Origin of the sequence: Micromonospora sp. NPDC005806 (assembly GCF_042871425.1) — a bacterium.
Taxonomy (GTDB): domain Bacteria; phylum Actinomycetota; class Actinomycetes; order Mycobacteriales; family Micromonosporaceae; genus Micromonospora.
The window spans coordinates 1-44,687 of the sequence record NZ_JBIAIL010000046.1 but is presented as its reverse complement, the minus strand read 5'-3'; the positions used below and the strand labels follow the sequence as shown (position 1 = coordinate 44,687).

48 protein-coding genes and 8 pseudogenes are annotated in these 44,687 nt (G+C 69.1%); 30 read left to right on the top strand and 26 right to left on the bottom strand.

The window, feature by feature from the left end:
* From ACFYOS_RS31450 to ACFYOS_RS31430, 5 genes and pseudogenes are all read left to right on the top strand, one after another.
* On the top strand, positions 1-196 hold a 196-nt coding region (locus ACFYOS_RS31450; RefSeq protein ID WP_387149338.1), incomplete at its 5' end, for a pirin-like C-terminal cupin domain-containing protein.
* 145 nt (positions 197-341) lie between these two features.
* A pseudogene (locus ACFYOS_RS31445) lies at positions 342-981 on the top strand (universal stress protein).
* A 147-nt stretch (positions 982-1,128) separates the two neighbouring features.
* Positions 1,129-1,500: pseudogene (locus tag ACFYOS_RS31440) on the top strand (FAD-dependent oxidoreductase); the annotation flags it as partial.
* 20 nt (positions 1,501-1,520) lie between these two features.
* Positions 1,521-1,886 (top strand): ATP-binding protein, encoded by a 366-nt coding sequence (locus tag ACFYOS_RS31435; RefSeq protein WP_387149335.1) that lies wholly within the window; start codon positions 1,521-1,523, stop codon positions 1,884-1,886.
* A gap of 11 nt (positions 1,887-1,897) precedes the next feature.
* Positions 1,898-2,188 carry a GNAT family N-acetyltransferase gene (locus ACFYOS_RS31430; RefSeq protein WP_387149332.1) on the top strand — a complete coding sequence of 97 codons (291 nt, stop codon included), beginning with the start codon at positions 1,898-1,900 and terminating at the stop codon, positions 2,186-2,188.
* 434 nt (positions 2,189-2,622) lie between these two features.
* On the opposite strand, the gene ACFYOS_RS31425 is transcribed toward ACFYOS_RS31430, so the two are convergent.
* The 9 genes and pseudogenes from ACFYOS_RS31425 to ACFYOS_RS31385 form a co-directional block, all read right to left on the bottom strand.
* A complete protein-coding gene (locus tag ACFYOS_RS31425; RefSeq protein WP_387149330.1) occupies positions 2,623-2,829 on the bottom strand; it encodes a CDGSH iron-sulfur domain-containing protein in 207 nt (68 codons plus the stop codon).
* Positions 2,830-2,866: 37 nt separating this feature from the next.
* A pseudogene (locus ACFYOS_RS31420) lies at positions 2,867-3,705 on the bottom strand (transposase family protein).
* Between the two features lie 118 nt (positions 3,706-3,823).
* Complete coding sequence (locus ACFYOS_RS31415) at positions 3,824-4,033, bottom strand: hypothetical protein (RefSeq protein ID WP_387149327.1); 210 nt, start codon at positions 4,031-4,033, stop codon at positions 3,824-3,826.
* A 100-nt stretch (positions 4,034-4,133) separates the two neighbouring features.
* Positions 4,134-4,382: pseudogene (locus ACFYOS_RS31410) on the bottom strand (ferritin-like domain-containing protein); the annotation flags it as partial.
* Positions 4,383-4,501: 119 nt separating this feature from the next.
* A pseudogene (locus ACFYOS_RS31405) lies at positions 4,502-4,717 on the bottom strand (ferritin-like domain-containing protein); the annotation flags it as partial.
* 58 nt (positions 4,718-4,775) lie between these two features.
* Entirely contained in the window at positions 4,776-5,015 is a 240-nt protein-coding gene (locus ACFYOS_RS31400) for a hypothetical protein (RefSeq protein ID WP_387149325.1), read from the bottom strand.
* Between the two features lie 81 nt (positions 5,016-5,096).
* A complete protein-coding gene (locus ACFYOS_RS31395; protein WP_387149322.1) occupies positions 5,097-5,534 on the bottom strand; it encodes a cupin domain-containing protein in 438 nt (145 codons plus the stop codon).
* Positions 5,535-5,580: 46 nt separating this feature from the next.
* On the bottom strand, positions 5,581-6,342 hold the full coding sequence (locus ACFYOS_RS31390) for an SDR family oxidoreductase (RefSeq protein WP_387149319.1): 762 nt from the start codon (positions 6,340-6,342) through the stop codon (positions 5,581-5,583).
* A 622-nt stretch (positions 6,343-6,964) separates the two neighbouring features.
* Positions 6,965-7,543, bottom strand: a complete 579-nt coding sequence (locus ACFYOS_RS31385; protein WP_387149317.1) for a TMEM175 family protein — start codon at positions 7,541-7,543, stop codon at positions 6,965-6,967.
* A 155-nt stretch (positions 7,544-7,698) separates the two neighbouring features.
* Between ACFYOS_RS31385 and ACFYOS_RS31380 the strand changes: the two genes are divergently transcribed.
* The 16 genes and pseudogenes from ACFYOS_RS31380 to ACFYOS_RS31305 all read left to right on the top strand — a co-directional run.
* Complete coding sequence (locus ACFYOS_RS31380) at positions 7,699-8,481, top strand: sigma-70 family RNA polymerase sigma factor (protein ID WP_387149315.1); 783 nt, start codon at positions 7,699-7,701, stop codon at positions 8,479-8,481.
* A complete protein-coding gene (locus tag ACFYOS_RS31375; protein WP_387149312.1) occupies positions 8,478-8,756 on the top strand; it encodes a hypothetical protein in 279 nt (92 codons plus the stop codon). Before ACFYOS_RS31380 ends, ACFYOS_RS31375 begins: the two co-directional genes overlap by 4 nt.
* Positions 8,757-9,117: 361 nt before the next feature.
* On the top strand, positions 9,118-9,480 hold the full coding sequence (locus tag ACFYOS_RS31370; protein WP_387149309.1) for a siderophore-interacting protein: 363 nt from the start codon (positions 9,118-9,120) through the stop codon (positions 9,478-9,480).
* A gap of 117 nt (positions 9,481-9,597) precedes the next feature.
* Complete coding sequence (locus tag ACFYOS_RS31365; RefSeq protein WP_387149306.1) at positions 9,598-12,000, top strand: tetratricopeptide repeat protein; 2,403 nt, start codon at positions 9,598-9,600, stop codon at positions 11,998-12,000.
* Positions 12,001-12,445: 445 nt separating this feature from the next.
* Positions 12,446-13,402 (top strand): alpha/beta hydrolase, encoded by a 957-nt coding sequence (locus ACFYOS_RS31360; protein ID WP_387149303.1) that lies wholly within the window; start codon positions 12,446-12,448, stop codon positions 13,400-13,402.
* A gap of 146 nt (positions 13,403-13,548) precedes the next feature.
* The gene (locus tag ACFYOS_RS31355) at positions 13,549-14,292 is read left to right on the top strand and encodes an alpha/beta fold hydrolase (RefSeq protein ID WP_387149300.1); all 744 of its coding nucleotides are present in this window, start codon (positions 13,549-13,551) and stop codon (positions 14,290-14,292) included.
* 401 nt (positions 14,293-14,693) lie between these two features.
* Positions 14,694-14,930, top strand: coding sequence for a hypothetical protein (locus ACFYOS_RS31350; protein WP_387149298.1), 237 nt, complete (start codon positions 14,694-14,696; stop codon positions 14,928-14,930).
* A 45-nt stretch (positions 14,931-14,975) separates the two neighbouring features.
* A complete protein-coding gene (gene argF / locus ACFYOS_RS31345; protein WP_387149295.1) occupies positions 14,976-15,977 on the top strand; it encodes an ornithine carbamoyltransferase in 1,002 nt (333 codons plus the stop codon).
* A gap of 614 nt (positions 15,978-16,591) precedes the next feature.
* A complete protein-coding gene (locus ACFYOS_RS31340) occupies positions 16,592-16,831 on the top strand; it encodes a hypothetical protein (protein ID WP_387149292.1) in 240 nt (79 codons plus the stop codon).
* An 18-nt stretch (positions 16,832-16,849) separates the two neighbouring features.
* Positions 16,850-17,044 carry a hypothetical protein gene (locus ACFYOS_RS31335; protein WP_387149290.1) on the top strand — a complete coding sequence of 65 codons (195 nt, stop codon included), beginning with the start codon at positions 16,850-16,852 and terminating at the stop codon, positions 17,042-17,044.
* A 259-nt stretch (positions 17,045-17,303) separates the two neighbouring features.
* On the top strand, positions 17,304-18,185 hold the full coding sequence (locus tag ACFYOS_RS31330; RefSeq protein WP_387149288.1) for an alpha/beta fold hydrolase: 882 nt from the start codon (positions 17,304-17,306) through the stop codon (positions 18,183-18,185).
* Between the two features lie 330 nt (positions 18,186-18,515).
* Positions 18,516-18,926: pseudogene (locus ACFYOS_RS31325) on the top strand (PP2C family protein-serine/threonine phosphatase); the annotation flags it as partial.
* The gene (locus ACFYOS_RS31320; protein WP_387149353.1) at positions 18,883-19,266 is read left to right on the top strand and encodes a PP2C family protein-serine/threonine phosphatase; all 384 of its coding nucleotides are present in this window, start codon (positions 18,883-18,885) and stop codon (positions 19,264-19,266) included. The pseudogene ACFYOS_RS31325 and the gene ACFYOS_RS31320, both read left to right, overlap by 44 nt.
* Before the next feature lie 10 nt (positions 19,267-19,276).
* Entirely contained in the window at positions 19,277-19,435 is a 159-nt protein-coding gene (locus ACFYOS_RS31315) for a hypothetical protein (RefSeq protein WP_387149286.1), read from the top strand.
* 69 nt (positions 19,436-19,504) lie between these two features.
* Positions 19,505-21,844: a BTAD domain-containing putative transcriptional regulator gene (locus ACFYOS_RS31310; RefSeq protein ID WP_387149283.1), complete on the top strand. Its 2,340-nt coding sequence runs from the start codon at positions 19,505-19,507 to the stop codon at positions 21,842-21,844.
* A gap of 60 nt (positions 21,845-21,904) precedes the next feature.
* Positions 21,905-22,086 (top strand): annotated as a pseudogene (locus tag ACFYOS_RS31305) (transposase); the annotation flags it as partial.
* 525 nt (positions 22,087-22,611) lie between these two features.
* Here the strand turns inward: ACFYOS_RS31305 and ACFYOS_RS31300 are convergent.
* Positions 22,612-22,914 (bottom strand): hypothetical protein, encoded by a 303-nt coding sequence (locus tag ACFYOS_RS31300; protein WP_387149280.1) that lies wholly within the window; start codon positions 22,912-22,914, stop codon positions 22,612-22,614.
* Between the two features lie 750 nt (positions 22,915-23,664).
* Between ACFYOS_RS31300 and ACFYOS_RS31295 the strand changes: the two genes are divergently transcribed.
* Positions 23,665-24,027: a hypothetical protein gene (locus ACFYOS_RS31295; RefSeq protein WP_387149277.1), complete on the top strand. Its 363-nt coding sequence runs from the start codon at positions 23,665-23,667 to the stop codon at positions 24,025-24,027.
* Between the two features lie 93 nt (positions 24,028-24,120).
* Here ACFYOS_RS31295 and ACFYOS_RS31290 read toward each other — a convergent pair whose 3' ends face one another.
* The 5 genes from ACFYOS_RS31290 to ACFYOS_RS31270 all read right to left on the bottom strand — a co-directional run bounded on the left by ACFYOS_RS31290 (position 24,121) and on the right by ACFYOS_RS31270 (position 29,766).
* On the bottom strand, positions 24,121-25,206 hold the full coding sequence (locus ACFYOS_RS31290) for an integrase core domain-containing protein (RefSeq protein WP_387149274.1): 1,086 nt from the start codon (positions 25,204-25,206) through the stop codon (positions 24,121-24,123).
* 141 nt (positions 25,207-25,347) lie between these two features.
* On the bottom strand, positions 25,348-26,610 hold the full coding sequence (locus tag ACFYOS_RS31285; RefSeq protein WP_387149271.1) for an IS701 family transposase: 1,263 nt from the start codon (positions 26,608-26,610) through the stop codon (positions 25,348-25,350).
* A 256-nt stretch (positions 26,611-26,866) separates the two neighbouring features.
* A complete protein-coding gene (locus tag ACFYOS_RS31280) occupies positions 26,867-28,336 on the bottom strand; it encodes a dihydrolipoyl dehydrogenase family protein (protein ID WP_387149268.1) in 1,470 nt (489 codons plus the stop codon).
* Between the two features lie 400 nt (positions 28,337-28,736).
* On the bottom strand, positions 28,737-28,931 hold the full coding sequence (locus ACFYOS_RS31275) for a hypothetical protein (RefSeq protein WP_387149266.1): 195 nt from the start codon (positions 28,929-28,931) through the stop codon (positions 28,737-28,739).
* Between the two features lie 379 nt (positions 28,932-29,310).
* The gene (locus tag ACFYOS_RS31270; protein WP_387149263.1) at positions 29,311-29,766 is read right to left on the bottom strand and encodes a VOC family protein; all 456 of its coding nucleotides are present in this window, start codon (positions 29,764-29,766) and stop codon (positions 29,311-29,313) included.
* A 338-nt stretch (positions 29,767-30,104) separates the two neighbouring features.
* Between ACFYOS_RS31270 and ACFYOS_RS31265 the strand changes: the two genes are divergently transcribed.
* From ACFYOS_RS31265 to ACFYOS_RS31250, 4 genes are read left to right on the top strand one after another with little or no spacing between them, the layout of a single operon-like run.
* The gene (locus ACFYOS_RS31265) at positions 30,105-30,731 is read left to right on the top strand and encodes a helix-turn-helix domain-containing protein (RefSeq protein ID WP_387149261.1); all 627 of its coding nucleotides are present in this window, start codon (positions 30,105-30,107) and stop codon (positions 30,729-30,731) included.
* Positions 30,680-31,171, top strand: coding sequence for an integrase core domain-containing protein (locus tag ACFYOS_RS31260; protein WP_387149258.1), 492 nt, complete (start codon positions 30,680-30,682; stop codon positions 31,169-31,171). Before ACFYOS_RS31265 ends, ACFYOS_RS31260 begins: the two co-directional genes overlap by 52 nt.
* Before the next feature lie 36 nt (positions 31,172-31,207).
* Positions 31,208-31,615, top strand: a complete 408-nt coding sequence (locus ACFYOS_RS31255; protein WP_387149350.1) for a tyrosine-type recombinase/integrase — start codon at positions 31,208-31,210, stop codon at positions 31,613-31,615.
* A 46-nt stretch (positions 31,616-31,661) separates the two neighbouring features.
* Positions 31,662-31,922 carry a hypothetical protein gene (locus tag ACFYOS_RS31250; protein WP_387149255.1) on the top strand — a complete coding sequence of 87 codons (261 nt, stop codon included), beginning with the start codon at positions 31,662-31,664 and terminating at the stop codon, positions 31,920-31,922.
* A 329-nt stretch (positions 31,923-32,251) separates the two neighbouring features.
* Here the strand turns inward: ACFYOS_RS31250 and ACFYOS_RS31245 are convergent, their stop codons facing one another.
* Genes ACFYOS_RS31245 through ACFYOS_RS31235 form a run of 3 tightly spaced genes read right to left on the bottom strand, consistent with a single transcriptional unit; the run spans position 32,252 to position 35,912 of the window.
* The gene (locus ACFYOS_RS31245; RefSeq protein WP_387149253.1) at positions 32,252-32,935 is read right to left on the bottom strand and encodes a nucleotidyl transferase AbiEii/AbiGii toxin family protein; all 684 of its coding nucleotides are present in this window, start codon (positions 32,933-32,935) and stop codon (positions 32,252-32,254) included.
* 2 nt (positions 32,936-32,937) lie between these two features.
* A complete protein-coding gene (locus tag ACFYOS_RS31240; protein ID WP_387149250.1) occupies positions 32,938-33,504 on the bottom strand; it encodes a hypothetical protein in 567 nt (188 codons plus the stop codon).
* A gap of 59 nt (positions 33,505-33,563) precedes the next feature.
* The gene (locus tag ACFYOS_RS31235) at positions 33,564-35,912 is read right to left on the bottom strand and encodes a DEAD/DEAH box helicase family protein (protein ID WP_387149247.1); all 2,349 of its coding nucleotides are present in this window, start codon (positions 35,910-35,912) and stop codon (positions 33,564-33,566) included.
* A 60-nt stretch (positions 35,913-35,972) separates the two neighbouring features.
* On the opposite strand from ACFYOS_RS31235, the gene ACFYOS_RS31230 reads away from it, so the two are divergent.
* From ACFYOS_RS31230 to ACFYOS_RS31220, 3 genes are all read left to right on the top strand, one after another.
* A complete protein-coding gene (locus ACFYOS_RS31230; protein ID WP_387149347.1) occupies positions 35,973-36,284 on the top strand; it encodes a hypothetical protein in 312 nt (103 codons plus the stop codon).
* 6 nt (positions 36,285-36,290) lie between these two features.
* The gene (locus tag ACFYOS_RS31225; protein ID WP_387149245.1) at positions 36,291-37,442 is read left to right on the top strand and encodes a hypothetical protein; all 1,152 of its coding nucleotides are present in this window, start codon (positions 36,291-36,293) and stop codon (positions 37,440-37,442) included.
* 702 nt (positions 37,443-38,144) lie between these two features.
* The gene (locus ACFYOS_RS31220; RefSeq protein WP_387149241.1) at positions 38,145-38,888 is read left to right on the top strand and encodes an integrase core domain-containing protein; all 744 of its coding nucleotides are present in this window, start codon (positions 38,145-38,147) and stop codon (positions 38,886-38,888) included.
* A 443-nt stretch (positions 38,889-39,331) separates the two neighbouring features.
* On the opposite strand, the gene ACFYOS_RS31215 is transcribed toward ACFYOS_RS31220, so the two are convergent.
* On the bottom strand, positions 39,332-39,859 hold the full coding sequence (locus ACFYOS_RS31215; protein ID WP_387149240.1) for a tyrosine-type recombinase/integrase: 528 nt from the start codon (positions 39,857-39,859) through the stop codon (positions 39,332-39,334).
* 139 nt (positions 39,860-39,998) lie between these two features.
* Here ACFYOS_RS31215 and ACFYOS_RS31210 point away from each other — a divergent pair.
* Positions 39,999-40,688, top strand: a pseudogene (locus ACFYOS_RS31210) (IS6 family transposase).
* 19 nt (positions 40,689-40,707) lie between these two features.
* On the opposite strand, the gene ACFYOS_RS31205 reads toward ACFYOS_RS31210, so the two are convergent.
* The 7 genes from ACFYOS_RS31205 to ACFYOS_RS31175 form a co-directional block, all read right to left on the bottom strand.
* Positions 40,708-41,613, bottom strand: coding sequence for an NACHT domain-containing protein (locus tag ACFYOS_RS31205; RefSeq protein ID WP_387149237.1), 906 nt, complete (start codon positions 41,611-41,613; stop codon positions 40,708-40,710).
* A gap of 163 nt (positions 41,614-41,776) precedes the next feature.
* Positions 41,777-42,172: a hypothetical protein gene (locus tag ACFYOS_RS31200; protein ID WP_387149235.1), complete on the bottom strand. Its 396-nt coding sequence runs from the start codon at positions 42,170-42,172 to the stop codon at positions 41,777-41,779.
* Positions 42,169-43,485 carry an MFS transporter gene (locus tag ACFYOS_RS31195; RefSeq protein ID WP_387149233.1) on the bottom strand — a complete coding sequence of 439 codons (1,317 nt, stop codon included), beginning with the start codon at positions 43,483-43,485 and terminating at the stop codon, positions 42,169-42,171. The genes ACFYOS_RS31200 and ACFYOS_RS31195 overlap by 4 nt, the downstream gene beginning before the upstream one ends.
* On the bottom strand, positions 43,482-43,673 hold the full coding sequence (locus ACFYOS_RS31190) for a hypothetical protein (protein ID WP_387149231.1): 192 nt from the start codon (positions 43,671-43,673) through the stop codon (positions 43,482-43,484). The genes ACFYOS_RS31195 and ACFYOS_RS31190 overlap by 4 nt, the downstream gene beginning before the upstream one ends.
* A 246-nt stretch (positions 43,674-43,919) precedes the next feature.
* The gene (locus tag ACFYOS_RS31185; protein ID WP_387149344.1) at positions 43,920-44,270 is read right to left on the bottom strand and encodes a class I SAM-dependent methyltransferase; all 351 of its coding nucleotides are present in this window, start codon (positions 44,268-44,270) and stop codon (positions 43,920-43,922) included.
* The gene (locus tag ACFYOS_RS31180; protein WP_387149356.1) at positions 44,228-44,353 is read right to left on the bottom strand and encodes a hypothetical protein; all 126 of its coding nucleotides are present in this window, start codon (positions 44,351-44,353) and stop codon (positions 44,228-44,230) included. Before ACFYOS_RS31180 ends, ACFYOS_RS31185 begins: the two co-directional genes overlap by 43 nt.
* Positions 44,354-44,549: 196 nt before the next feature.
* On the bottom strand, positions 44,550-44,687 hold a 138-nt coding region (locus ACFYOS_RS31175; protein WP_387149341.1), incomplete at its 5' end, for a rhodanese-like domain-containing protein.

Here is a 44,687-nt window from a genome sequence, read left to right as displayed (position 1 = left end):
CTCGAACACCCCGGCCCTGGAGCTGTACATCATGGGTGGGCAGCCGATCCGGGAGCCGGTGGCGCACTACGGCCCGTTCGTGATGAACACCCGGGCCGAGCTGATCCAGGCGTTCGAGGACTACCAGGCCGGGCGGCTCGGCGTGATCCCGGCCGAACGGCTGCCGCACACCGGCGGCGAGGGCGCTCGCCCCTGACCGGCCCGTACCCGACGGGCGTCCCGCTCCCTGGCCGGGGCGCCCGTCCGGCGGTCCGCATCAGGAGACGCGCCATAGGCGATGGCGACGACCGTCAGGTCGCCGGCATCCCACTCTTTGCTGACGATGAACGAAGGAGGTTGTCATGACGATCAAGACCGGTGCCTCCGTCGTGGTGGGGGTGGACGGTTCCGCCGCTGGGTTGGACGCGGTGCGGGTGGCGGCGCGGGAGGCGGCGCACGGGCGGCGTCCGCTGCGGGTCGTGCACGCCTTCATCTGGGCGCTGACCGGCGCCCCGCTCACCCCGGGCCGGGCGCTCCGGCCGACGCCGGCCTGCGCCATCAGGCCGAGCGGTACGTCGCCGACGCGGTCGCCGAGGCCGGCAAGGTCGCCCCGGAGGTGCCGGTCACCGGCGCCGTCGTCGACGGCGCGGCGACCCCGGTGATGCTGGCCGAGTCTCGGGAGGCCGCGCTGGTGGTGCTCGGGCACCGTGGTCTGGGCGGCTTCGCCGGACTGCTGATCGGCTCGGGCACTGTGCAGGTCTCAGCCTAAGCGCAGAGCCCGGTGCTGGTGGTACGGGGTGAGTCGTGCGCCGACGGCCTGGTGGTGGTGGGCGTGGACGGCTCGGAACTGTCCACCGAGGCGATCGGGTTCGCGTTCGAGGAGGCCGCCTACCGGGACGCGGTGCCCTCGACGGGCTGCTACTCGGCTCGGTCAGCCACGCGGTGCTGCACCACGCGCACGCCCCGCTCGCCATCGTCCTGCACAAGGCCGGACGGCTCTGATCCCCCCCAAGGCCTTGCGCCGCGACGTTGCCGGGGCGCCTGAGGTCTGGGCATCGGCTAAAGGCGACACATGCGGCGAGACGGCGGCCTGGGCCCGGAGATGCCGGGCGACAGCTAACAGTTGCAGGGACGGTTAGAGGAGTCAGGATGAGCGAGCAGGCGGACGTCATCGTTGTCGGCTTCGAGCCGGGTGGCGAGTACGTTGCGGGTACGTTGGCCGAAGTCGGACTCGACGTGGTGGGCGTCGAAGCGGAACTCGTCGGCGGCGAGTGCCCGTACTGGGGGTGCGTACCCAGCAAGATGATGATCCGGGCCGGGAACCTGCTGGCGGAGGCCCGCCGAGCAGCCGTCCTCGCCGGGAATGTCGAGGTGGCTGCGGACTGGAGCCGGGTCGCCGGACGCATACGCGACAGGGCGACCCACGACTGGAACGACAAGTTGGCGGCCGAACGGCTGGCGACGAATGGTGTGCGTCTCGTCCGCGGAACCGGTCGGCTTACCGGCCCGCGCACAACCCGATCGACAACGCGCTCGCCGCGATGGGCGGGACCGGTACGCTCACGGTGCGCACCGGTCACAGGGAGGACCGGCTGATCGTGGAGATCCGCGACACCGGGGAGGGCATCCCGTCGGCGATACGGTCGCGGATCTTCGAGCCGTTCTTCACCACCAAACCGGTCGGCGAGGGGACCGGCCTCGGGCTGGACATCTCCTACCGGATCTTGTCAACAAGCACCACGGGACATCCGGGTGCAGTCCGAGCGCGGCGACACCCGGATGATCGTGTTGCTGCCGATGACGCCCGCCTGACGGTTGCGCAGCCTGCCGTCTTGGGGCCGGAGCCGGCCTGTTGCCGCCGCCACATCCAGTGGTCGACCTCCCCACAACCGTATTGGATGGTGTAATGCAGTTGACCGTGACAGACGTGCCCGAGCGGGAGCGATTCGAGGCGCGCGACGAGACAGGCACGACGGCCGGCGTGGTCACCTACCAGCTGACCGGCAACGTCATCGCCTACACCCACACCAAGGTCGCCCCCGAGTTCGAGGGCAAAGGGGTCGCATCGACCCTGGCCCGTGCCGTGATGGACGACGCCCGGGCCAAGGGCCGGACGGTGGTGCCGATCTGCCCATTCCTGAGCGACTGGCTTAGCAAGCACGGGGAGTACGACGACATCGTGGTGCGGTCGACCCGCAAGGTGAAGTAGTCGTCCGCTGAGTCCCGACGTGGGCCCTTGCTCATACCCCCGCACAAGGCCGTGACGAGGTCGTGGGCGTCACTGCCCGGGTCGACGGCTCCACCGACCTCGGGCACCCATAGCGTGACGCCGTACTGCTCGAACAGCGGTAACGTAAGCCCGAACTGGTTGCCGTAGAAGGCGCGCTGCGGCTCACCGATGACGACGGCGTCGAAGCCGCGGTGTGGGTCGCGTAGCGCGGCGAGCAGCCGGGAGGCCTCGGGGCGACGCTTCCACGGCAGGCTCCGGGTCCTGCTGATCCTCGGTCGAGACTCGCCCATAGAAGGCGAAACGCAGCGGCTGGGGGGACCTTCCGGGTGTCGTCGGGCCCTACTTCGTACAGGAAGGGGCCTTGGAGGTCGCGTCCGCGATCTCCTGTGCCGCCAGCTCCAGGACGTGCCTCATCATGCTGTCTGCTGTCCTTCGTCGTTATTCGGTCGTCGGTCTCCGCCGTCGGCCGGCATTTCCTCATGGAAGCCGATCTCTCGGTGGGTCCCGTCGCACAGTGGTTTGCTCGAGGAATGGCCGCAGCGGCAGAGAGTCATCCTGTTGCGGATCTGCAGTGGCTGGCCGTCTGCGCGGAGGACCGGCACTGCGCCGGTGACCCACAATGAGCCTTTCCGCGTAACGGGTCGTGGCGTTGGGTGATCAGGTTGTGCGGTTGTGGTCGAAGTGCAGGAGTACGAGGGCTGGCGCGGTGATCCTGCCGATGCTCCAAGGGCACAGGCTGACGTTGCGCAACGCTTTGAAGGTGGTTTTGAGCAGGGAGTTTCCGCGTTCGCCGATGGCGCGGACACCGTTGTGGGCTCTGTTGAACTGCTGCTGCACGTCGGTGCAGGCGCCGTTCTTCGGCTTCTTGAACGCGATCGTGATCGTGTCGGCTTCGCCTTCGTAGCCGACGTCGCCGAGCACCCGCCGGTCGTCGTTGGTCCAGGTGGCCAGCAGCGGCAGGATGTCGTGTTCACGCAGGGCGGTCGTGTCGTGTTCCCGGCCGGGCCGTACCGGCGAGGTCCACAGCGGCCACCCGTCCGGAGCGGTCACCCGTCCGGAGCGGTCACGACCTGCACGTTGCCGCCGTGGTTGTCGTGTTTGCCGGACCACCACAGGTCCACCCCCGGTGTCGGCCCAGGTGTGCGGCACCGGTCAGTCTCGATCAGGGTCCCGTCGATGTTTACGTGGGCGTAGCCGGCCACTTTCGCCGCCAGCAGCACCGATTCCAGCCGCGGCGCGTGGGCGGCGAGGACCCGGATGCCCTCGTGCAGGTAGTCGTAGCCGGTCGACGAGCTGACCTGGTTGTCGAGGGCCAACTGTTTGATCCGAGTGCCGTCGAGGAACCAGCGGATCACCAGGATCGCCTGCTTGAAGCAGCCCAGCGCCCGGGTCCCGGTACGGGTCCCGAGCCGTTGCCGTTCAGCATGCAGGAGCCCGGACAGGAACAACACGGTCTCCTCGCGCACGGACAGCTCGGCGGTGTATGTGACACTCATGGCGACGCAGGACCCCTACTGAAGTTGATCTGTGAGAGGACCACTTCATACCGGGGTTCTGCGTCTTTTCGTTGCACCACAACGGGTTCGGGCGTGTCTACACCGATCATCAGGGCGGCTACCCGACGTACTCACACCGTTGCGCGGAAAGGCTCAATGCGCCGGCCAGTCTGTTCTCCTCCTCAAGGACCGAAATGGCCTGCGGAAGATCGGGCTCGATGGAATCGCCGCCGCGTTGGAGGGCGTAGCTGTACGACCCGGAGGGGCAATGGTCGATCCGGCCCATGATGTCGGAGCGGACGTCGCTGTCGTCGGAATCGGCGAGCATTTCGGCGATCGGCCTGGTGCGTGCGAGGCAGAAGGCGGCGTGGATGCACAGCCCCCTCGCCCTGCTCGACGATTTCCTCAAGCGCTGCCAGTGCCGATGCCAGATCGTCCACCGCGACCAGTCGCCCGGCGGTGTGCCGGAAGGGGCCGGCGTTCACCTGGCGAGCCGGATCGCCGCGGAAGACCTCCCGCTCGCCGAGCCGGTTGCACAATTGGCGCAGGCCTTGCTCGATCGCGTCGTAGAACTGCCCGATCGTCTCGTAGCCGTCGCCTTCCGCTGGGGCGCCGGGCGGGGCTGGTTGCTCGATCCGCAGGAACATGTCAAGTGCTTCCGCGCCGAACGGGAGCAGCGACAGTTCCAGGGAGTGGTCGCCGTGGGGCAGCCGCCGGGGTGTGGCGGCAACATCTGCGGCGTGTCCAGCCGTGGTCGGCCGTCGAGGGCATTGAGCAGGTTCGCGGCCAGCGCCAGGTGGAGCATCTCTTCGGCGAAGACACTGGCCACCACTTCGACAGCTTCCGGGTTCCGCTCCGGGTCGAGCGAGTAGAGCGCGCCCAGGTACGGCGGCAAGGTCGCGTGTTCCAACTCGATCGCCCACTGAAGGTGCTCGCGAAGATCGTTGAGCGTGGTGATCCGTGCCGACGTGGCGGGAGCAGCGGCGGTCCCCTGCTGTTGTGGGTGATTCACACGCGTCTCGTTTCGACTGTTGGAGAGGTGGATTCCCTGAGTCGGCGTGGTGCGCGTCTCAGGCACGTCCGTCGGTCGGGTGGCCGAATCGGGGGGCGCCTTCCAGCGCCTCGACCGCGCCAAGAAGGCTGCGGAGGCCGACCTCGTCGCGCTGGGCGTCAGCCGGATCGAACAGCCACTCGGTGACCGGTAGCTTGATGGCCTCCTCGGGGTGGCTCGACTCGGCCATGGCCAGTTCCGCTTCGACCTCGGCCTCGAGCTCGCGCAATGAATCGTCGTCACCCGTACGGGCGCTCATCTTTCCTCCGTGCGTGACGTGGGTGGATGTCGGCCTGATGCGCCGGCCCGTTGCCAGCAGCGGGGAGGGCGATCGGCGTGGTCAGGACGGGCGTGCGGCGCGGCGGCCCTTGCGCTGGGCGAGCTCTTCGTCGTCCACCAGGGTGAGCATCGGCTTGCCGGGTTCGCACAGCATCGTGACGGTGAAACGCAGCGGGATGTCGTTGCGGTTGTTCCCGTCCTGGTAGTGGATGACGTCGCCACCCGGCTCCCAGAACGCCTCGCCGGCGCGTACGACCCGCTCCGGCTCGCCTTCGACCTCGAGCAGCATCTCGCCTTCCAGCACGTAGCCGAACGCGGGGCCGGAGTGGCGGTGCGGCGGCGTACCGGGGTCGCCGGGCGGGAACTCGATGACCACGGTCATCGCATGCGCTCCCGCCGGGATGAACGGCGGCTCGGCCTCCTGCAGCAGGGTGAGCGCCGTCTGCCACGCGGTCGATCTGGGCTTCGGCTCGGTGTTGGTCTGATCGGTGCCGGTCATCGGACGCACTCCCTCTGCTGATGGGTGTGGGGCGGGGACTGGTGCGCTACTTGCCGGCCGTGGTTCGTCCCAGCCAGTCGGCGTACTTGATCTCCGCGAGGACCGCCTCACCGACCGGCACCAGACTCTGCTCGTCCAACTCGGATCCGTAGTAGCGCGTGTGCGGGTCGGTGACCACCTCACGTGGATCGCCCAGAGCAGACAGGGCGTTCCGGAAGAACTCGTCCATCGAGAGCCGCTCGGGCCCGGCGACCTCGACCCGCCCGTTCAACGGCGACTCCACCGACGCCCGGACGACCGCCTGGGCCACGTCGTCGCCGGCGATGGGCTGGAAGAGCGCCGGTGGCATCCGGACCGTGCCACCGTCCGCGGCCGCGGTGCTGTCGGCGATGGCCGGGACGAACTCGAAGAACTGCGTCGCGTGCACGATCGAGAACGGGATCGACGAGCCCTCGATCAGCTTCTCCTGCGCAAGCTTCGCCCGGAAGTAGCCGTTCTCGGGCAGCCGCTCGGTCCCCACGATCGACAGCGCCACATGGTGGCCCACGCCGGCCGCGGCCTCCGCCGCAAGCTGATTGCGGGTGGAGGTCTGGAAGAACTCCATCACCGCGGTGTCCTCCCACGAGGGGGCGTTCGACACGTCGATCACCACGGACGCGCCGGCGAACGCCTCGGCCAGGCCCTCGCCGGTGATGGTGTTGACGCCGGTCTTCGGTGACGCCGCCACCGCCTCGTGGCCGAACTCGCCGAGCTTCGCCACGACCTTGGACCCGATCAGGCCAGTGCCGCCGATTACCACGATCTTCATGACAAACCTTCCTGTTGGTCGGGGCATCGGTTGCCATCCGGTCACCAGCTAAGACCGGGCAGCCCCCCGGCCTGTGACACCTCCGCCGAAATGCCCCCGAAGTAGCGATACCGGCGCCCAGGTGCCACAGGCGGGAGCGCTGTCCTGCCTTCTCGGTTGCACGGCGATGGAGCGACAGGAGCGTGACCTTGCCGCCAGCAGGTACCGGATGCCGGATCCGGCCTCGGATGAGCGCGCGTGCGATCGACGAGCCGCACCGTGGTGACAGGCGTGCACGCGCTGGGCCGGCTGCCCGCACTGCGAGCACGCAACGGCCGCCGCAAGCGTCCGGGCACGGACCAGCACGACCGGTCCCTGATCAACCACCTCATCAATCAGCAGCGAGGACAGCTGAGGGAACAACGTCTTGGTCAGGTCATAGCCGCACCGGCGCCAGCATGCCGCACTCGTGGTGCGGGGTCCGTCGGCCGCGAGAGGTGCAAGGCACGAACGGTGTGACAGGCATGATGCATACGCGTGTCGGCGAGATCGTCGAAGAGTTTGTTGACCTCGCCCGTCTCGGTTCCTGCCGTGGATACGGGCTCGAGAGGAGGCAACGAGCGGCGGGGTCGACCTCGCGCCCTCAGTCCGCAGTCTCGTACTGGCGGAACACCCGGTCGATGCGGCGGTCGGGGACGACCCACATGATCACGATGGCGACGAAGCACGCCATGGCAATCCAAACTCCGACATGCCCGCTCCGGTCGATCGTCAGGGCGCTGAGGATCCCGGCGACGTCGAACCCTAGGGAGATCTTGCCCTTGAGGTCAATGCCGACGGCCTGGTGCAGCGGCGACTCCGGTCCCTCCTGCCGGATGATCACCCACTGGAGCACGACGTATGCGACAGCCGCGCCGAGCAGGTTCACACCGTAGATGACGACCGGGGTCTGCTCGAACCTCGATTCGGACACCCAGGCTGTCGTGAACGGGACCAGCGACAGGCAGAACAGCAGCGCCAGGTTTGCCCACAGCACACCGCCACTGACCCGTCGAACCAGGTGGAACGTGTGGTGGTGGTTGGCCCAGTAGAGGCCCACATAGACAAAGCTGAGGAGATAGGTCAGCAGCCCGACGCCGGTCGTGTGGACCAGGTCGGAGAGATCGTGACCTTCCGGCGCCCTCAGCTCCAGCACCATGATCGTGATGATGATGGCAAGCACCCCATCACTGAACGCCTCCAGTCGATTAGACCTCACCGCGCCACCCTTCTCCTTTCGATACCTGGATCCCGCTTCGAACGCCCCATGAGCGCCGTACTGATTTGGTGTCTCCACCAGCCGAGACAGCGCAGCCGCGGACTCTGTGACAGGGGCGCGTGGTCGCCAACGTCACTTCCACGGTCCGGACGTTGGCGATTGCGGCGTGGTCGGCCAACGATTGGCCTGGCAGCAGCCGCGACGTGATCAGACGGAGGCGAGCGATGGTGGATGGCGGTGTGAATCACGAGCCGATTGGCGCGGATGATCTCGAGGAGGCGGCGGCGGTCTTCACGAGCGTGCGGCCGCGCCTGTTCGGGATCGCGTATCGCATGCTCAGCAGCGCCACCGAGGCCGAGGATCTGGTGCAGGAGGTATGGCTGCGGTGGCAGACGTGTGACCGCGGCGCGGTGGTCGACCCGGCCGCGTTCCTGGCGACGACGACGACCCGGTTGGCCATCAACGCACTCCAGTCGGCGCGGGTGCGCCGCGAGACGTACATCGGGCCGTGCCTGCCGGAACCCGTCGACACGAGCGCGGACCCGTACCTGGGCGCCGAGCGCGGCGAGGCCCTGGAGTTCGCGGCCCTGCTGCTGCTGGAGAAGCTCACGCCCTGCGAACGCGCCGCGTATATCCTCCGGGAGGCGTTCTACTACCCGTACGCGCAGATCGCCGACATCCTGCAGTCGACCGAACCCGCGGTGCGCCAGCTGGTCAGCCGGGCGCGCCGACACATGGCCAGTGAGCGGCGTACGCCGGCGAGCGCGGCCGATCACCGGCTGCTGGTGACCACGTTCATGACGGCGGCCCGCTCCGGCGACATGACCGCGTTGGAGCGAACGATCGCGGAGCGGCTCTTCCTCTCCACCCGGACCGTGGAGAACTCCTCGCAGCGGACGTGACCAACATCGGCGATGGCAACGGCAGGGTGCCCGTTTCCCGCCGGGCGATGGTGGGAGTAGTGCGCGTGGCGAAGTTCCTGACCGCGATCTCCAGCTGGTTCTGGGACGGCGTCGAGGTGCGATGGGCGAGTACGAACGGGCGGACGTCCGCCGTGCTGTGGCGCGACGGCACCTTGGACGCCGTGCTCACGGCCAGCGCCTCGACCGACGGCATCAATCAGGTGCTGTGGATGATGAACCCCGAGAAGACTGCAGCGGTGTCCGGACCGGCCTGATCCGCCGACGTCACAAACCAGCGTGCTAACCGGTCATAGCTGGCGACGGCGAGAGGAACAGAGGACACCGTGCGAACGATTCTGGTGATCGGCGGCGGCCACGCCGGCTTCTACCCGGCAGGGAAGCTGGATAAGAGGCTTCGGCGGGACGAGGCACGGGTCGGCGCGGTCGATCCGCGCCCGTACATGACGTATCAGCCGTTTCTTCCCGAGGTGCTGGCCGGATCGGTCGAGCCGCGGCACGCTGCGCTGTTCGGCCGCGACATCGTCTCGCTGGCCTCGGTGCGGGACCCCTGCCACGCGTTTCTCGCCGGCGGCGAAGCGGGAGAGCCACCCGCGCAGCCGCCTTCCCGATTCGAACATGGTCAACCGACAGGACGATCTCGTGCGCAGGTTCGCCGAGGCCTGCCAGCTAGGAGACCTCGCCGCGCTCCGGGCCGCGCCGGACACTGATGCCATCGCCGTTTGCGACGGCGGCGGGTTGGTGCCCGCCGCGATGGGCCCCATTCACGGCGCGGAAGCGGTTGCCCAGCTGGCCGCGGTCCTGCTGTGCGGGCAACCGGGCACCGAGCTGACCGTCGAGGCCGTCAACGGCCGCGCCGGGCTGGCGCTGCACCGCGCCGCCCAGGCCATCGCGGTGGTCGGCATCAAGACGGCCGACGCCAGGATCGCCGTCCTCTGGATCGTGCTCAACCCGGCCAAGCTGCGCGGTTGGCATCGATGAGGGCGTCGCCCGGGACGGCGGCGAACATGCCGGCCCGGCTGTCGGTGATGACGGTGCGCCGGTCACCGTTGGCGGCGAGGGTGATCTTGCCGCAGTGATCCGGGAGCGTTGGGAGGTGTGGTGGCTGGTTCTTCGTTCGGGCAGCGGTTGCGGGAGTTCCGGCAGTCGGCGGGGATGACCATCGAGGATCTGTCCGAGGCGTCCTGGGTGAGTGGTCGGGCGATCAGTGACATGGAGCGGGGGCACAGTCGCGCGCCGCAGGAACGGACGTTGGCGGCGTTGGCCGACGCGATGAAGCTCGGTGACGAGGATCGTGCTGGTCTCGTCGAGTTCGCGCGCTCGGAGCGGTCGAAGAGCCGAGTCGGGCGGCCTCGGGTGGGTGAGCTGCCCCGGGGGGTCAGTGACTTCGTGGGTCGGGCACCGGAGTTGGAACTGCTCCGCAGTCACGCACTGGCGGCGTCTGTCGGTGGTCCGACGCCGGTAGCGGTGGTGCACGGCCAGCCGGGGTTGGGGAAGACGGCGTTCGCGGTCCGGGTGGCCGAGCAGTTGCGGGAGGTGTTTCCCGACGGGCAGTTCTACCTGGACCTTCGGGGTACGGATCCGGTGCCGATGCCGGTTGGTGAGGCGTTGAGGCGGCTCCTGCGGGCGCTGGACGTCAACCCCCGCAGGATCGCCGACGACGAGCAGGAGCGGGCCAGCCAGTTGCGGGCGATTCTGCGGGAGCGGCGGTGTCTGCTGGTGTTGGACAACGCGGCGGACGAGGGTCAGGTGCGGCCGTTGCTTCCGGGTCTGGGGGTCGGGATCGTGGTGGTGACCAGTCGCCGCTTGCTGGGTGGGTTGGAAGGGGTGTTGCGGATCGGGTTGGCGCCGTTGACGTCGGAGGAGTCGGCTGTTCTGCTGCGGGCCGTCGTGGGGGAGGCGTCGGCTCGGGCGGCGGCGCAGGAGGTCGACGCGGTGGCCCGGCTGTGTGGCCACCTGCCGTTGGCGTTGCGCATCGCGGGTACGCGGTTGGCGAGTCGGCCCGGGTGGACGATGGGGCATCTGGCGGAGCGGCTCTCGGACGCGGATCGGCGGTTGGCGAACCTCTCGGTGGGGGATCTGGGGGTGGCGGCGGCGTTCGCGTTGTCGTACACCCAGCTGTCCAACCCGGCGAAGGCGATGTTCCGGCGGCTGGCGCACGTGCCGGGGGTGGATTTCGCCGCTCCGATCGCCGCGGTGCTCGCCCAGGTCGATCTCTTCGACGCCGAGGATCAGTTGGATGAGCTGGTTGACCTGGGCCTCTTGCAGCCCGCTGGGTTCGATCGTTACCGGTTCCACGACCTGATCCGGCTGTTCGCGGCCGACCGGCTGCGCGGCGAGGAGCCGGCGGAGGCGAGAGCGGGGACCGAGCGTCGGATGGTGGATTGGTTGCTGGAGACAGCGATCGTCGCGGGGCGATGGTTCGCGCCGGGGTTCGGCGCGCCACCGGATGACTGGCAGGGTCTGGTTTCCATGGCCACACCGGAGGAGGCGCATAGCTGGCTGCAGGTCGAGGCGGACAATTGGCTGGCCGCATTGCAGTCGGCGGCCGCCACCGACCAGCATCAGCGGGTCGTGGACGTCGCCGAGGCGACGCACTGGTACGCGGACCGAATGATCCATTGGGCACACTGGTCGGAGGTTTATCGCCTGTCGCGTGTCGCTGCCGGCCGGTTGCCTGACCGTCGGCAGGAGATCACCCACATCGACCACTACGCCTGGGCTGTCTCCACCTGTGAGCGGCGCCACGAGGAGAGCGTGGCCCTGGCGATGGAGGCCTACCGGCTTGCCGGGGAGCTCGGCGACACGAAGGAACAAGCCAACGCGCTGCACTACGCGGCCCGTGCTTGGCGGATGGGCGGCAACATCGAGAAGGCCATGAAAGTGTACTACCGCGGCCTGGACCTGGCCGACGCCGCTAGCAACCACGACGGGTACGTCCAGATTCGCGTTGGATTGGGGCAGACGTTCGTGGAGCGCGGCAGGTTCGACGAGGCCCTGAACGAGTTCCGGGGTGTGCTGCGGGAGGTCGACGCGCGACCGGTCGCGCCCGCGCCGGCGCAGCTTGCTCGGATGACGGCCCGGATGGCGATGGCCAGGTGCCTGGCCGACGCGAAGCGCTGGCCGGAGGCGCTTGACGAGGCGACGCGGGCACTACCCCTGGCCACCGAATACGGCCCCCGTTTCACGGGTCGGGTCCATCTGACGCTGGGCCGGGCACACTCCGCTCTCGGCGCGACCGACAAGGCCCGCGACCACCTGACCCGCGCGGTCAAGCTGCTGGAGGACGGCGGTGAGGAACGAGGGTCCGAGAAGATTCGATTCACGTCCGGCTATGCCGCACCTCCACCGTGCACGATGACCTTGTGTGAAGTGGAGATTCCACTCCGGGCATGGCATCGAGGCATCGCGTTACATGCACATGTGGGTGGCCACTGCGCGCTCCACCGCGCCAGGACGATCAGTTTGGCGAAGGCCGAGCTGGCGGCCCTCGACGCCTGAGCACGCACACCCGCACGCAGATCATGTTCTGCATTACCTTCTGCATGGTTCCGGCCTGACGCCGCCGGTTGCGTGAGGCGGGTCGACGACGATTTGCTCGACCTGCTGCCTCTCCCGCCGGCAACTCGGGCCCGGCGGCCGAGCCCGGCCCGGCGGGGCTCTACGTCGAGGCCCGGGCGCTGCGGCGCGGCTCCTGAGCGGTGGGCCTGAACCGGACTCGGGCGCCCATCCGGCCCTCGCCGCGATTGAAGCCGAGTGCTCGCAGGTCGTCCGGGACGCTGCCGGACACGCCCGGCGCAGTGGTCAGGCGTGCCTGGTGATCCCGTTGTCGCGACCTACTCAGCTAAGCCAGTGACCGCGCGCACGCACTCGTTCGCCACTGCTTCTGCACTCGGCCTGCCTAGCGTTCCTGAGCACAGGGACGACCCGACTTGGGAGGCATGTCATGACCGAGGTTGTGCTCGAGCCGGCCGCGCAGGAATTCGCCGAGGCCACATCGAAGCCACCGTTCATTTACCAGCTCGCTCCTATCGCGGCGCGCAAGGTCCTTGACGACGTGCAGGCCGGCCCGGTCGAGGCGCCGGCGATCGACGAGCAGTGGGTGACCGTCGCAGCCGCGGTCGGTGACGTGCGGGTACGGGCCGTGCGGCCGCAGGGTGTCACCGGCACGCTGCCGGTGGTGCTGTACGTGCACGGTGGCGGCTGGGTGTTGGGTAACGCCGGCACGCATGACCGGCTGGTGCGGGAAATCTCGGTGGGAGTCGGCGCGGCGGTGGTGTTCGTGGAGTACACGCCCTCCCCGGACGCGCACTACCCGGTGGCGATCGAGCAGATCTACGCGGCGGCGCGGTGGATCGTGTCCGACGGGGCGTCGTACGGCCTGGACGCGTCGCGGCTGGCGATCGCGGGGGACTCGGTGGGTGGCAACATGACCGCCGCGGTGACGATCCTGGCCAAGCAGCGCGGCGACGTCAGGATCGTGCACCAGTCGATGTACTACCCGGTCACCGATGCCGGGCAGGACACCGACAGCTACACCGAGTTCGCTGACGGGCCGTTCCTGACGGCGAAGGGGATGGCGTGGTTCTGGGACTGCTACGCCCCGGACCGCTCGGTGCGCTCGGAGATCACGGCGTCGCCGTTGCAGGCGTCGCCGGAGGATCTTCAGGGCCTGCCGCCGGCGTTTCTGATCGTGGACGAGGCCGACGTGCTGCGCGACGAGGGTGAGGCCTACGCGGCCAAGCTGCGCGCCGCCGGGGTGCCGGTCACGACGGTGCGCTACGACGGCATCTGCCACGACTTCATGATGCTGAACCCGCTGAAGGACACCCAGGCCGCCAAGGCGGCCACCGCGCAGGCGATCGCGGTGCTGCGGCAGGCCCTCGGCACCGTGAGCTCCTGAACCAGCCACCACCGGACCAACTCGAACTCTGAACCCCGACGGGCGGGTGCGGGTTAACCAACAGCTAGGAGAGGCACATGTCACTGAGCAAGAGATTCGGAGCCTTCGGCGTCGCCGCGGCGACGCTGCTCACCGCGGCGACCGTCATGGCGGTCGGCCCCGGCGCCGCGCAGGCCACCGCCGATCGCGGCGCGAAGCCGACGGTCGTCCTGGTACACGGCGCGTTCGCCGACTCCGGTGGCTGGAACGGAGTGACCCGCCAGCTGCTGGACGACGGCTACCCGGTCGTCGCCGCCGCTAACCCGCTGCGCGGTGTTGCGCACGACGCCGCGCAGGTCAAGGCCCTGCTGCAGTCGATCGATGGTCCGATCATCCTGGTCGGACACTCGTACGGCGGTAGCGTCATCTCGACCGCGGCCACCGGCAACCCCAACGTCAAGGCGCTCGTCTACGTCGCCGGGCTCGCTCCCGAGAAGGGAGAAAGCGCCAACGAACTGGTGTCCATGTTCGACGGCAGCACCCTGCCGGAGACGCTCCGACCAGTCCCGCTGCCGGACGGCAACGTAGATCTCTACATAGATCAGAAGCTGTTCCAGAAGCAGTTCGCCGCGGACGTTCCGGCCCGCGAGGCCGCCCTCATGGCGGTGACGCAGCGGCCGATCATGGCGGCGGCGGGGGACGAAGGGGCGGGTGAGCCGGCCTGGCGCTCCATTCCCACCTACCACCTCATCGCTGAGCGCGACGTGACCATCCCGCCGGCGACGCAGCGCTTTGTGGCCGAACGCGCCAACGGGGTCATCAAGAGCGTCGACGCGTCACACGCGGTGTTCGTGTCGCAGCCGGAAACGACGGCCGCGTTCATCAAGCGGGCAGCTCGCGAGACGGCCTGACAACCATCGGTCCACCGCACCCCCGGGGGCAGTAGGCAGCGGGTGGCGGGTGGCGGGAGATTTTTCCGCCACCCGCGTCGCCGTCATGCGTTCCTGAGCGGAGCGAAGCCCGCGCGCGAGTTGCAATCACCGAGTTCGGTCGGTGGATTGAGGATCAGGTAACCGAGTGACCGCGCGCACGCACTCGTTTGCCACTGCTTCTGAACCGGCCCCTCCCAGCGTTTGTGAGCACAGGGATCACCTGGTTGGGAGGCATGTCATGTCCGTTGTGGTACTCGAGCCGGCGGCCGAGTCGAACTGCCTGTATCAGCGGTGGACGATTCCGGCGCCGCGCACGGTCGACGGCGGCTGGCGTGAGGTCGCCGACACCTGCCTGGACGGGGCTCGACCAGCGAGTCGAGATGCTGGGCACACCGGTTCGCGCTGCGCCGCCGCGTGTGGACGACGGGTGGGCACCATCCCGACCCGGGGATCGGCGCTTCGGCCTGTCGACCGCCACCGCGCTGGTGGTCGGGTCGGTCATCGGTACTGGCGTGTTCGCGCTGCCGTCGGCACTGGCCGGCTTCGGCCCGATCTCGCTGGTCATCACACTCGCCGGCAGCGAGCTCGCCGCGGCCGCGGTGGCGCCCGCTGCATGAGCTGCCCGGTACGCCGCCGCCCGCTCTGAGCAAGGGAGTCTCATCATGACCTCGCGACCTGACCCACGCTCGTTGCTGCAGGATCTGGACCTGGACAAGCAGCAGCTCCTCGACCTGTTGACCCTGGCCGCCCAACTCAAACGGGACAAGCAGCACGGCGACGAGCTGCCACGGCTGCGCGGAAAGAACATCGTGCTGGTGTTCGAGAAGAACTCCACCCGTACCCGCTGCTCGTTCGAGGTCGCCGCCTACGACCAGGGCGGACAGGTCACCTACCTCGGACCCGAGTGGTCCCACCTCGGCCGCGAGGAGTCCGTCGCCGACACCGCCCGGGTGCTGGGGCGCATGTTCGACTGCATCGCGTTGCGCGGCCACGCCCAGGACACCCTGGAGCAGTTCGCCGAGCACGCCGGCGTACCGGTCTGGAACGCGCTGACCGACGTCTGGCACCCGACCCAGAGCCTTGCCGACGTCCTGACCATGACCGAGCACCATGGCGGCGACGTCGAGGACATCGCCTTCTGCTTCACCGGTGACGGCCACAGCAACATCGCCAGATCGCTACTGGTCACCGGTGCCCTGCTCGGCATGGACGTACGAGTCGCGGCGCCTGCGGGCCTGCAGCCGCCGCCGGACGTCGTCGCCGCCGCCGAGGCCGCCGCCCGGTCAAGCGGCGCGCGCCTCATGGTCACCGATGACCTTTACCCGGCGGTACGCGGCGCCGACTTCGTCTACACCGACGTGTGGGTCAGCATGGGCGAGCCCGACGACGCGTGGGCGGCCAGGGTGCGGTCGCTGTTGCCGTATCGCGTCACCGACGACGTGCCGAACGCCAGCAACCGGTTTGGCGTGCGGTTCATGCACTGCCTGCCGGCGATCCACAACCGCGGCACCGTCATCGGCGCCAGTCTGCACCAGCAGTTCGGCCTCGACGGCGCCGAGGTGGCCGAAGAGGTGTTCGAGTCCAAGCGGTCGATCGTGTTCGGCCAGGCCGAGAACCGGATGCACACCATCAAGGCCCTGCTCGTCCGGGCGCTGGCGGAGTGAGCCGTGCGTACCGTCATCGCCCTCGGCGGCAACGCCCTGCTGGAACGCGGCGAAAGGCCCCACGCCGCTATCCAGTGCCAGCACGTACGCCGCGCCGCACAGTCTCTCGCGCTACTGGCAGCCGACCACCAACTGATCGTCTGCCACGGCAACGGCCCTCAGGTCGGCCTGCTGGGCTGGCAGGTCCGCCGGGACGGCGACGGGTGGCGGCGCGTCGTGGCGTCGCCCCAGCCGAGCCGGCTCGTCGAGATCGACACGCTGCGAGCCTGGCCGACGGCGGCAGGGTCATCGTCTGTGGCGGTGGGGGAGGCGTGCCGGTGGTCGAGACCGGCGATGGCTGGCTGGTCGGCGTCGACGCGGTCGTCGACAAGGACCCACCGCCGTGCCCGAACCTCCGGACACGCCGCGGCGATCGGCGCCCTCGGCGACGCGGCCGCAGTACTCGTTGGCACGGTCGGGACCACCGTGACTCCCGTTCTGGTCAACGTACAGCGATAGCCACCCACGGAAGTCGACAAATCCGTATTGCTCCGGACCGATCTCGAGGCAGCTGATCCTTGCGGTCAGCCGCTCCCGGCCCGGGCAGGTATCCACCAGCTGCGCATGGAGGAAAGATGACCACACCGATGGGCGACAACGCCCTGCACGAGCTCAAGGCCGAGGTCGAGGCGGAACTGGCCATGGCCGAGTCGAGCCACCCGGAGGAGGCCGCCGGCGTACCGGTCACCGAATGGCTGTTCGATCCGGCGGACGCCCAGCGCGAGGAGGTCGGCCTCCGGAGTCTTCTCGGCGCGGTCGAGTCGCTGGAAGCCGACCTCCGACCTGGCCATCGCTTCGCCGACCCGAGTGTCTGAGGCACCCGCGCCGGGCCGTTGGATCAAGGCGAATGCCGGCGTGTTCCGCACGTTCTGGTCGGTGGTCCTGCCGATGGCCCGCCCGGCCCTGATCACGCTCACCCGCTCAAGCTCGGCGCCGCGCTGCTCGCGACCATCCCAGTCGCGATCATCTTCGTCGTCTTCCAGCGATACTTCGTCCGCGACGCCAACGAGGGAACCGACAAGGGCTGATCCGCGCGTACACCACGTCCCGGTTTCGCTGCCCCGGGTCGGGGGACGCTGATCCGACCGGTTCCGGTCGGACGGTCACCACACTCGGACGTCACTGGAACCGCACTCCGGCCTCTTAGCGTGGTGTCACCGAAGGTGGAGAGAGCTCTTCACCGGCTCTCTGTTGCATCACCCTGGGATGAAGTCGTGGCTCAGACAGCCCCACGTTGTGCCTGGCATGGGCCGCAACATCCGGGCACGGAGAGGGAACGAGGAGCACGTGGGCGACGGACTGGCGCAAGGCACACACACCGTGACGGTGTACGGGATCGATCAGCGCTTTCATGTCGCCGGCAGCGGCCCGGTGTGCGTCGTGTACCCCGGCGGTCCCGGCGTGAGCTGGGACTATCTGCGGATGCCGGAGCTCGAGGAGCACATGCAGCTGGTCTATATCGAGCCGATCGGCACCGGTCGGTCCGGTCGGCTCGCCGATCCGCGTGGCTACCGCTGCGCCACGTACGTGGGCTTCCTGGACGCGGTGCTGTCCCAGCTCGGCACGGATCCGGTGTTCCTCCTCGGCCACGGGTACGGCGGCCTCGTCGTGCAGCGCTACGGGCTCGACCACCCGGGCCGGGTCGCCGGGCTGGTCCTGTACGCGACGTCTCCCGTGACCGACGAGCAGCTCCGGCAGTCGGTTGTGGCCGCGATCTCCGCCTTCCCGGCCCGCCATCCGCGCCGCCGTGTGGAGGCCACCACGGTTGTGCGGGCGTTCGAGGAAGCGCTGACCGCCAACGACGACGAGACCTTCGCCCGCTGCATCCGGGGCGCGTGGCCCGCCTACGTTGCCGACTACTGGGCGCACGAGGAAACCTTCGCGCCCCTGCGGGCCCGCCTGCGCGGCTGGGCCACGCCCCAGCGGGGCGGGGAATCCGTGCCGTTCGACGTCCGGGCCGAGCTGGGCCGGATCGAAGCGCCGACGCTGGTCCTGGCCGGTGCGCACGACCCCCTCTTCGGCCCGCATTGGGCGGCGATGCTGCACGAGGGCGTCCCGCACTCGGGCCTGCTCGTCTTTCAGGACAGCGGCAACATGGCACACATCGAGCAGCCGGCAGCGTTCACGGGCGCGGTGGCCGACTTCATCTACCTGGTCGGTGCGGAGTAACCGCGGCAAGCGGGTCGGTGCTCGTTGAGAACGGCGGCCGTCCGGTGCAGCTCCGCCGAGTTCCGCCACCGTGTCCACGGCTGAATTCTGCCACCGCAGACCCGGTGCCTCTGCCGGCTCCTAGCGTCGGCGGCTGTCACAGCGACTTGTCGGAGGAGTCCTCCGGTGAGTGACGTGAACCCGAGTGGGAGCGGTACCTCGCCACGTCACGGGCTGTTCACGGGCCGGCGACCGCACGACCTCGCTCCGAGGTCCTCGAACCACAACTGTCAGCGAAGGATTCACCATGCCGAACATGCACGAGCCCGAGCCGAGGGGCCGCTGACCAGCATGATCGCACTGATTAGGGACCGGGTACCGCCGCCGTACTGGGCGCAACTGGCGCGCGAGCGGCAGATCAGGCACACACTGCAACACGCCATCCGGCCGGCCACCAGCGTTGTCAGGGACGTTGGCGGCCTGCAGGTCGCGGTGCGATGCCACGGCGCCGACCCCGCGCTGGGCATCGGCGGCGACTGGTACCTGATTCTGCCGCTGGCCAACGGAGATCTGGTCCTGGCCGTCGACGACGTGGGCGGTCACGGACTGGGCGCCATCGAGGCCATGATCGGGCTGCGGTACGCGACGACGGCGTACGCCGCCGAGGGGCACCCACCGGCAACGATCCTGTCTCGGCTCAACACACTGCCGTTCTTCGCTGACAACGAGACAACCGCGACCGCTGTCGTCGCGACCTACCCGGCCGAGCACGGGCCGGCTCCGCTGGGCGCGCGCCGGGCACCCACCGCTGCTGCTGGCCGACCACCACCGCGTGACGCGCCTGCCCAACCCTCGGGGGCCGTTGCTGGGTGTCTTCCCGGCACCGCCGTTCACGCAGGAGTCTCGCCAGCTGTTGCCCGGGCACTCGGTGCTGCTCTACACCGATGGCATGATCAAGCGGGGGACCTTCGACGACGGCATCGACCTGCTGGCCGATCGGATCACCGGAGTCGACGGGCACCCGGCGGCGATCGTCGACCGGCTCGACTTCGACGCCGCCCGCGACGACGCCTGCGTACTACTGGCAAACCGCGTAGCCTGACCGGCCGCCGATGATCGCCGACAACCCGCACAAGCTCGTCGAGCGGGACGGCACGACGGTGCGCTGGTGGATCCACCAGCGCCGCCGGCAGGATCCGGGTTGGCGGCCCTCGACGCCTGAGTACCCCCGCACGCAGTTTCTGCGTTACTTCTGCGTGGTCCCGGCCTGACGCCCGCTGGTTGTATATGTGTACGAACTGGTCCATCCCGGGACCGGAGGGCGACAGCGAAGGCGGGTCATGACCGAGTCGACATCGGCAGTACGGTTCACCATCCTGGGCCCGGTCGGAGCCCGGCGCGGTGACGCCGATCTCGAACTCGGTGGCCGTCAGCAGCGGCTGGTGCTCGCCCTGCTGCTGGCCCACGGCGGATCGGTGGTCGCCCTCACCGACCTGGTCGACACCATCTGGAATCAGGAGCCGCCGACGAGCGCCGTCAACGTCGTCCATCGCTACATCGGCACCCTGCGGAGGCTTATCGAGCCCGACCTGCCGGTGCGCGCCGTCGGTACCTATCTCATCCGGCATGCGGCGGGATACCAACTGCGGGTCGACGAGGACTCTCTCGATCTGCTGCGCTTCCGTCGCCTGGTGGCCCAGGCCCGGCAGGCGACCGAGCCCGGCCCGGCGGTACGGCTCTACACCGAGGCGCTGGCGCTGCGACGCGGTTCCTGCGGGGTGGGCCTGGACCCGGACTCGCGCACCCATCCGGCCTTCGCCGCGATTGACGCCGAGTGTTCGCAGGTCGTCCGCGATGCTGCGGACACTGCTCTGCGTAGCGGTCAGGTGCGCCTGGTGATCCCGGCGCTGCGCCAGGCGGCCGGGCAGAACCCGCTCGACGAGGCGCTACAGGCCCGCCTCGTCCTCGCGCTGGCCGCCGACGGCCGGCAGGCAGAGGCGCTGGAGACCTTCCAGGACGTCCGCCGGCGGCTCGGCGATGAGCTCGGCATCGACCCCAGCCCCGAGCTGCTCGATGCCTACGACCGCCTGCTGCACCAGCGCACCTCGGCCGAATGGTGGGGCTGCGCGCCGCCACCGCTCGGAACAGTCGCCGCCAGCCAGCTCGCCGACTCGCCCGCCGACGGCGAGGAAGCGATCGGGCTGGTGAACCCACCGCCGACACCGGCTCAGCTGCCGCCGGACCACCCGTTCTTCAGCGGCCGGACGGACATCCTGGCCCGTGCACAGGCGCTGCTTGAGGAGGACCGGCGGCACGGGCGGGCCACCGTGGCGCTGGCCATCGACGGGATGGCGGGCGTCGGCAAGACCACACTCGCGATCCGTCTGGGACACCGTCTCGCCGCCGCCTACCCGGACGGGCAGCTCTACGCCGACCTGCGCGGCTTCGCCGCCCAGGATTGCGCGATGAGCCCCGTCGAGGCACTGCGTGGATTTCTGAGCTCGCTCGGCGTACCGCGGGAGACCGCGCCGACCGAACTGCACGCACTGGCCGGGCTCTACCGCAGCATCCTCGCCGGGCGGCGGGTCCTGATCGTGCTCGACAACTGCCGAGACTTCGAGCAGGTGCGACACCTGCTGCCCGGCACCCCCGGTTGCCTGGCCATCGTGACCAGCCGTAATCGGCTCACCGGCCTGATCACCACCGGCGGCGCCCATCCCTTGCCGGTGGACCTGCCGCCGCCCGACGAGGCGCGGGAGTGCCTGGTCCGGCGGCTGGGCGCCGAGCGGATCGCCGCGGAGCCGGCCGCGGTCGATGAGATCATCGCCAGCAGCGGGCGACTGCCGCTGGCCCTTGCCGTGGTAGCCGCTCGTGCCGCGGCACTACCCGACACGCCGCTCGCAGAGATCGCCGCAGAACTGGCGGCACCCCGCAGCCTTCTCGACAGTTTCGGCGGAAGCGCTGAAACCAGCCTGACGGCGGCCTTCTCCTGGTCGTACCGAGCGCTGAGCCCGCCGGCGGCACGCCTGTTCCGGCTGCTGTCGCTGCACCCCGGCCCCGATCTGACCGCGGACTCGGCGGCGAGCCTCGCCGGTGTCGATCCGCCCACGGGCACAACTCTCGTGGCGGAGCTGGCCACGCACATGCTCACCCAGATCCGGTCCGGCCGGCATCAGATACACCACCTGCTGCGGGCGTACGCCGCCGGCCTCAGCGACGAGGAGGACACACCGCACGAGCGTGACGCCGCCATCATGCGCCTGTTCGACCACTACCGCTCCTCGGCGTACCACGCCCAGCTGCAGCTCGATCCGCAGCTTTCCGTGCCCGAGCCACCGGCGCCCGGACCCGGGGTGACGCCGCTGCGCTTCGCCGGCCACGACGAGGCGATGGCCTGGTCCGAGGCCGAACATCGGGTGCTCGCAGCCGTCGTCGAGCAAGCCGGGGCGCAGGGAGCGCACCAGATCGCCTGGCACGGTGCGCGCACCATGCAGAACTTCCTGGACCCAGGCGCATCTCACCCGCCACTTCCGGCGCCATCCCGGCGTCGGTCCGGCCCGCTACGCGCGGCCCGGTCCGGCGGCGCCGATGTGCGCGGCGGTCCGGTGAAGTGCCCATCTGGGCCCGCACCCGCGCTTAGCATCGGGAAGAGCGACCCGCGGTCCCCGGTCCACGGGTGACCGCTCCGGCGGCGCTTCGCCAAGACACAGATCAAGCCATCCGGGTGGACAGACGATGCCCGGCCCGACGCGCGGACAACCGCCGATGAGGCGCTGGGTGAGCTGATCCGCGAGATTCATCAGATGTCGCGGGGCACGTACGGGTCGCCGCGGGTGCACGCCGATCTGCGGCTCGCCGCGGGGGTGCGTTGCGCCGCAGACGCGTCGAGCGGCTTATGCGGCACGCCGGTCTACGGGGCGTGTACCGGCGCCGCTGCAAAGGCTGCACGGTGCGGGATCCTGCCGCAAAGCCCAGTGCGGACCTGGGAACACGAGTTGCAACCGGACACGCGGATCTAGTCCAGGAAGACATCCAAGTCGATGATCGACCGGCATGGAGAATTGGTCTGTGTCGATCCTCCGACATGAACTCCCACGACAGCAAGTGGGAAGTCACGCGCTGCTCGTCTGGCTGACGGCAGGGAAGTCGATGGTGGCGCGGGAGTGGTGCGAGGACTCCTTTACTCGGCCGGCTTATGCTTCAGGCGACCTGGGCAAACGTGCGTGAGCATGCCGCTGGGCCACCGGACTACTGGGGGTCAAGGGGTCGTCGGTTCAAATCCGGCCCTCCCGACCAGCACAAACGGAGATCATCTCCGTGGGTCGGAAAATCTCTGGGGGCAGCGTGGGGGCAACGGCCCCCAGGGCTGGGGGCACCCGGGCGTGTCGCAGGGCATGAAAAAGCCCGGGGGAGCGGTGGCTCCACCCGGGCTTCGTCGGCGACTGGGTCAGATGTCCCGCCTGAAAGGTAAGACCTTGTCCGACCTTTCAAGTCCGCCGATGCGTTGCTCCACCTCCCGAAGGACAGAGGCCGCGCGCTGGTCATCCTGCAACGCCCTGACGATCACAGCCGACATGCAGCTGCACACAGCCAGCACACCCAGGCACACCACCGTGGCGGCAAGCAAGGCGTACTTCGGCGACGTCGGCGGGTCGATCGCAAAGATGTACCCGGTGGCGAACGCCAGGATCCCAAAGGCCAGGAGGCCAGCGATGAGCCCGATGATCCAAAGCTTGGTAGTGGTCTTCACCTTCGCCGTTCCTCTCCAACCAAATCTGTGAGGTTGGAGGTGACCCGCACCTCCCCGCCGTCGCGCCATCGGAGCGCGCGGCGGCATGGACCGCCAGGTGGCGGTCGGGAGGTAGGTCATGCGGGCCTGACCCCGGGTCGGTCGTTCCATCGGGTGATGGCCGCGTCCGGCGCGGGCGGGACATGGCCGGCGATCAGCTTCGGCATCCAGGTGCACGCCCCCTCGAGGACGCACGCGCCCGCCGCAGACGTGCCCCCGCCGGCTGTCGTGCTGTCGATCGGCGGCGTACCAGGGATGTCCGGATGGGCCTCCCTGTCGTCGTCGGCCCTCTGCGGGCCGGCGGCCGCCGCGGGCTCGCCGCGGCTGAGCTCGCGGCGCGGCGGACCGTCCCCTCGCTCGGTCACCAACGACGCGGGCGTGGCCGTTGTCGCGGGTGTCCCGACGGCAACGCCGTCGAAGTCGGCGACCTGACCTAAACCTACGAGGCGGCGAACCGCCGGGCGATGCGCGTACGCGGCTCGTGCGCCGGCGCCCGGCGGTCGGCGCGCCTCCGGCGCAGCTGGGTTTTCGCGCAGGCCAGGGTGGCCGGCCGAGGCCCGGGTCCGGCGCAGCCGCGCACTGAGCTCACCGCAAAGGCGAGCCCCGCCCTCTGGACCAGGGTCCAGTCTCAACGCTAGATTTCTCAGACCCCCCGTCAGCCCGACGGGTTACCCATCAAAAGGGGGAGTCGTGAGGCGAATCGGAGTCCGAATGGTCAGCGTCGGACTGGCGTTCATCGTCGGCGCCGGCACCGTTCTGGCGACCGCCGCGCCCGCGCAGGCCGGTCAGATGACGAGCTATTGCGGTTCGTGGTTAAGCCATCCCTGCTCAGTGGAGTACACCGGCACTTGGCCGAGCGGCATGGTTCGGGCGCTGGGGCCCCTTAACGTTTACGCCCTCAGACTCGAGGCCAATGCCGGCAGCGGCTGGGTGCCACGGACCACGGTTTACCACCCAAGCCAGGCGACCCCTTGGGTCGCAGCCGGCAAGACCAGCTGGTACCGCCCCTGCGTGCAGGTGCTGCAGAGCGGCGATTGGTTCTGCTCCCGGGACATGGTCTATCTCGGCGACTGACCGTCGCAGCAAACTTGGCGCGCCGTCGATCGGCGGCGCGCCAAGTTTGGTCATGCGGGAGCCCTGTGGGGCTCGGAAAGTCGTCGCTGCAGGTTAAGCGGCATAGCGGTACTCGCTGATGACGCCGCCGAGGATGCGGGTACGCAGGAGTCGGCGGCTTTCGAGTTCGTGTACGGCGATGGGCTGTTGGTCAGCGCCCGGCGGGAGTTGGTTGCGGGCCCGGTGGGGGCGGTGCTCGTTGTAGTGCCGCTCGTAGGTGGCCAGGACGTGCCGGGCGTGGGCTTCGTTCATGATGAGCACATGGTCCAGGGCCTCGCGCCGGATGGTGCCGATGACCCGCTCGCAGTGGGCGTTCATCCGAGGGGCCTGCGGTGCACACTTGAGGATCTCCATCTCCTCGGCCTCGAAGACGGCGTCGAAGGACTGGCCGTACTTGCCGTCGCGGTCGCGTAGCAGGAAGCGCAGGGCCTCCGTGCGCGTGCCGAGGTCGGCGGCCAGGTTCCGGGCCTGTTGTACCGCCCACTCCCGGGTGGGGTGGGCGGTGACGCTGGCGATGTGAAGGCGTCGGGTGCCGTGTTCGAGGAACGCCAGCGCGTAGAGGCGCCTGCCGAGGGCGGTGTCGATATGCAGGAAGTCGACGGCGATGATGCCCTGGGCCTGGTTGGTGAGGAACTGGCGCCAGGTCGGACCGGTACGGCGTGGGGCCGGGTCGATGCCCGCCGCGTGGAGGATCTCCCAGACCGTGGAGGCGGCGATGGGGTGACCGAGTCGGGCCAGCTCGCCTTGGATCCGCCTGTGCCCCCATTTCGCGTTGTCTCGAGCGAGCTGCAGGATCAGCTTCTTGAGTGCTGCCTTGGTCGGCGGGCGTCCGGTGCGGGCGCGCCGGGCGCTGTAGTCCCACTTGGCGGCGATGAACCTGCGGTGCCAGGCCAGCAGGGTCCCGGGCGTGACCGGGAAGACCTCGCGCCAGCGGCAGCGGGGTATCAGGCCGGAGAGGGCGGCCAGCCAGAACCGGTCCGCGGGCTCGTAGCGGACCGAGCCGGCGATCTGACGGCGCAGCACCGCGTTCTCATGCCGGAGTACAAGCAACTCGGCGTCCTTGGCCGTGTCGCGACGCAGCAGCACCCCGGGGAAGGACAGCAGCCGGCGGGCCACCGTGTAGAGCATCGAGATGATCACGCGGACATGGTCCCAGCCGAGATATCTCTACCATCTCGACCTGCGGCGATGACTTTACGAGCCCCACACGTTTGCAGGTCTGGCATGCGCCGGCCATGACGGTGAGCAGTTGTTGTAGCTCACGGAGCACGGCGTAGAGGGTCAGGCCGGCGCATCCGCTTTTGGGTCGAGGCGCAGCAGGGTGCAGAAGGCTTGGGCGAGGACGGTGAGGGTGACGTGGCGGTGCCAGCCGGTGAAGCTGCGGCCTTCGAAGTGGTCGATGCCGAGACCGGTCTTGAGTTCACGGTAGTCGTGTTCGACCCGCCAGCGGAGCTTCGCGAGGCGGACCAGGGTTTTCAGTGAGGTCCGGACGTCCAGGTTGGACAGCCAGTACTTGACTGGCTCGGCGGCGTCGGGTGGCCATTCGGCGATCAGCCAGACCTCGGGCAGGGTGCCGTCGGCGGCGCGGGGGACGTCGCGGTTGGCCGGTCGGATCCGCAGGCGCAGGAAGTGTGAGCGCATCGCCGCGGTCGGGTTGCTGCTGGTGCGTCGGCTGCCGTGGCGCCAGGTCACCTGCCGTGCGCTGGCCTGGCCGGCGGCCAGGACGAGGTCCTTGAACGTGGCCGGCGGGTCGGGGTAGGCGGGCTTGGGTGGGCGACCGCGGCCGGTGTAGGGCGGTGTGACTGGGACCGCGTCGCCGGGGTGGGCGGTGGCGTTCGGGTCGACCTGGACCGCGTAGCGCAGGCCGCGTTCGGACAGCCCGAGCCGGAACAGGGTGCAGTCGCCGTAGCCGGAGTCGGCGGCCACCGGCAGTTTCGGCAGGCCCCACTGCTCGGTCATCTCGTCGAGCATGTCCAGGGCCAGGCGCCACTTCTCCCGATGCCGGACGTCGTCGCCGATGCCGGCCCGATCGCGTTTTTCGCGGACCGTGGCGGCCTTGACCGGGTCGCTGATCGTGGTGTCGTCCCAGGATGCCGGGCAGAACAGTCGCCAGTCCGCGGCCACCGAGGCGGTGTCAGTGGCCATCTGGACACTGACCCCGATCTGGCAGTTCCCGGTCTTGCCCAGGGTGCCGCAGTACTGCCGGGCCACGAACGGGGACGCGGTGCCATCCTTCGGGAACCCGGAATCGTCGATCACGTACGCGGCCGGGTCGATCACCTCGGCCGCCCACCGGGCCACGTTCGCCCGCACCGTCGTGTAATCCCAGGTCGAGGACGTCACGAACTGCTGCAACTGCTGATGATCGACGCCGAGCCGTTCCGCCATCGGCTGCATCGACTTGCGTGCCCCATCGGTGAGTAGGCCACGCACATACAATTCGCCCTTGACCTGCTGATCCGACCGCCGAACAGCACCCTGCAGCATCTGCGCGGTGAACTCGACCAGCCGTGGACGCACCTGCTCGATCTGCTCTGGAGTCACACCACGAAGTCAACCGCCATCCACAATGGAGATCAAACCGACACGCCGCGCACCTAACAAAGTACTACTAGTCGCGTTGCCGAGCTGCGCATCCAGTTTCCCGACGCCGGCGCTGTGGCCGAGCACTTGACGTCTGGCGTGACCTGGTCAGCGGAGTCGTCGCCCTTGTGGCATGCGTTTCACGGCGGCGCGGCGGCGGCCTTCAGCGGAGATGTGGCGGCGGCGGAGCAGACGATCGAACAGAGCCGGCAACAACTCAAGCTTCCGGCGGCAGCATTTGATCCTGCTGGCGGCCCCGGTAGGTCTCCAGCAGCCTCAGCCAGACCTCACTGATCGTCGGGAACGCGGGCACGGCATGCCAGAGCCGTTCCACCGGCACTTCGCCTGCGACCGTGATGGTGGCCGAGTGCAGCAGTTCCCCGACGCCGGGCCCGACGAAGGTGACCCCCGCCACCGTGCCGCGGTCCACATCGACCAGCATGCGGGCCTGGCCGCGATAGCCCTCGGCGTACTGGTGGGCGCCCGCGACGCGTGCGATGTCGTAGTCGACCACCTCGACCCGGCGTCCGTTCCGTTCCGCCTCGCGCGTGGTCAGGCCGACGGACGCGACCTCCGGGTCGGTGAAGACGACCTGCGGCACGGCCGCGCCGTCGGCGGTCGTGGCGTGCGCGCCCCACCTGGCGTCGTCGACCGGCTCTCCCTTGGCGCGGGCGCCGATGGCGGCGCCGACGATCCGGGCCTGGTACTTCCCCTGATGGGTCAGCAGTGCCCGGTGGTTGACATCGCCGGCGGCGTAGAGCCAGCCGTCGGCGACGGCGGTCACCCGGCCGGTGTCGTCGACGGTCAGCCAGTCGCCCGCGGTGAGACCGACGGTTTCCAGGCCGAGGTCCGCCGTCCGCGGGGCTCGGCCCGTGGCGAACAGGATCTCGTCGGCGGCCAGTTCTGCGCCGTCGGCCAGCGTCATCCGCACCTCGCCGTCCTCGCGCGCGACGTATGTCACAGAGGCCCCGAACCGGATGTCGACGCCGGCTTCGCGAAGCCCGTCCGCGACCAGTTCGCCGGCGAACGGCTCCATCCTCGGCAGTAGTCCGGCGTCGCCGCGGACCAGCATGGTCACCTGGGCGCCGAGCGCCTGCCAGGCGGTTGCCATCTCGACGGCCACCACGCCGCCGCCGACGATGGCGAGACGGCCTGGTACGTGGTCGGCGCTGGTGGCCTCACGGCTGGTCCAGGGGCGTACGGTCTTGAGTCCGGGTGTGTCGGGCAGGGCCGCGCTGGTGCCGGTGCAGATGGCGACGGCGTGCCGTGCGGTCAGCCGGACGGTGTCGCCGTCAGGGGTCTGCACCGCCACCTGGCGGGGGCCGTCGAGCCGGCCGTGGCCGCGTATCAGGTCGACGGAGACTGCGTTCAGCCAGTCGACCTGGTTCTCGTCGTTCCAGTACGCGGACATCTTGTCACGGTGCGCGAGGACCGCCTCGACGTCCAGCGGCCCGGCCGCTGCCTGGCGCAGCCCGGGGACGCGGCGGGCGTCGGCGCGTGCCAGCACCGGCCGTAGCAGCGCCTTGCTGGGCTCGCAGGCCCAGTACGAGCATTCGCCGCCGAGCAGTTCGCGCTCCACGATCACGGTGCTGAGCCCGGCGGCGCGGGCCCGGTCGGCCACGTTCTCGCCGACCGGGCCCGCGCCGATGACGACCACGTCGTAGGTGCGGGGTGCCTCGTTCGTCACCGCTTCCTCCATGACTGCGTCTGAGACTCTGTCTAGACTGCGGCTTCCGCAGAAGCGGGGCTGCCGGGCCGAGGCTCCCTGGTCGTGTCTGCGGTACGCCGGCCCGCCACCGAAGCGCCCGCTGATGCCGCTGCGTGCCGGCGACGGTGCCCGAGGTCGCGCCTCGGGTCGCCGAGGGAGGGCCGTGACCCGGGCCTGGATCTCGGCTGGGCGCCGTTGTGCCCGTCCCCGGTCGGCCCAGCTGTGCGGCACGGTACGGCGTATGGCTGTGGTCAAGCTTGGGGCGCGGAGGGCGCCCCGGCGGCAGCGGTCCGGCGCCGGTGTCGCACCGAGGGCGGAACGGGCCGGCCGCCACGTAGGCTGCGCCCGGCCCGTCGCGCCCTCGGTGACTGAGGTGGTGTCAGCGGCCGGGGGCCCGCTTCTTGACCTCCTGGAGTACCCAGCCGTTGCCGTCCGGGTCGCTGAAGGTGGCGAAGGAGCCGTAGTCGGCACGGGTGGGGTGCGGGCCGGCGATCCGCGCCTGGCCGCCGGCGCGGTGGACGCCGTCTCCGGCGTCGTGGCCGTGGTACACGGTCCCGCCGGCATCGTGGAACACCTCGCTCACCTCGATGCCGCGACCGACGAGCTCCGCGCGGGCCTCCTCGATGTCCGAGACGACGAGCTGTGGCCCCCGTCGTCGTCATCCACACGTCGCCGCCGCGGCCGGGCCGGGTGCGCGTCAACGGCTAGACTTGCGGGAGCTTCAGGGTTGCGCTCATCGTCATCGGTGGGGCTTCGGTCCGTGTCCCCCCCTCCGACATGAACTCCCACGACAGCCGGCGGGAAGTCACGCGCTGCTCGTCTGGCTGACGGCGGGGAAGTCGATGTTGGCGGGGGAGTGGTGCGACGACTCCTTTACTCGGCCCGGGCGTAGTCGAAAATCGACATGTGTGAGGCAGGCGGTAGGTGGTGGAGCAAGGACGCGGCTTGTAATGTCACGAACGGGCCTCGCGACCCGGCATGCGGGTAGTGACCTCCTGCAGCGTCCAGCCGTTTCCGTCCGGGTCCTGGAATGAGGCGTGCGAGTTGTAGCTCTTACGTTCGGGGTCGGGGCCGGGTTGGCGCGTCTCGGGCCAGAAAGGGCTGCCGGGGCCGTGGTAGACCTCGGTGATGTCGACGCCCCGCTGGACCAGTTCCTCCCGTGTGGCCACGATGTCGGAGGTCACCAGCTCTAGGTGCCGCATCGACCCTGGTGCAGCGGCTATCGGCAGGCCTTTGCCGAACACGATGGACGTATGGCCGTCACCAGTCGGGGTCAGTTGCACGACGCGGACGTCGTCGCCGACCTTGATGTCTGCGTCCAGTCGCCAGCCCAGGCGATCCCGGTAGAACTCCAGCCCCCTGTCGACATCCGATACCGGGATCGTGACCACCTCAAGATTGACGTGCATCGTACCCACTCCTTGTCCGTCCTGTCTGCGGTGTTCTGTCCGACGGCGGGAACCCTTTGGTCCTGGCCCCGGGCCACCCGGGCTCCCGCCGGCCATCAGTCACCAAGGCCGGATCAACGCCCCTGTGATCGAGGACCGGGAGCGGCGACTTCCGCCGCTGTTCCTACCGCCGGACGTTACCCCCGATTGGGCTATGTCACGGGAGGATCCGGAGGTTGTGCTGGTCGGATGTCCGTCGCGAGGGTCCGTGACCCTGTGGGGCTCGAATACTCGGCTCGGCTCTCTGAAGTGCGGTTCTGTGCGAGCTCGAGTCCTGCGCAGCCGTCATGCTCGTGGCCATGAGCGCGTCGTTGCTGTACCTGCTGCTTCGCCAGATCCTGCAGATGTTGTCCCAGATCGCCGGCGACGGTGGGGCCAAGGATGTGGAGATCCTGGTGCTCCGCCACCAGGTGACGGTGCTGCGCCGTCAGGTGCACCGCCCCGACCTGCAACCCGCCGACCGGGTGGTGCTGGCAGTGTTGTCGCGGCTGCTGCCCCGCCACCGTTGGTCGGCGTTCTTCGTCACCCCGGCCACGCTGCTGCGGTGGCACCGTGAGCTGGTCGCCCGGCGCTGGACGCACCCGCACGCACGACCCGGCCGGCCACCTGTCGACAAGCAGGTCCGTGACCTGGTGCTGCGACTCGCGGCGGAGAACCCGACGTGGGGGCACCGCCGGATTCAAGGCGAACTGCTCAACCTCGGGCATCAGGTGGCGGCCAGTACGGTATGGAAGATCCTCCACCGGGCCGGGATCGACCCGGCACCACGCCGGTCCGGACCGACCTGGCAGCAGTTCCTGACCGCCCAGGCGCACACGATCCTGGCGTGGCGATTTCTTCACGGGTCGACACGGTGTTGCTCAAGCGGATCTACATGCTGTTCTTCGTGGAGATCGCCACCCGCGAGGTCCACGTCGTCGGGGTGACCGCGCATCCGACCGGCGCCTGGGTGGCGCAGCAGGCGCGAAATTTGCTGATGGACCTCGATCAGCATGCTGCTGGTTTGCGGTTCCTGCTCCGCGACCGGGATACGAAGTTCACCGCCGTCTTCGACGGGGTGTTCGCCGCCGAAGGTATCGACGTGATCAAGACGCCACCGCAGGCACCCCGGGCGAACGCGTTCGCCGAACGACGGGTGGGCACCGTACGCCGGGAATGCGCCGACCGGATACTCATCGTCGGCGAGCGCCACCTCGCGGCCGTCCTGACCGAGTACACGGCCCACTACAACAGCCACCGCCCACATCGGTCGCTCGGCCAGCAGCCGCCCAACCCGACGTCGGGAGTCAGTGCCTTGACCGCCGCCAGGGTCCGACGGCGCCCGATCCTCGGCGGGCTGATCAACGAGTATTCGCAGGCAGCGTAGCCAAACCGGCTTTACGAGCCCCACACCGACCTCTCCCTGGACTCGGTTCGCTATCACGGCAAGGGCGCCAAAGACCGCCGCGTCCGCATCGGCCCCAAGACCGCTCGGGCGGTCAGCCGCTACCTGCGGGTCCGCGGCAGCCACCGCGGTTTCGGACTGCCCGACCTGTGGTTGGCCGTACGCGGCGCGCAGCCGCTGTCCGCCAACGGCATCAAGCTCATGCTGAGCCGGCGTGGTCTCCGCGCCGGGGTCAGCGACGTGCACGCCCACCGGTGGCGACACACGTACGCGCACGAGTGGAAGCTGGCCGGGGGAGACACCGGGGACTTGATGCTGCTGCTCGGCTGGACTTCCGACGACATGCCGCGCCACTACGGGGCCAGCGCCGCAGCGGAGCGTGCTCAGCAGGTCCAGGCACGGATGGGGATCGGCGAACGTGTCTGACCACGAGAAGAAGCCGCAAGCGGCCAGATGTGGGGGAGGGGCGGGCATGACACCGGAGCAGCGTCGCCGTCGTGCCCGTATCGCCGCACACGTCTCCTGGGCCAACACCGCCGACCGTACGGCCCGGACCTCCTCGGGCACCAAGGCGTTCCTGGACCGGTTCGAACGCCAGGCGGACCCCGAGGGCGTGCTCCCGGAGGAGGTCCGGGCCGTCATGGCGAAGCACGCGCGGACCGCGTACATGCTGCATCTCGCCGAGAAGTCAGCAGCGGCGCGACGCCGCCGAACCAAATCGCAGCACCCTTGATTGCGTGTCAAGGACGCCCAGCGGATCAAGGCAGGGTCGTCCAGGCCAGCAAGTATTTCCGCAGGTGGTGTGGCTTGAGGAGACCCATCGTCCTTGGTCTAGGACGCCTCCGTAGAGATCGACGAATCCTTGACTTTCGGCATGTCTGAGAACGCCTCTGAGTGGCCCAGGATGAGCAACGGTTTCCTAACCCGACGCTCCGCTTGTGTCCGCAGGCTGATGACCTGCGGCTTTCCGTTTTCTGCCTGTGTGTGCCGATCGCTTCGCGGCCTTGCTGCGATCGCTTGCTGAAGATCAGCTGGAACATTGTGGGTCCTGCGTGTGCAGGCTTATCGCTGCCGCGAGTCGGGAGCCGAGTCATCCTCGGCGGGTTCCTCCTCGCCGAGCAGCTCACGGCGCCATTCGGCGAAGCGGCTACGGAGATCGTCGAGCGCTCGGCCCGCGACGCCGTACTGGGTGAAGTCGTCAGGGTCGAGCTGGGTGGCTTGTCCGAGAGCGTCGGCGAAGACGCGGCGGTCGAAACCGCGGTCGGCGCGCTGGGCGAGCGTGAGGAGGGTTTCGCGGGTGTAGCGGCCGGATCGGAGCGTGGCGTCGATGTCGATGAAGTCACGAGCGAACGCTCGTCCGTAGAGTGCGCTCATCTTGTTCGCGACCGCGTCGTCGGGGTGCAGTACCGGTCCGATCGCCATGAGGATCGGTTCGTTGGCACGCCAGTCCACACCGAGTTCGACCTTGGAAACCCGCACACCGTCGGTGACAGCCAGCCGGGCGAACGTGTCGTACTGCCGCTCGGTCTCGACGGTCAGGCCGTCGTCTCGGTAGGCGTGCACGACGGCGGCGACCGCGGCGGTGAACTCCTCACGGCGGTCCCAGGCGGTGAACAGGTCGACGTCCTCGCTGGGTCGCTCCAGAAGCCCGGCGGCCTGCACCGCGTAACCGCCGGCCAGAGCGAAGCCGTATCGATCGGCCGCGCCGAGCCCGGTACGGGCGAGACGTTCGTGGAAGGGGTCCACCGCTATGCCGCATTGCTGCGGGTGGCGGCGATTTCGGGAAAGGCTTCCTCCCAGCGCTTGCGGAGCTGGGGTGGCAGCCAGAGGGTGGGCCAGAGCCTCCGGAGGAGCTCGGCATCGAGCCAGGTGTTCAGATCCTCGACGGTACTGGCTTCGGTGAGCACCACCTTGTACATGCTGGCCAGGCGCGCGGTCCGGTTCAGGTCGTACTCGGCGTGCCCGGACCAGTCGAGATGACGCGGAAGCGTCACCGTGCCGTCGGTTGGGCCGTGCAGCGCGGCAAGGGTTTCGGCCACCACGTAGGGCCTCCGGTCACCGTAGGGCCGGTAGTCCGCCGGCGGCTGGGGTGATGTCCTGCGGCGGCTGATGTTGGTCGCCCGCCGGACTTCCGGTCGTAGCGCCTGACGGATCGTCTCCCGGCTGTACCCGGTTACCCGCTGCAGATCCACCGGCCGCCAGCCGGCCGCATGAAACGCCCGCAGCTGCTCGTCCCGCTCGGTCAACGCCTGCGCCCGCGTCGCCTCGTACCGGGAGACAACCGCATGCAGCTCATCCTCGGAGAACCGGCCCACGACCGTCAGCCTAGCACGCTAGGCCCACCGCGCTTGGCTTCTCCGCCGCTCGGGGGCCCTCATGTCCGGGTGAAGCCGAGTGCCCGGTATCCGGGCATGCGGCGTGGGAGTGAGGCGGCGAGGATGGGTGTGGCCGGGTCGTGGTAGTCGTGGACCTCGGCGAGGTCCTTGCCGGGCGCGGCGCGGATGACGCGGCCGGCGCACTGGACGAGTAGGCCGTCGTAGGAGATCGGGCCGGCGAGGAAGAGGGTGTCGAGGGCGGGGGCGTCGAAGCCTTCGCCGATGAACGGTGTGGTGCCGATGACGAGCAGGCCGTCGCCGGCCTTGGCGCCGTCGAGCCGGTCAACGATGGTCCGCCGTTCGCGGGTGCTCATCGCGCCTTGGAGCACGAGCGGCTGGTGTCCGCGTGCGGCGAGCAGAGCGGTGAGAGCCTCGACCTGGGCGACCCGTCGGGTCAGGACGAGACAGTTGCGACCGCGTGTCAGGGCTACGGCGACATCATCGGCGATCTGGGTGTTGCGGGTCTCGTCGAGGGCCAGTCGCCGGTGCACCTCGGCGAGCGCGCCGGGCGCGTCAAGATCGACGTCGCCGGGCTGGAATGTGGTCTCGTGGATGAACAGTGCTCGTCGGGGTCCGGCGTCGGCGTGCATCGCTGCCGCGAGGGTGCCTTGTTCCTCGTCGGTCAGGGTGTGGCGGACGGGTCCGAGTTGCCAGGTGACGAGTTGGCCGAGGCCGTCGCGTCGGGTGGGTGTGGCGGTGAGGCCGAGCCAGAACTGCGCGGCGATCCGCTTGACCGAGTGCTCGTAGGCTGCGGCGCCGAGGTGGTGGCATTCGTCGACGATGACGTGCCCGTACCCCTGGGTCAGGGTGGCGACGTCGTCGCGCCGCGCGAGGGAGGGCAGCAGCGCGATGTCCACGGTGCCAGTGAGCTTGCGTCGGCCGCCGCCGAGCTGACCGGGCTTGATTCCGAGGAACTGCTCGACGCGGATGCGCCACTGGTCGGCGAGGGCTTTGCGGTCGACGAGAACCAGGGCGGAGGTGTTGCGTTCGGCGATCACAGCGCAGGCCATGACGGTCTTGCCGGAGCCCGGTGGGGCGACCAGGATCCCGTCGTCGTGGGCGAGAAGCGCGCCGACCGCGTTGGCCTGCTTGCCGGTGAGTTCGGCGGTGAACGCGGCGTCGATCTCGGTCCCGGAGTTTCGTGCGTCCGTGACGGCCAGCCGCGACCCGGCGCGTTCGACGATGGTGGCGATGGTGTGCCGCAGGCCCCGCGGGAGGACCAGGTGATCGTCGAGGGTGAGGTCATAGCCCTGGATGAAGCGGGGGGTGTCCCAGGTGGACTTGCGTAGTCGCTGCAGCTCGTAGAACTTCGGGTTGGCCATGGCGGCAGCGTGTTTGAACGTCGCCAGTGCGGCGGGGGTGAGTTGGGTGGCGTCGATGCTCAGCCCGGCGCCGGCCTCCACGTGGACCACCGGAGGTAGCGGAGGATGGACCTGGGTCGCGGCGGACCGGCTCATGGTGGCGACGTCGGCGCCGGTGACGGCTTGCTTGGCCTGCCGGGCGACGTGCTCGGCGCCGCCGGGGCTGAGCCGGTCCAGCGTCGACAGGAACGCCCACTGGTCGGCGTACGGCTCGAGCGTGCCGAGGTCGAGGAACGTGGTCAGTCCGTCCTTGCGGCGGCGGCCCTGTAGCGGTGCGGCGATGAGGTTGCCGAAGCCGCCGTCGGGCAGCACGTCCTGGTTGGGGAACAGCCGGTCGTACGACCGCAGATCCATCGACCCGCGCAGCACCATCGCCTCACGGAGAAGAACGGTGCCGACGGCCCGCGCGGTGGCCGCGGGAACAGCGCCGGTGAAGAAGACCCACACGTGGGCGCCGCGGCCTGACTGGGAGATCTCCAACGCGGCCGGCACCGCGCTGGCCCGCGCCGCCTTCACGTACGCGAGGGCGTCGAGCATCGCCGTCGGCCCGTCGAAGTCGGCCACGACGAAGTGGCAGGTGTTGCCAGGCATCAGCGGGTACAGGCCCATGAACACGTCGCCGACCAGATGCGCCGCGACGACCTCCGTCGTCCGTGGCAGGTAGGTGGCACCGCGCCGATCCATACCCTTACGCCAACCGCCGGCGACCGCGGGCATCCACCCGGCAGCGCCGGTACGGGCGTTGTCCCACCGCACGGCGTACACGTCGGCCCGGGCCCGGAGCCGGTCAGCGAACAGCGCCAGCTTGTCCCGAGTCGGCGAAGCCATGGTGACCAGCCCTGGCGGCTCAACCGGCGCGGACAACTGCTCCGGCGCCGCAGTCGTATCCTGGCCGCGCAGCTCCAGCAGACGCGCCAGCCGGGCGTTCTCCGCCCGTAAACGCTCCACCTCCCGCCGAAGATCGACGAACTCGGCCACCGAACCCATGCGACCATCCTCGCGCATCGGACTTCGAGCACCCCGATGCCGGTCCGCTATCCTCCGCCGATAGCATCGAAGACAAACGCCACGCTGGAGGCGATGATCGAGGACGCCACGGTCGACGCCTACAGCGACGACGAACAACTCACCGGCCTGTTCACCATGATCGAGGAGCATCTGGCGGTGCCGTTCACCACCACCGTCCTCGGCGTCGAGGTCACCGTGCGGAAGGTCGACCTGACCGCGGACAGCATCGTCGCGGTATGCGCCCGAGGCCGCCACCGGCAGAGGATCGACCTCCTCGACCTGCCGCTACCCACCCCCGCGCCGGACGGCACCGCGTGGATCGACGCCTACCGGCACTGGGCCGGAAGGTAGGCCACGGTGAGCGAGTACCAATACTACGAATTCACCACCGTCGACCGACCCCTCACCGCCCGAGACCAGGCCGAGCTGCGGTCGCTGTCCACCCGGGCCGACATCACCGCCACCAGCTTCGTGAACACCTACGAGTGGGGCAACTTCAAGGGCGACCCGCGCAAGCTGATGGAACGATACTTCGACGCCCACCTGTACCTGGCCAACTGGGGAACCCACCAGCTCATGCTGCGGCTACCGAAACACGTGCTCGCCCCGGCCACCGCCGCCCAGTACTGCCAGAGTGACAGCGCGTCCGCGTGGACCGCCGGCAAACACGTCATCATCGACCTCCACGACGAGGACGAGGACGGCACCGACGAGTGGGACCTCGACGGCCACGGCCTGCTCGCCTCCATCATCCCGGTCCGGGCCAGCCTCGCCGCCGCCGACTTGCGCCTGCTGTACCTGGCCTGGCTGCGCTGCGTACAGTCCGAGGAGATCGCCGACGACGAGCCCGAACCGCCCGTCCCAGCCGGACTGGGCACCCTCGACGCGCCCCTCACCGCCGTCGCCGAGTTCCTGCGCATCGACCCCGACCTGATCGCGGCCGGGGTGGCCGGATCATCGCCGGCCGCCTCCGACGAACCGACCCCTACGCAACTCCGCACCTGGGTCGTCCAGTTGCCCGCCCGCGACAAGGACGCCATCCTGACCGACCTGATCACCGGCGGCGACAGCCTCCTACGCAGCCGACTGCTGCGCCGCTACCGCGACGCACACCGCACCGATACCCCCACCCCGGCAGCCGCCCGCACCGCCGGGGAACTGCTCGCCACCGCCGCGGACCTGCGCGCCGAACGGGAACGACGGGACGCTGAGCAGCGCGAACGCGACCGGGTTCGCCGGGAACGGTCCGCCACAGCAGCCCGGCAACGGCACCTCGACACCCTCGCGGTCGACCAACCCGCCGCATGGCAGCGGGTGGACACCTTGATTGCCACAAAGAAGCCTCGCGAGTACGACACCGCAGTTCAACTCCTCGTCGACCTGCGCGACCTCGGCGAACGCGACGGGGACACCTCATCGTTCCGAGACCGGCTGGCCGAGCTACGGGCGATGCACGCCCGCAAGCCCGGCCTGCTCGAACGCCTCAACCTCGCAGGCCTCGACACCTGACGCCGGCTCGCCGCCCGGTGACCGTCGCCAGAGTGCGGGAAGGTCGTGAGGCCCCTGCGGCGTATCGGGGACGCCCCGGACAGCTGACACCAATGGCAGCAGACTCCGGAGGGCCGTCCGGACCCGCAACCAGATATCGAACCGTGTCGTTTGCCGGGTGGACCCGGAGGGTCGGGTGACTGTCAGGGTGTGTGCTGCCGATGTCTTGGCCAGCTAGGAGTAGGACGCCCCGGCCCTCGCTGATGACCGCTGTATCAGCACTGGATGGAGACTTGCGACCGATCGTGTACCGCTCGGAAATCCGGTTCTGGCCTCTGAGGTGCGGTTTTGTGCGGCTCGGCCAGTCGACCGCGGGGCATGGTGGCAGGCATGTTCCTGTCCTTCGGGTACCTGATCTTGTGTCAGATCCTGCGGCTGATGGTCCAAAGCATGCGTGGCGAGCGGTCCAAGGACGTCGAAATTCTCGTGCTACGTCATCAGGTCGCGGTTCTACGCCGGCAGGTCGCACGCCCGGACCTGAAGCTCACCGACCGAGTGGTGCTGTCAGCCCTGTCGCGGCTGCTGCCTCGTTCCCGCTGGTCGACGTTCTTCGTCACCCCGGCCACCCTTCTGCGGTGGCATCGTGAGCTGGTCGCCCGGAAGTGGACCTACCCGAAACGACGGCCCGGGCGCCCGCCGATACGGGCGGAGATCCGAGCCCTGGTGCTGCGTCTGGCCCGCGAGAACCCGACCTGGGGCCACCGCCGGGTGCAGGGCGAATTGCTCAGGCTCGGCTATCGGGTGGCGGCCAGCACGGTGTGGACGATCCTGACCGGCGCCGGCGTTGACCCGGCTCCGCGGCGCGGCAGGCTGACCTGGACCCAGTTCCTGACCGCCCAGGCCAAAGGCGTCCTGGCCTGCGATTTCCTGCACGTGGGCACGACCGGGCTGACCCGCATCTACGTCCTGTTCCTGATGGAGGTCGCGACCCGGCGCGTCCACGTCCTCGGTGTCAGCACGCATCCGACAGGGGAGTGGGTCACTCAGCAGGCCCGGAACCTGTTGATGGACCTCGGCGACCGAGTCGCACAATTCAGGTTCTTGATCCGGGATCGTGACAGCAAGTACATCGCGCCGTTCGACGAGGTCTTTATCGCCGAGGGCATCGAGATCCTGCGAACTCCGCCTCGGGCGCCGCGGGCGAACGCGCACGCGGAGCGGTGGGTCCGCACGGTCCGCCGTGAGTGTCTCGACCGGTTGCTGATCTACGACAGGCGACACCTCCTGGCCACCCTCGACGGGTACGTGGCTCACTACAACGAGCACCGGCCGCACCAAGCCCGGGGCCAACAACCACCCAACGCCACCGACATACCGCCACGACCGGTCGTCGACCTGACGGCCGCACGCGTGCGCCGCAGGAAAATCCTCAACGGGCTGATCAACGAATACTCCCTGGTGGCGTAGCTCTGACCGACTTTTCGAGCGGTACAACCTACCTGAGCGGAAGCGTCGTAGCCGCGATGATCGGTTGTGGGCCTTTGGTCCGTGTCGACCACCGACTCGAATCCCATGCTGAGCGGACCTGCCTCCGATGCCGCTCTGCGACGGCGACCACCAGGGGTGGCGCTGCCGGGAGTTGCATCGACTCCTTTACTCGGCCGACTTATGCTGAGGGCGACCTGGGCAAACATGCTTGAGCACGCCGCTGGCCCACATGACTACTGGGGGTCAAGGGGTCGTCGGTTCAAATCCGGCCGTCCCGACAGAGAGCAAGCCCTGACCAGCGGAAACGTTGGTCAGGGCTTTGACTTTCTTCTATGGAGATTTGAACCTTCCCCCGAAAACCCTCCACTTACCCGGTGCGGCAACCAGGTTTGTCGTCGTTGTGCGTCGTTGTGCGCTGCAGGTCAGCGCAGTCCGTTCGGGTTGGCGCTCAGTCGCTCAAGGATGCCGGAGACGTCCGGCGCTTGGACGGGCTTGGCGATGTAGTAGGTGTCGGTGACCTCCTCGCTGGAGTGTCCAAGCTGTGCCGCGGCGCTCTTGGTGTCGGCCTCCTCCTTGATGAGGGTGGCCACGGTCTTGCGGAAGGTATGGGGGGTAACCCAGGAGAGGTCGGCGTCGGCGCGGGCCTGGCGCCACTGGCGACGGACGTTGTTGGGCGACAGCCAGGTGCCCCGTCGGGAGGCGAAGATCGCGTCATGGAGGTTGTCGGCGGCGACGAGTTTGCGGGCCAAGAGCATGCCGACCGCAGATCGAGGCAGGACGACCATTCGGTAGCCGGCGTCGCTCTTGGTCCAAGGTTGGCGGAAGAAGCCCTGGCCTTTGACGAAGACCAGCGTGCCGCAGATCGTCAGGGTGGGTCGTTCGGCGGTGAGATCCAGGTCCTCCCAGCGAAGGGCGAGGATCACACCGATGCGGGCGCCGGTGGCGAGCATGAGGTCGACGACGTCGGCCAGGTCGCCGGTGTGCCGAGGTCCGGGCTTGCCGGGAAGCGGACGGGCACCGTTGCATAGAGCGTTGGCAAGATCGAGGCAGGCTTGAGCAGTGAAGTCATCGAGCCGTCCTGGCCCATGGCTGCCTCCGAAGTCGGCGTTCGCCGGGTTTCGGTTCCCGCCGGAGGTGATCGTGGTCGCGGTGCGCTGGTATCTGAGGTTCAACCTGTCGTATCGGGACGTTGAGGAGTTGCTGGTCGAGCGCGGCGTGGAGGTCGACCACGTCACGGTCTACCGGTGGGTGCAGCGGTTCACCCCACTGCTGGCCGACGCCGCCCGATTCTGCCGCCACTCGCCTGGTGACCGGTGGTTCGTCGATGAGACGTACGTCAAGGTCAATGGCGTGTGGCGGTACGTGTACCGGTCGGTGGACCAGTACGGGCAGGTAATCGACGTGCTCGTCTCGGCCTGCCGTGACGCCGACGCGGCCCGGCGCTTCTTCCGACGGGCGCTGTCGACGTTGAAGGCGACACCCGCCGAGGTGGTCACCGACGCCGCCGCGATCTACCCCGGCGTCCTCGACGAGCTGATCCCGTCCGCGCGGCACCACGTCGAGCAGTACGCCAACAATCCGATCGAGGCTGATCACAGCCAGCTCAAACACCGGTTGAGACCGATGCGCGGGCTGTGAACGGAGAAGACAGCACAGGTGATCATCGCCGGACACGCGTTCATGCAGAACCTGCGCCGCGGACACTACGAACTCGCCGTCGACGCCCCGCCCGCTCTGCGGGTCGCCGCTGCGTTCACTGAACTCGCCCGCGCGATCTGACCGTGGAGCCGGCATAGGTTCAACACGTCCGTCGATCCGATAACGCAACGGCGCCCAGCCGGTTGTCGCGTAACCCGATGCAGGCGAGCGCGGAGAGCACCTCGATCGCGTCTGTCCGTTCGGTCTGCGGCATGCCGTAGTCCTCGTGCAGGTCCCCGGCGACGGTGGCAGCCCGCCACTCCTCGAGCAGACACCAGCGCAGCGCGGATCTGCCCTGGTCCGTCGGCCCGACCCGGTCCAGGCGGTCCACCTCGTGGAGCTGGCTGATGACTCGCAGGTAGAACGGTGAGTCGGCGACGTCGGCGGCCTTGACCAGCTCGGTGATCCGGTCCCACTGCTGGCCAGCGTCCGAGCGGTGGCTGCGGGTCTGTACGTACTCCAACGCGGCACCGGTGGACAGCGGCTCCAGTTGCAGCAGCAGCGCGTCCAACCCGTGCAGCGGATCGTCCGGCCGTGAGGCGACCACCAGGGGGAGCCGAACGGCGCCCCGCACCGCCTCGCGGAGCAAGCTGTCCCGGTCGGCGGGCTGGCCGGAGTCGGCGAGCACCTCCTCCAAGCCGTCGGCCAGCACGACGGTCCGGTTCTCCAGCCACAGCCGCCGCCACACTTTGTCGGCCTCGCCGGCGGCGTGCAACTGGCTGTCGATCGTCTTTTGGAACTGTTCGAGGGCGAGCTGGTGGAAGTTCAGCTTCGCCGGGTCCATGACGGTGCGCAGGTCGATCCCGACCGGCACGACGTCGGTGGCCATCAGCATCTCCGCGAGACGCACCAGGGTCGCGGTCTTGCCAGTGCCGATGCCGCCCACCAGCAGCAGAGGCCGCCGGCGGTGCTCGTCGCGGAGCCGCTGGACCATCAGTTCGCACAGTTCGTCCCGGCCCACGACGTAGCTCGCTCCGCTGTCGCGTTCCGCGGTGGGAACCACCATCCGAAGACTGCGCAGGGCGTTGCGGCCGTTCCATGCCTCGTTGATCGTGCTTGATTGACCTCGTCTGGAAGACCGACGTGGTCATTCTGAAGGCGCCCGGGGGCAGGCAAGGCGCTTCACTGGCTTGCAGACCGGCTTGGGGGCCAGCCTCGAAGCGATCCAGTCAAACTTGATCTTTGCCGTGCGCTCCCGGCTCCCCGACTAGCGACCGTTCCTTCCGGACGAAGCGAAAAAGTCTCGCCGCTGCCTCCCGAGGCCGGCTGGCAGCGAAACCGAGCGCGGGACCGAGGCAATCGGGAATGCAGGCGATGACCAGGACGCCATCTCCGGCGGGACTGCGGAAGGGCGAGTTCAGCGCACCGGCGTTTGTTGGAGCAAGGGCGAGCGTGCCGCCGCGTCGTAGCGTGCCCTGCCGTCGGGGCATCCGGCATTCTTGACCTTTGTGGGTATATAGGACCCAGAGCGAGCGGGTCGGTAGCTTCAGGCGCTTCGGGTAGTCCAGAGCCTTACCCACGGCGCCGAATTCGGCGAACAGGGCGTCGTCGGCGGGCTCGGTCACCCCTCGGCGCCTCGCAGTTCTGCTGCCGCAGCCAATTGCTGGCGCGTCTCGTACATTCGGACTGCGACCACCAGCCCTGACGCCGCGGTGAGGGCGGCGACGGTCCAGACGGCGGCCCGTTCCCCGAGGGCGTCGGCGACAACGCCGGCGAGCAGGGCACCGGCGGCGAAGCCGCCGTCGCGCCACAGCCGGTAGATGCCGACGGAGCGGGCCCGCCAGGCCGGGTGGGCGACGTCTCCGATGGAGGCAAGCAGCGTCGGGTAGACCATGGCGGTTCCGATGCCGAGCAGGACTGCCGCAACCGCCCACAACGCGAAGGCGTCGCCGGCCGCAACCAGGGCCAGCCCGACGGCCTGGACCCACATGCCGGTGGCGATGAACCACTTGCGTCCCCATCGGTCGGACAGCGCGCCGGTGAACAACTGCCCGACACCCCAGACCGCCGGGTAGAGCGCTGCCAGAACGCCGATGCGCCCGACGGACAGCCCCGCCGCGGCGAACAGCACCGGGAACAGCCCCCACGCGAGGCCGTCGTTGAGATTGTTCACCAGTCCAGCCTGGCTCGCCGACGACAGCGCAGGCTCGCGGAAGCTGGTCTGGGTAAACACCTGTCGATCGCTCAGTTCATGGTGCAGGTGGTCGTGGCGGCCGTCGGCGCGGGCCACGTGGCTCGCGGCCTCGAGGCGGGCGTGCCCACGGGTCTCCCGGACCACGAGCGTCGACAGGCCGAGCCCCAGCGCCGCGAACGCGACCCCAAGCAGGAACGGCGCCGGGCGCAGCCCGTAAGCCTCGGCGAGGTACCCGGTGGTCAGCGCCGTCGCGGCGACGGCGCCGTACCCGGCAGCCTCGTTGAGCCCCATCGCGAACCCACGCCGGGACGGCCCGACCAGGTCGATCTTCATGATCACGGTGGTGGACCAGGTCAAACCCTGGCTGATGCCGAGCAGGACGTTCGCCGCGATGATCCAGCCCCAACTCGGCGCCGAGATCAGCAGCAACGAAACCGGCATTGCCACCAGCCAGCCCGCCACCAGGACTGGCTTTCGGCCGTAGCGGTCCGACCAGGCGCCGGCGACGTAGTTTGTCGCGGCCTTGGCGACGCCGAACGCGAGGATGTAGGTCAGGGCAGCGGTGTAGGCGCCAAGGTGAAACGTCTGGGTAGCTAGCAGTGGCAGGACAACGCGCTCCTGCCCGAGCATCCCGCCCACAAGAGCGTTGACCGCCACGAGCAGGACGAACTGAGCCGCGTTTTGCCGCAGGCCCAGGGTGATAGGGCGGTGGGTGGACGTCCCGGCGCCAGCGACCCGGCTCATACGCCCACCTCAGAGAAGCGGTTGGTTCTGGTGCTCCGGCGGCCGCCAGCGAGAACGGCGAGATCGGTGCGGCCGGCCCGAGCGGGCAGGTTGGCGGCGCCTGTCGACCGTCCCTCGCCGAGATCGAGTAGATAGGCCGTGTTCCGCAGGACCGCGTCGAGCAGCGGCACCGTGGTCAGGTGTGTCATCACGTCTCCTCGTCAGGCCGGCTTGTAGGCAACCATCACCAAGTTCTCGATCCCAATGAACATTGGAGGAAGCAGCTTGCGAATCGGTCCGACAGATTGATCGAATAGGTCAGGGTGCGCCCACCCGCCGGCAGGCAAGTTCGCACCGCCGGGGTACCTAACCTCGGCCGCCGTGCCATCTTGAGTCGTCTTGGCGCAGCGTGATTCGCCACAGCCGGCGCGGCAGGCCTCCCACTTCCAACGGAGTCACATCGACCATCGTGAAGGCATGGGAGAGCCTGTTGACGAGTGGGCGGTCGAAGAAGCGGACAATAAGCCCCCATTCTCGAACATGTCGTCGCCGTGGTTGATGCCGACGCCGTAGTTGGCGTCACCGACGTGGCGAACGGTGTAGACATGCAATCCGCCGGGCCGCAGCACGCGGCGCACCTCGCCGGACAGCGCCTCCAACTGGGGCGTGGTCAGCGCCATGGTGAACAGCATGTGGCTGTAGACGGCGTCCACGGTCTCGTCTCCGAGTGGTAGCGGCTGCAGCATGTCGTGGGTGATCGTGCTTAGCCGGGCGGCTGACCCGGCCGCGGCTGCGGCAGGCCGCAGGTCCGCGAGCGCTTCGGGGCGTAGTCGACCGCGGTCACGGTAAGCCCGGCGCGCAGGAACGCGAGGGCGCTGCACTGATGCACCTGCCGCAGCCTGACTGGCAGAAGGCCTCGATGACTGCAGCTGTCGTCGCTCACCCCCCAGTGCAGCACCAGCGACCGCGGCGCGGCGCGGCCCGCAACCTTTGAATGAGGCGGCAGCCGCCTGTCAAGGAGCGCGGGGTGGGTGGCCACGGGCCGAACCCGCGGCCACCCGACGCCGCGGCATCCGCCGCTGAACTCAGGCAGCGGCGGGATCGAGCACGGTCTGCCAGGCGCCGTATCCGCCGAGCAGGTCGGAGACGTCCGCCCGGCCGGCGCCGCGGAGCAGGCTGGCCGCGACCGAGGAGCGGTAGCCGCCGGCGCAGTGCACGACGAC

Coding starts and splice junctions, on each gene's coding strand:
- ACFYOS_RS31260 (WP_387149258.1), top strand. CDS start 30,680: ATGCTGTTCTTCGTGGAGATCGCCACCCGCGAGGTCCACGTCGTCGGG.
- ACFYOS_RS31295 (WP_387149277.1), top strand. CDS start 23,665: ATGGTCAGCGTCGGACTGGCGTTCATCGTCGGCGCCGGCACCGTTCTG.
- ACFYOS_RS31435 (WP_387149335.1), top strand. CDS start 1,521: ATGGGCGGGACCGGTACGCTCACGGTGCGCACCGGTCACAGGGAGGAC.
- ACFYOS_RS31370 (WP_387149309.1), top strand. CDS start 9,118: ATGGTCAACCGACAGGACGATCTCGTGCGCAGGTTCGCCGAGGCCTGC.
- ACFYOS_RS31415 (WP_387149327.1), bottom strand. CDS start 4,033: ATGCTCGCCGATTCCGACGACAGCGACGTCCGCTCCGACATCATGGGC.
- ACFYOS_RS31355 (WP_387149300.1), top strand. CDS start 13,549: ATGGCGGTCGGCCCCGGCGCCGCGCAGGCCACCGCCGATCGCGGCGCG.
- ACFYOS_RS31265 (WP_387149261.1), top strand. CDS start 30,105: ATGAGCGCGTCGTTGCTGTACCTGCTGCTTCGCCAGATCCTGCAGATG.
- ACFYOS_RS31315 (WP_387149286.1), top strand. CDS start 19,277: ATGATCGCCGACAACCCGCACAAGCTCGTCGAGCGGGACGGCACGACG.
- ACFYOS_RS31235 (WP_387149247.1), bottom strand. CDS start 35,912: ATGGGTTCGGTGGCCGAGTTCGTCGATCTTCGGCGGGAGGTGGAGCGT.
- ACFYOS_RS31390 (WP_387149319.1), bottom strand. CDS start 6,342: ATGAAGATCGTGGTAATCGGCGGCACTGGCCTGATCGGGTCCAAGGTC.
- ACFYOS_RS31205 (WP_387149237.1), bottom strand. CDS start 41,613: ATGGTGGTTCCCACCGCGGAACGCGACAGCGGAGCGAGCTACGTCGTG.
- ACFYOS_RS31270 (WP_387149263.1), bottom strand. CDS start 29,766: ATGCACGTCAATCTTGAGGTGGTCACGATCCCGGTATCGGATGTCGAC.
- ACFYOS_RS31340 (WP_387149292.1), top strand. CDS start 16,592: ATGACCACACCGATGGGCGACAACGCCCTGCACGAGCTCAAGGCCGAG.
- ACFYOS_RS31360 (WP_387149303.1), top strand. CDS start 12,446: ATGACCGAGGTTGTGCTCGAGCCGGCCGCGCAGGAATTCGCCGAGGCC.
- ACFYOS_RS31395 (WP_387149322.1), bottom strand. CDS start 5,534: ATGACCGGCACCGATCAGACCAACACCGAGCCGAAGCCCAGATCGACC.
- ACFYOS_RS31190 (WP_387149231.1), bottom strand. CDS start 43,673: ATGACACACCTGACCACGGTGCCGCTGCTCGACGCGGTCCTGCGGAAC.
- ACFYOS_RS31350 (WP_387149298.1), top strand. CDS start 14,694: ATGCTGGGCACACCGGTTCGCGCTGCGCCGCCGCGTGTGGACGACGGG.
- ACFYOS_RS31195 (WP_387149233.1), bottom strand. CDS start 43,485: ATGAGCCGGGTCGCTGGCGCCGGGACGTCCACCCACCGCCCTATCACC.
- argF (WP_387149295.1), top strand. CDS start 14,976: ATGACCTCGCGACCTGACCCACGCTCGTTGCTGCAGGATCTGGACCTG.
- ACFYOS_RS31400 (WP_387149325.1), bottom strand. CDS start 5,015: ATGAGCGCCCGTACGGGTGACGACGATTCATTGCGCGAGCTCGAGGCC.
- ACFYOS_RS31215 (WP_387149240.1), bottom strand. CDS start 39,859: ATGCTCGCCACCGGCGCCCGCATCGGTGTGATCCTCGCCCTTCGCTGG.
- ACFYOS_RS31310 (WP_387149283.1), top strand. CDS start 19,505: ATGACCGAGTCGACATCGGCAGTACGGTTCACCATCCTGGGCCCGGTC.
- ACFYOS_RS31250 (WP_387149255.1), top strand. CDS start 31,662: ATGACACCGGAGCAGCGTCGCCGTCGTGCCCGTATCGCCGCACACGTC.